Annotated in this window: 51 protein-coding genes and 3 tRNA genes (2 of these 54 only partly in view); 27 read left to right on the top strand and 27 right to left on the bottom strand. The window is 73.7% G+C overall.

What is annotated here, in order from left to right:
- The 12 genes from tdh to mnhG form a co-directional block, all read left to right on the top strand.
- On the top strand, nt 1-487 hold the end of the coding sequence (gene tdh, locus IG88_RS0122190) for an L-threonine 3-dehydrogenase (RefSeq protein ID WP_031043926.1). It extends 542 nt beyond the left edge of the window; 487 of the gene's 1,029 nt are visible here — the last part of the coding sequence; the start codon falls outside the window, past its left edge; its stop codon occupies nt 485-487.
- 28 nt (nt 488-515) lie between these two features.
- The gene (locus tag IG88_RS0122195; RefSeq protein WP_031043928.1) at nt 516-1,709 is read left to right on the top strand and encodes a glycine C-acetyltransferase; all 1,194 of its coding nucleotides are present in this window, start codon (nt 516-518) and stop codon (nt 1,707-1,709) included.
- A 30-nt stretch (nt 1,710-1,739) separates the two neighbouring features.
- Nucleotides 1,740-2,642 carry a LysR family transcriptional regulator gene (locus IG88_RS0122200; RefSeq protein WP_031043930.1) on the top strand — a complete coding sequence of 301 codons (903 nt, stop codon included), beginning with the start codon at nt 1,740-1,742 and terminating at the stop codon, nt 2,640-2,642.
- 51 nt (nt 2,643-2,693) lie between these two features.
- On the top strand, nt 2,694-3,053 hold the full coding sequence (locus IG88_RS0122205) for an MmcQ/YjbR family DNA-binding protein (RefSeq protein WP_030403739.1): 360 nt from the start codon (nt 2,694-2,696) through the stop codon (nt 3,051-3,053).
- 167 nt (nt 3,054-3,220) lie between these two features.
- Nucleotides 3,221-4,528: an MFS transporter gene (locus tag IG88_RS0122210; RefSeq protein WP_031043932.1), complete on the top strand. Its 1,308-nt coding sequence runs from the start codon at nt 3,221-3,223 to the stop codon at nt 4,526-4,528.
- Nucleotides 4,529-4,633: 105 nt separating this feature from the next.
- Nucleotides 4,634-4,707 (top strand) — tRNA-Pro (locus IG88_RS0122215).
- A gap of 128 nt (nt 4,708-4,835) precedes the next feature.
- Nucleotides 4,836-7,739, top strand: coding sequence for a Na+/H+ antiporter subunit A (locus IG88_RS0122220; protein WP_031043936.1), 2,904 nt, complete (start codon nt 4,836-4,838; stop codon nt 7,737-7,739).
- The gene (locus tag IG88_RS0122225) at nt 7,736-8,500 is read left to right on the top strand and encodes a Na(+)/H(+) antiporter subunit C (protein ID WP_031043939.1); all 765 of its coding nucleotides are present in this window, start codon (nt 7,736-7,738) and stop codon (nt 8,498-8,500) included. The genes IG88_RS0122220 and IG88_RS0122225 overlap by 4 nt, the downstream gene beginning before the upstream one ends.
- On the top strand, nt 8,497-10,128 hold the full coding sequence (locus IG88_RS0122230) for a Na+/H+ antiporter subunit D (RefSeq protein WP_031043942.1): 1,632 nt from the start codon (nt 8,497-8,499) through the stop codon (nt 10,126-10,128). The genes IG88_RS0122225 and IG88_RS0122230 overlap by 4 nt, the downstream gene beginning before the upstream one ends.
- Nucleotides 10,125-10,724 (top strand): Na+/H+ antiporter subunit E, encoded by a 600-nt coding sequence (locus tag IG88_RS0122235; protein ID WP_031043944.1) that lies wholly within the window; start codon nt 10,125-10,127, stop codon nt 10,722-10,724. The genes IG88_RS0122230 and IG88_RS0122235 overlap by 4 nt, the downstream gene beginning before the upstream one ends.
- A complete protein-coding gene (locus IG88_RS0122240; protein ID WP_031043947.1) occupies nt 10,721-11,038 on the top strand; it encodes a monovalent cation/H+ antiporter complex subunit F in 318 nt (105 codons plus the stop codon). Before IG88_RS0122235 ends, IG88_RS0122240 begins: the two co-directional genes overlap by 4 nt.
- Nucleotides 11,035-11,412, top strand: a complete 378-nt coding sequence (gene mnhG, locus IG88_RS0122245) for a monovalent cation/H(+) antiporter subunit G (RefSeq protein ID WP_031043950.1) — start codon at nt 11,035-11,037, stop codon at nt 11,410-11,412. The genes IG88_RS0122240 and mnhG overlap by 4 nt, the downstream gene beginning before the upstream one ends.
- Before the next feature lie 13 nt (nt 11,413-11,425).
- On the opposite strand, the gene IG88_RS0122250 is transcribed toward mnhG, so the two are convergent.
- The 8 genes from IG88_RS0122250 to IG88_RS0122285 form a co-directional block, all read right to left on the bottom strand.
- Complete coding sequence (locus IG88_RS0122250; RefSeq protein ID WP_030403731.1) at nt 11,426-11,953, bottom strand: NUDIX hydrolase family protein; 528 nt, start codon at nt 11,951-11,953, stop codon at nt 11,426-11,428.
- Nucleotides 11,954-12,033: 80 nt separating this feature from the next.
- The gene (locus tag IG88_RS0122255; protein ID WP_031043953.1) at nt 12,034-13,179 is read right to left on the bottom strand and encodes an amidohydrolase family protein; all 1,146 of its coding nucleotides are present in this window, start codon (nt 13,177-13,179) and stop codon (nt 12,034-12,036) included.
- Between the two features lies 1 nt (nt 13,180).
- Nucleotides 13,181-14,581 (bottom strand): glutamine synthetase family protein, encoded by a 1,401-nt coding sequence (locus IG88_RS0122260; protein WP_031043957.1) that lies wholly within the window; start codon nt 14,579-14,581, stop codon nt 13,181-13,183.
- A 118-nt stretch (nt 14,582-14,699) separates the two neighbouring features.
- Entirely contained in the window at nt 14,700-15,560 is an 861-nt protein-coding gene (locus IG88_RS0122265) for a hypothetical protein (protein ID WP_031043960.1), read from the bottom strand.
- A gap of 128 nt (nt 15,561-15,688) precedes the next feature.
- Nucleotides 15,689-16,306: an endonuclease gene (locus IG88_RS0122270; protein ID WP_031043962.1), complete on the bottom strand. Its 618-nt coding sequence runs from the start codon at nt 16,304-16,306 to the stop codon at nt 15,689-15,691.
- A 2-nt stretch (nt 16,307-16,308) separates the two neighbouring features.
- On the bottom strand, nt 16,309-16,641 hold the full coding sequence (locus IG88_RS0122275; RefSeq protein ID WP_030403726.1) for a DUF3140 domain-containing protein: 333 nt from the start codon (nt 16,639-16,641) through the stop codon (nt 16,309-16,311).
- The gene (locus IG88_RS0122280; RefSeq protein WP_078861565.1) at nt 16,587-16,907 is read right to left on the bottom strand and encodes a WhiB family transcriptional regulator; all 321 of its coding nucleotides are present in this window, start codon (nt 16,905-16,907) and stop codon (nt 16,587-16,589) included. Before IG88_RS0122280 ends, IG88_RS0122275 begins: the two co-directional genes overlap by 55 nt.
- 87 nt (nt 16,908-16,994) lie before the next feature.
- Nucleotides 16,995-17,804: an alpha/beta hydrolase gene (locus tag IG88_RS0122285; RefSeq protein ID WP_031043968.1), complete on the bottom strand. Its 810-nt coding sequence runs from the start codon at nt 17,802-17,804 to the stop codon at nt 16,995-16,997.
- A gap of 271 nt (nt 17,805-18,075) precedes the next feature.
- Between IG88_RS0122285 and IG88_RS0122290 the strand changes: the two genes are divergently transcribed.
- From IG88_RS0122290 to IG88_RS0122300, 3 genes are all read left to right on the top strand, one after another.
- Nucleotides 18,076-19,263 (top strand): thiolase family protein, encoded by a 1,188-nt coding sequence (locus tag IG88_RS0122290; RefSeq protein WP_031043973.1) that lies wholly within the window; start codon nt 18,076-18,078, stop codon nt 19,261-19,263.
- A gap of 67 nt (nt 19,264-19,330) precedes the next feature.
- Complete coding sequence (locus IG88_RS0122295) at nt 19,331-20,863, top strand: long-chain-fatty-acid--CoA ligase (protein WP_031043975.1); 1,533 nt, start codon at nt 19,331-19,333, stop codon at nt 20,861-20,863.
- 61 nt (nt 20,864-20,924) lie between these two features.
- A complete protein-coding gene (locus IG88_RS0122300; protein ID WP_031043978.1) occupies nt 20,925-21,719 on the top strand; it encodes a sulfite exporter TauE/SafE family protein in 795 nt (264 codons plus the stop codon).
- On the opposite strand, the gene IG88_RS0122305 is transcribed toward IG88_RS0122300, so the two are convergent.
- The 3 genes from IG88_RS0122305 to IG88_RS0122315 all read right to left on the bottom strand — a co-directional run bounded on the left by IG88_RS0122305 (nt 21,646) and on the right by IG88_RS0122315 (nt 25,207).
- Nucleotides 21,646-23,766: an MDR family MFS transporter gene (locus IG88_RS0122305; protein WP_031043980.1), complete on the bottom strand. Its 2,121-nt coding sequence runs from the start codon at nt 23,764-23,766 to the stop codon at nt 21,646-21,648. The two genes, IG88_RS0122300 and IG88_RS0122305, sit on opposite strands and share 74 nt — an antisense overlap.
- 70 nt (nt 23,767-23,836) lie before the next feature.
- Nucleotides 23,837-24,610, bottom strand: coding sequence for a precorrin-6A synthase (deacetylating) (gene cobF, locus IG88_RS0122310; protein ID WP_031043982.1), 774 nt, complete (start codon nt 24,608-24,610; stop codon nt 23,837-23,839).
- Nucleotides 24,611-24,667: 57 nt separating this feature from the next.
- Nucleotides 24,668-25,207 (bottom strand): DUF309 domain-containing protein, encoded by a 540-nt coding sequence (locus IG88_RS0122315; protein ID WP_031043984.1) that lies wholly within the window; start codon nt 25,205-25,207, stop codon nt 24,668-24,670.
- A gap of 99 nt (nt 25,208-25,306) precedes the next feature.
- Here IG88_RS0122315 and IG88_RS0122320 point away from each other — a divergent pair.
- Nucleotides 25,307-25,380 (top strand) — tRNA-Pro (locus IG88_RS0122320).
- A gap of 90 nt (nt 25,381-25,470) precedes the next feature.
- Here IG88_RS0122320 and IG88_RS0122325 read toward each other — a convergent pair.
- From IG88_RS0122325 to iolC, 6 genes are read right to left on the bottom strand one after another with little or no spacing between them, the layout of a single operon-like run.
- A complete protein-coding gene (locus IG88_RS0122325) occupies nt 25,471-25,893 on the bottom strand; it encodes an ankyrin repeat domain-containing protein (RefSeq protein ID WP_031043987.1) in 423 nt (140 codons plus the stop codon).
- A 53-nt stretch (nt 25,894-25,946) separates the two neighbouring features.
- Nucleotides 25,947-26,732 carry a GntR family transcriptional regulator gene (locus IG88_RS0122330; RefSeq protein WP_031043990.1) on the bottom strand — a complete coding sequence of 262 codons (786 nt, stop codon included), beginning with the start codon at nt 26,730-26,732 and terminating at the stop codon, nt 25,947-25,949.
- A gap of 50 nt (nt 26,733-26,782) precedes the next feature.
- Nucleotides 26,783-28,657, bottom strand: coding sequence for a 3D-(3,5/4)-trihydroxycyclohexane-1,2-dione acylhydrolase (decyclizing) (gene iolD, locus IG88_RS0122335; RefSeq protein ID WP_031043992.1), 1,875 nt, complete (start codon nt 28,655-28,657; stop codon nt 26,783-26,785).
- Nucleotides 28,654-29,547 carry a 5-deoxy-glucuronate isomerase gene (gene iolB / locus IG88_RS0122340; RefSeq protein ID WP_031043995.1) on the bottom strand — a complete coding sequence of 298 codons (894 nt, stop codon included), beginning with the start codon at nt 29,545-29,547 and terminating at the stop codon, nt 28,654-28,656. The genes iolD and iolB overlap by 4 nt, the downstream gene beginning before the upstream one ends.
- Nucleotides 29,548-29,572: 25 nt before the next feature.
- On the bottom strand, nt 29,573-30,469 hold the full coding sequence (locus IG88_RS0122345) for a Cgl0159 family (beta/alpha)8-fold protein (protein WP_031043997.1): 897 nt from the start codon (nt 30,467-30,469) through the stop codon (nt 29,573-29,575).
- 13 nt (nt 30,470-30,482) lie between these two features.
- Nucleotides 30,483-31,445 carry a 5-dehydro-2-deoxygluconokinase gene (gene iolC, locus IG88_RS0122350; protein WP_031044001.1) on the bottom strand — a complete coding sequence of 321 codons (963 nt, stop codon included), beginning with the start codon at nt 31,443-31,445 and terminating at the stop codon, nt 30,483-30,485.
- A gap of 239 nt (nt 31,446-31,684) precedes the next feature.
- Here iolC and IG88_RS0122355 point away from each other — a divergent pair, with 239 nt between their 5' ends.
- The 5 genes from IG88_RS0122355 (at nt 31,685) to IG88_RS0122375 (ending at nt 36,227) form a co-directional block, all read left to right on the top strand.
- Complete coding sequence (locus tag IG88_RS0122355; protein ID WP_031044004.1) at nt 31,685-32,707, top strand: sugar ABC transporter substrate-binding protein; 1,023 nt, start codon at nt 31,685-31,687, stop codon at nt 32,705-32,707.
- Nucleotides 32,707-33,783 (top strand): ABC transporter permease, encoded by a 1,077-nt coding sequence (locus IG88_RS0122360; protein WP_031044005.1) that lies wholly within the window; start codon nt 32,707-32,709, stop codon nt 33,781-33,783. The genes IG88_RS0122355 and IG88_RS0122360 overlap by 1 nt, the downstream gene beginning before the upstream one ends.
- A gap of 5 nt (nt 33,784-33,788) precedes the next feature.
- Nucleotides 33,789-34,787 carry an ATP-binding cassette domain-containing protein gene (locus tag IG88_RS0122365; RefSeq protein WP_031044009.1) on the top strand — a complete coding sequence of 333 codons (999 nt, stop codon included), beginning with the start codon at nt 33,789-33,791 and terminating at the stop codon, nt 34,785-34,787.
- Nucleotides 34,788-34,789: 2 nt separating this feature from the next.
- Nucleotides 34,790-35,692 carry a sugar phosphate isomerase/epimerase family protein gene (locus IG88_RS0122370; protein ID WP_031044012.1) on the top strand — a complete coding sequence of 301 codons (903 nt, stop codon included), beginning with the start codon at nt 34,790-34,792 and terminating at the stop codon, nt 35,690-35,692.
- A 121-nt stretch (nt 35,693-35,813) separates the two neighbouring features.
- Nucleotides 35,814-36,227, top strand: coding sequence for a VOC family protein (locus tag IG88_RS0122375; RefSeq protein ID WP_031044014.1), 414 nt, complete (start codon nt 35,814-35,816; stop codon nt 36,225-36,227).
- Nucleotides 36,228-36,267: 40 nt separating this feature from the next.
- Here IG88_RS0122375 and IG88_RS0122380 read toward each other — a convergent pair whose 3' ends face one another.
- From IG88_RS0122380 to IG88_RS0122390, 3 genes are all read right to left on the bottom strand, one after another.
- The gene (locus tag IG88_RS0122380) at nt 36,268-37,272 is read right to left on the bottom strand and encodes a Gfo/Idh/MocA family oxidoreductase (protein ID WP_031044018.1); all 1,005 of its coding nucleotides are present in this window, start codon (nt 37,270-37,272) and stop codon (nt 36,268-36,270) included.
- Between the two features lie 61 nt (nt 37,273-37,333).
- Nucleotides 37,334-38,497, bottom strand: a complete 1,164-nt coding sequence (locus IG88_RS0122385) for a Gfo/Idh/MocA family protein (protein ID WP_031044020.1) — start codon at nt 38,495-38,497, stop codon at nt 37,334-37,336.
- Between the two features lie 197 nt (nt 38,498-38,694).
- Complete coding sequence (locus IG88_RS0122390; RefSeq protein ID WP_031044023.1) at nt 38,695-39,687, bottom strand: bile acid:sodium symporter family protein; 993 nt, start codon at nt 39,685-39,687, stop codon at nt 38,695-38,697.
- 106 nt (nt 39,688-39,793) lie between these two features.
- On the opposite strand from IG88_RS0122390, the gene IG88_RS0122395 reads away from it, so the two are divergent.
- Nucleotides 39,794-39,867 (top strand) — tRNA-Pro (locus IG88_RS0122395).
- A gap of 256 nt (nt 39,868-40,123) precedes the next feature.
- Here IG88_RS0122395 and IG88_RS0122400 read toward each other — a convergent pair.
- Nucleotides 40,124-41,203 (bottom strand): M12 family metallopeptidase, encoded by a 1,080-nt coding sequence (locus IG88_RS0122400; protein ID WP_031044025.1) that lies wholly within the window; start codon nt 41,201-41,203, stop codon nt 40,124-40,126.
- Between the two features lie 96 nt (nt 41,204-41,299).
- Between IG88_RS0122400 and IG88_RS0122405 the strand changes: the two genes are divergently transcribed.
- Nucleotides 41,300-43,114, top strand: coding sequence for a LuxR family transcriptional regulator (locus tag IG88_RS0122405; protein WP_037836415.1), 1,815 nt, complete (start codon nt 41,300-41,302; stop codon nt 43,112-43,114).
- A 21-nt stretch (nt 43,115-43,135) separates the two neighbouring features.
- Here IG88_RS0122405 and IG88_RS0122410 read toward each other — a convergent pair whose 3' ends face one another.
- Nucleotides 43,136-45,808, bottom strand: a complete 2,673-nt coding sequence (locus IG88_RS0122410) for a CHAT domain-containing protein (protein WP_051852010.1) — start codon at nt 45,806-45,808, stop codon at nt 43,136-43,138.
- A gap of 190 nt (nt 45,809-45,998) precedes the next feature.
- Between IG88_RS0122410 and IG88_RS0122415 the strand changes: the two genes are divergently transcribed.
- The 3 genes from IG88_RS0122415 (at nt 45,999) to IG88_RS0122425 (ending at nt 48,612) form a co-directional block, all read left to right on the top strand.
- The gene (locus tag IG88_RS0122415) at nt 45,999-47,432 is read left to right on the top strand and encodes a S8/S53 family peptidase (RefSeq protein ID WP_031044034.1); all 1,434 of its coding nucleotides are present in this window, start codon (nt 45,999-46,001) and stop codon (nt 47,430-47,432) included.
- Between the two features lie 71 nt (nt 47,433-47,503).
- The gene (locus IG88_RS0122420; RefSeq protein ID WP_031044036.1) at nt 47,504-48,079 is read left to right on the top strand and encodes an RNA polymerase sigma factor; all 576 of its coding nucleotides are present in this window, start codon (nt 47,504-47,506) and stop codon (nt 48,077-48,079) included.
- Nucleotides 48,076-48,612 (top strand): hypothetical protein, encoded by a 537-nt coding sequence (locus tag IG88_RS0122425; RefSeq protein WP_031044038.1) that lies wholly within the window; start codon nt 48,076-48,078, stop codon nt 48,610-48,612. The genes IG88_RS0122420 and IG88_RS0122425 overlap by 4 nt, the downstream gene beginning before the upstream one ends.
- Before the next feature lie 46 nt (nt 48,613-48,658).
- On the opposite strand, the gene IG88_RS0122430 is transcribed toward IG88_RS0122425, so the two are convergent.
- Entirely contained in the window at nt 48,659-49,882 is a 1,224-nt protein-coding gene (locus tag IG88_RS0122430; RefSeq protein WP_031044040.1) for a cytochrome P450, read from the bottom strand.
- 62 nt (nt 49,883-49,944) lie between these two features.
- On the bottom strand, nt 49,945-50,742 hold the full coding sequence (locus IG88_RS0122435; protein WP_031044042.1) for an N-formylglutamate amidohydrolase: 798 nt from the start codon (nt 50,740-50,742) through the stop codon (nt 49,945-49,947).
- Nucleotides 50,743-50,820: 78 nt separating this feature from the next.
- Between IG88_RS0122435 and IG88_RS0122440 the strand changes: the two genes are divergently transcribed.
- Nucleotides 50,821-51,162 carry a DUF5713 family protein gene (locus IG88_RS0122440; RefSeq protein WP_031044043.1) on the top strand — a complete coding sequence of 114 codons (342 nt, stop codon included), beginning with the start codon at nt 50,821-50,823 and terminating at the stop codon, nt 51,160-51,162.
- Between the two features lie 67 nt (nt 51,163-51,229).
- Here IG88_RS0122440 and IG88_RS0122445 read toward each other — a convergent pair whose 3' ends face one another.
- The 3 genes from IG88_RS0122445 to IG88_RS0122455 form a co-directional block, all read right to left on the bottom strand.
- A complete protein-coding gene (locus IG88_RS0122445; RefSeq protein WP_031044046.1) occupies nt 51,230-53,449 on the bottom strand; it encodes an NADP-dependent isocitrate dehydrogenase in 2,220 nt (739 codons plus the stop codon).
- A gap of 102 nt (nt 53,450-53,551) precedes the next feature.
- Nucleotides 53,552-54,613, bottom strand: a complete 1,062-nt coding sequence (locus IG88_RS0122450) for a mechanosensitive ion channel family protein (RefSeq protein WP_107452269.1) — start codon at nt 54,611-54,613, stop codon at nt 53,552-53,554.
- Between the two features lie 161 nt (nt 54,614-54,774).
- On the bottom strand, nt 54,775-56,154 hold the 3' portion of the coding sequence (locus tag IG88_RS0122455) for an amino acid permease (RefSeq protein ID WP_031044051.1). The gene runs 135 nt beyond the window's last position; only the last 1,380 of its 1,515 coding nucleotides appear in the window; its start codon lies off the right edge, out of view; the stop codon is at nt 54,775-54,777.

Below are 56,154 nucleotides of genomic sequence, written 5' to 3' on the forward strand. Positions count from 1 at the left end.
CGTGGCCCGGCACGCGGGCGCCCGCAACGTCGTCATCACCGACGTGAGCGAGGAGCGGCTGGACCTCGCCCGCAAGGTCGGCGTCAGCCTCGCCCTGAACGTCTCGGACGCCACCATCGCCGACGGGCAGCGCGAACTGGGCCTGCGCGAGGGCTTCGACATCGGCCTGGAGATGTCCGGTCGTCCCGAGGCCATGCGCGACATGATCACCAACATGACGCACGGCGGCCGGATCGCCATGCTCGGCCTGCCCGCCGAGGAGTTCCCGGTCGACTGGGCCCGGATCGTCACCTCCATGATCACCGTCAAGGGCATCTACGGCCGCGAGATGTTCGAGACCTGGTACGCCATGTCCGTGCTGCTCGAAGGCGGCCTCGACCTCGCCCCGGTGATCACCGGACGGTACTCCCACCGCGACTTCGAGGCCGCGTTCGCCGACGCGGCGAGCGGCCGCGGCGGCAAGGTCATCCTCGACTGGACCGCGTAAGTCATCTGCTTTCCTAGGAGCTTGTGAGATGTTCGACTCCGTGCGCGACGACCTGCGCGCCACCCTCGACGAGATCCGCGCCGCCGGCCTGCACAAGCCCGAGCGCGTGATCGGCACCCCGCAGTCCGCGACCGTCGAGGTCACCGCGGGCGGCAGCCCCGGCGAGGTCCTCAACTTCTGCGCCAACAACTACCTCGGCCTCGCCGACCACCCCGACGTCGTCGCCGCCGCCCACGAGGCGCTGGACCGCTGGGGCTACGGCATGGCCTCCGTCCGCTTCATCTGCGGCACCCAGGAGGTGCACAAGGAACTGGAGGCCCGGCTCTCCGCGTTCCTCGGCCAGGAGGACACGATCCTCTACTCCTCCTGCTTCGACGCCAACGGCGGCGTCTTCGAGACCCTCCTCGGCCCCGAGGACGCGGTGATCTCCGACGCCCTCAACCACGCCTCGATCATCGACGGCATCCGCCTGTCCAAGGCCAAGCGCCTGCGCTACGCCAACCGCGACATGGCCGACCTGGAGACGCAGCTCAAGGCCGCGGGCGAGGCCCGCCGCAAGCTGATCGTCACCGACGGCGTCTTCTCCATGGACGGCTACGTCGCACCGCTCGACGCGATCTGCGACCTCGCCGAGCGCCACGACGCCATGGTCATGGTCGACGACTCGCACGCCGTCGGCTTCGTCGGCCCCGGCGGGCGCGGCACCCCCGAGCTGCACGGCGTCATGGACCGCGTCGACATCATCACCGGCACCCTGGGCAAGGCACTGGGCGGCGCCTCCGGCGGCTACGTCGCCGCCCGCGCCGAGATCGTCGCCCTGCTGCGCCAGCGCTCCCGCCCGTACCTGTTCTCCAACACCCTCGCCCCGGTGATCGCCGCCGCCTCCCTCAAGGTGCTCGACCTGCTGGAGTCCGCCGACGACCTGCGGGTGCGGCTCGCCGAGAACACCGCCCTGTTCCGCCGCCGGATGACCGAGGAGGGCTTCGACATCCTCCCCGGCGACCACCCCATCGCGCCCGTCATGATCGGCGACGCGTCGAAGGCGGGCCGCATGGCGGAGCTGCTCCTGGAGCGCGGCGTGTACGTGATCGGCTTCTCCTACCCGGTCGTCCCGCAGGACCAGGCCCGCATCCGCGTCCAGCTCTCCGCCGCCCACTCCGCCCACGACGTGCACCGCGCGGCGGACGCCTTCGTCGCGGCCAGGGAGCAGCTCGGCGCCTGACACCCCCGCTGACCTGAGAGAATCGATCCCATGATCGAGGCGCGGCGGCTGCACATCCTGCGAGCGGTGGCGGACCACCGCACCGTGACGGCGGCGGCCGCCGCGCTGTACCTCACCCCGTCGGCGGTCTCCCAGCAGCTCGCCGCCCTGGAGCAGGAGACCGGGCACCGCCTCGTCGAGCGCGGCGCCAGGGGCGTACGGCTCACCCCGGCCGGCGAGATCCTGCTCAGCCACACCAACGCGGTCCTCGCCCAACTGGAGCGGGCGGAGGCCGAGCTGGCGGCGTACGGCTCGGGCGAGGCCGGCACGGTCACCGTCGCCTCCTTCGCGACCGGCATCGCCCTCGTCGTCGCGCCCGCCCTGGTCCGCCTCGCCGCATCGGCGCCCGGCATCCGCGTCCGCGTCCAGGACGCCGAGGGCGACGCCAGCCTGCCGATGGTCCTGGACCGGCAGGTCGACGTGGCCGTCGCCGTCGAGTACCGCGGAGCGCCCGCCGCCGACGACCCGCGCCTGACCCACGTCCCCCTGTACGCCGAGCCCTTCGACGCGGTCGTCCCGGTCGCCCACCGCCTCGCCGACGCCGAGGTGGTGCCGCTCGCCGAGCTGGCCAAGGACACCTGGATCGGCCCCTACCCGGGCAACCCCTGCCACGACGTGGTCGTGCTGGCCTGCGAGAGCGCCGGGTTCCAGCCCCGCCTCGACCACTCCTCGGACGACTTCCGCGCCGTGGTGTCCCTCGCCGCCGCCGACGCCGGGGTGGCGCTCGTCCCGCGCTCGGCGCTGCACGGCACCGACCTCACCGGCGTCGTCGTCCGCCCGGTCGACGGGGTGGCGCCCACCCGCCGCGTCTTCGCCGCCGTGCGCCGGGGAGCCGAGGAACACCCGCTGATCCGCCCGGTCCTCGACGCGCTCGGCGAGGCGGCCCGGACGTGAGGACAGCGGGCCCCCGGGTGATTGTCAGTGGTCGCGGATAGCGTGCCTGCCATGCCCGACGCAGAAGACGTACGCCGTATCGCCCTGTCCCTGCCGGACACGACGGAGAAGATCGCCTGGAGCATGCCCACCTTCCGGGTCGCGGGGAAGATGTTCGCGACGCTGCCCGAGGAGGAGACCTCCCTCGCGGTGCGCTGCCCGAAGGAGGAGCGCGACGAACTGGTGCTGGCGGAGCCGGAGAAGTTCTGGATCGCCGGGCACGAGGCACAGTTCGCGTGGGTGCGGGCCCGGCTGGCCGCGCTGGAGGACGAGGACGAGCTGCGCGACATCCTCGCCGACTCCTGGCGGCAGGCGGCCCCGGCCCGGCTGCTGGAGGCCCACCCCCGGCTGGGGCTGCCCGCCGGTAGCTGAAAACCCCTCGGGCGTTGTCAGTACCCCGTGGCATGATCCGAAGACATGCGTGACAGCCGGGTCCGGAGGGGGGACCCGGCCGTCGGGCGCACGGGTGCGACGGGGCGTACGGGTGCGACGGGGACGCACGGGTGCGCCGGGAGCCGAAGGGGAGGGGAGAACGCGGGATGGCCGGTACGACGGTGCGGCCCACGGCGGCGCGATCCGTCTGGTCGCGGGACTTCGGGCTGTTCTTCACCGCCCGGGCCGTGGCCCGGCTCGGCGACACCATGCTGCCCGTCGCGCTCGCCGCCGGCCTGCTCCAGCACGGGTACGGGGCGGGCGCGGTCGGCCTCGCCATGGCCGCGACGGCCGCCGCCTTCGCCGGTCTCGTCGTCTTCGGCGGCGTCCTCGCCGACCGCTTCAGCACCCGCAAGCTGATGATCGGCGCCGACCTGGTGCGGCTCGGCACCCAGGCGCTGGCCGCCGCGCTCTTCTACTCCGGGCACGTCGTGCTCTGGCAGATCTGCGCCATCGGGTTCGCCAACGGCGTCGCGGGCGCCGTCTTCCAGCCCGGCGTCGCCAGCACCGTGCCCCGGCTCGCCTCCGACGTCCAGGGCGCCAACGGCGCGATACGCGTCGCCGAGTCCGCCGCCCAGCTCGCCGGTCCCGCCGTGGCGGGCCTGCTGGTCGGCTTCGCCTCGCCCGGCGGAGTCTTCGCCGCGCACGCCGCCACGTACGCGCTCAGCGCCCTGTGCCTGCTGCTGCTCCGGCTGCCCCCGCTCGCGCCGGGGAGCAGGCCGCCGTCGTCCGGCCGGGGCCGGAGCAAGGACTTCCGCGCCGACCTCGTCGAAGGGTGGCGGGAGTTCCGTTCACGGCCGTGGCTGTGGAGCGTCATCGCCGTCTGGTGCGTGTACATGATCGCCGTCTGGGGCCCGACCGTGCCCCTCGTCGCCACCGAGGTGGTCCAGGAGCACGGCCCGCGCGCCTACGGCCTGGTCAACTCCGCCCTCGGCGCGGGCACCGTCGTCGGCGGGCTGCTCGCCCTGCGGCTGCGGCCCCGCCGCATGCTCCGGGCCGGCGCCGTGGGCCTCGTCGGCTTCGCCGCCTTCCCCGCGAGCGTCGGAGCCGGGCTCGGCCTGCCCGCCATGGCCGCCGGGGCCGCCGTCGCCGGGGCGGGGATGTCCTTCTGGGGCGTGATGTGGGCGACCAGTGTGCAGACCCAGGTCCCGCCGGACGTCCTCAACCGCATCCACGCCTACGACGTGGCGGGCTCCCTCGCCATGATGCCCGTCGGCCAGGCACTCGCGGGACCGGCCGCGTCGGTCCTCGGCGCCGACCACGTGCTGCTCCTCTCCGGCGCCACGAGCTTCGCCGTGTGCGCCGCCCTGCTCCTGATACCGGCGGTGCGCGGACTGGTGCGGGTGGAGGCGGCGACGGGCCCGGGCGGCACCCCGGCCACGACCGGGCCGCCGTCCCGCACCCAGAAGTGCTGACGCCGCAGGACCACGGCCCCGAAAAGCGGTGCGCGACCACCGGCCCGAGTGCGGTATGGTTTTCCTGCGCGTTCGGCCAGGGGAAAGCCCAGGTCAGGCGGGCAACGGGACGTGGCGCAGCTTGGTAGCGCACTTGACTGGGGGTCAAGGGGTCGCAGGTTCAAATCCTGTCGTCCCGACTGGAGACAGTCCTTGATCGAGGGGCGGTTTCGGAGTAATCCGAAACCGCCCCTCGATTGTTCTCTCGATTGTTCTCCCTGCGGCGTGCCTGGGCGCTCGGGCGAGATGCCCGATATATCACTGTCGGGTGTCCGTGCTCATCCTCTGCCACTTCGCGCTCGCGCTGTTCGCCGCGCCACTGGTGAGATGGTGCGGAACCCGTGCCTTCCTCGTACTGGCCCTGCCGCCCGCCGCGGCGGCCGTCTGGGCGGCCACCCGGTGGACCGCGACGGCCGCGGGCGGCGCCGACACCACCGACTGGCGCTGGCTGCCCGCCTACCACGTGGACTGGGCGCTCAGACTGGACGCCCTCGCCGAACTCATGGTGCTGCTCGCCGCGGGCGTGGGCACCCTCGTCCTCGTCTACTGCGCCTCCTACTTCGACGACCGCTCCCGCCAGCTCGGCAGGTTCGCCGGGAACCTCCTCGCCTTCGCCGGGGCCATGCTCGGCCTGGTCCTCGCCGACGACCTCGTCCTGCTCTACATCTTCTGGGAACTGACCACCGTCTTCTCCTACCTGCTGATCGGCCAGACCAGCGACCACAAGCGGAACCGGCGCAGTGCCCTGCAGGCCCTGACGGTCACCGCGTTCGGCGGCCTGACCATGCTCGTCGGCCTCCTGTTCCTGGGCCACGAGGCGGGCACCTACCGCATCTCGGCGATCCTCGCCGACCCGCCGCACCCGTCGGCGGCAGTGTCCACGGCGATCGTGCTGATCCTCGTCGGCGCCCTGTCCAAGTCCGCGATCTGGCCCTTCAGCCTCTGGCTGCCCAACGCCATGGCCGCCCCCACCCCGGTCAGCGCCTACCTGCACGCCGCCGCCATGGTCAAGGCCGGCGTCTACCTCGTCGCCCGGCTCGCCCCCGCCTTCGCCGACGTCCCGCCCTGGCGCCCGCTCCTGCTGGTCCTCGGCTCGGCGACGATGCTGCTGGCCGGCTGGCGGGCCCTGCGGATGAACGACCTGAAGCTCGTCCTCGCCTACGGCACCGTCAGCCAGCTCGGCTTCCTCGTCGTCCTCACCGGCGCCGGACGCCACGACACCGCTCTCGCCGCCACCGCCATGATCTGCGGGCACGCCCTGTTCAAGGCGCCCCTCTTCCTGGTCACCGGCATCGTCGACCACGCCACCGGCACCCGTGACCTGCGCAAGCTCTCCGGACTCGGCCGCCGGCTGCCGGCCGTGTGCGCGGTCGCCGTGCTCGCCGGCGCGTCCATGGCGGCCGTACCGCCCCTGCTCGGCTTCGCCGCCAAGGAGGCCGCCTTCCAGTCGCTCCTGGACGGCAGCACCGGCGACCGCTGGGCACTCGCGGCGACCGTCCTCGGCTCCGTCCTGACCACCGCCTACACCCTGCGCTACCTGTGGGGCGCCTTCGCCCGCAAGCCCGGCCTCCCCGACACCCACGCGCACCGCGTCCCCGCCGTCTTCCTCGCACCGCCCGCCGTGCTCGCCCTGGCCTGCCTCGTCCTCGGCCCCGAAGTGGCCTGGCTCCAGGGCCTGCTGGGCACCTACGCCGGGCAGTTTCCGGCACCGGCCCACCCTGCTCACCTGGCGCTGTGGCACGGAGCGGGCCCCGCCCTCGGCCTGTCCGGCGCGGCGTGGGCGGGCGGCGTCCTGCTCTTCCTCGCCGCGGGCCCCGTCGTGCGGGTCGGGCAGCGGCTCGCCTGGCGTTCCGCCGACCTCGTCTTCGGGCGGATGCTGCTCGCCCTGGAGCGCACCGCCCTGCAGTGCACCGGGCTCGTGCAGCGCGGCTCGCTGTCGGTGTACCTGGTGACGACCATGAGCGTGGTCCTCGCCGGGCAGATCGCCGTGCTCGCCGCGGACGAACCCTGGACCGGGGTGCCCGCCCCGCGGCTCTGGGACCATCCCGCCCAGGCCGGTGTCGCCCTGCTGACCTGTGCCGCCGCCCTGCTGTGCCTGCGCGTGCGGCGCCGGATGAAGGCCGTCGTCTTCGCCGGACTCACCGGATACGGCACCGCGCTGCTCTTCGTCGCCCAGGGCGCGCCCGACCTCGCGCTCACCCAGTTCTGCGTGGAGACCGTCTCCATGATCGTCTTCGTGCTGGTGCTGCGCCGCATGCCGGTGCGCTTCGAGGAGAGCTTCAGCCGGTGGCGGCGCCTGCTGCGGATGCCGGTGGCGCTCGCGGGCGGTGCCGCCGTCGCCGTCGTCGTCTGGATCATGGCGGGGCACCGCCGGGCCGACAGCGCGGGCGCCGCGATGGTCGAGGAGACCGCGCACCACGGTCTGAAGGACGTCGTCGCGACCATCCTCGTCGACCTGCGGGCCTGGGACACGATGGGGGAGTCCGCGGTGCTCGCCGCCGCCGCGATCGGCGTCACCAGTCTCATCTACCTGCACCGCCGCGCCGAGGGCGCCGAACAGCCCGTACTGCCGCTGCCCGGCGACCACCCGCACGCCGGCCTGCGCACCGCCTGGCGGGCGAGCGGGTACGAAGCGGCGGGCCTGCCCAGCGGCGACGAGGGGGCGCCGGAGCGGACCTGGCTCGCCGCCAGCGCCACCCTCGCCCCCGAGCGCCGCTCCCTCGTCCTGGAAGTGGTCGCCCGCCTCATCTTCCACCCCGTCCTCGTCCTCTCCGTCTACCTGCTGCTGTGCGCGGAGAACCTGCCGGGCGGCGGCTTCGTGGCGGGCCTGACCGCCGGGGTCGCCTTCATCGCCCGCTACCTCGCGGGCGGGCGGCACGAACTCGCCGACGCCGTGCGCTTCAAGCCCGGCCTGTTCACCGGCCTCGGCCTGTTCCTGTCCACCGGCGTCGCGCTCGGCGGCCTCGGCGAGGGCACCGTGCTGCACGGCTGGACCTGGCACGGCCACCTGCCCGTGTGGGGCGACGCCCACCTGTCCACCGCGGTCCTGTTCGACTGCGGGGTCTACCTGCTCGTCCTCGGCGTCGTCCTGGACATCGTGCGGGCCCTCGGTGCCCGGATCGACCGCCAGATCGAGCGGGCCGCACCGCGCCCGGACGGGGGCCGCGCATGACGGTGAGTCTCTCCCTGCTGGTGGCCGCCGCCGTCCTCAACGCCGTCGGCGCCACCCTGCTGCTGACCCGGTCCCTCACCCGGATCCTGCTCGGCGCCGTCGTCCTCGGCAACGGCGTCAACCTGCTGGTTCTCGCCTCCACCGGCAGCGCGGGCGACGCACCACTGCTCTACCCGCACATCATCCGCAACCGCGTCACCGACCCGCTGCCCCAGGCCATCGCCCTCACCGCGATCGTCATCACCCTCGCCACCACCGCCTTCCTGCTCTCCATGGCCTACCGCAGCCACCAGGTCACCGGCTCCGACGAGATCAGCGACGACACCGAGGACCGGCTGGTCGCCCTGCGCGCCGAGTTCCTCGACCGCCGCGGCGAACTGCGCGACCGCTACCGCGAGGCCCGTGCCGAGGACGGCGGCGCCGACGCCGAACAGCGCGCCCGCTACCGCGCCGCCCGCAAGCGGCTGCGCCGGCGGGTCCGCGAGGAACGCGCCTACCAGGCCCGCGCCAACGAGGTCTCCGGCAACCTCTGGAACGACATCCTCGGCGCCGACCCCGAGGACTACCGGGAGGGCAGGGAGCTGGGCTCCACCGATGCGGCGGGCCGCCCCGGACCCGCCCCGGCCCGGATCGCCGGACCCTCCAACGACCCCGAGGAGACCGGCCGCGAGCCCGACTCCCGCCCCGGCGAGGACTCCGGCCACCCGGCGCCCGACCAGCCCGACGACCCGGGCGGCGCCGGCACGGAAGGAACCAGGTGAACGCGCTCGTCCCGCTCCCCGTCCTGCTGCCCCTGTGCGTCACGGGGCTCAAGCTGGCCATCGGCCCCCGGCTGCACCGGCTCCAGCGCTTCATCAGCCTCGCCGTGCTCGGTGCCGTCCTGGTGCTCTCCGTGCTGCTGATGGTCGCCGCCGACCGGAACGGCCCGCTCAGCGTGCACCTCGGCGACTTCGCGCCGCCGGTCGGCATCACCCTCGTCGCCGACCGGCTCGCGGGCCTGATGCTCACCGTCTCCAGCGCCGTCACCCTGCTCGTCCTCGTGTACTCGCTGGGCCAGGGCATGGCCGACCGCGACGATCAGGCCCCGGTCGGCGTCTTCCACCCCGCCTACCTCATCCTCGTGGCCGGCGTCTCCTGCACCTTCCTCGCCGGTGACCTCGTCAACCTGTACGTCGGCTTCGAGATCATGCTCGTAGCCAGCTTCGTGCTGCTCACCATCGGCGGCACCGCGACCCGCATCCGGGCCGGATCGACGTACGTGATCATCTCGCTGTTCTCCTCCGTGCTCTTCCTGATCGCCATCGCCATGACCTACGCGGTCGCCGGCACCGTGAACTTCGCCCAGCTCGCCCAGCGGCTGCAGGAGGTGCCGCTCGGCGTGCGCACGCTGCTGGAGGCGATGCTGCTGACGGTCTTCGCCATCAAGGCGGCCGTGTTCCCGCTCGCCGCCTGGCTGCCCGACTCCTACCCGACCGCCCCCGCCCCGGTCACCGCGGTCTTCGCCGGACTGCTGACCAAGGTCGGCGTGTACTCGATGCTGCGCACCGAGACGCTGCTCTTCCCCGGCCACCGCCTCGGCGACCTGCTGCTGCTCGCCGCGCTCGCCTCCATGCTCGTCGGCATCCTCGGCGCGGTCGCCCAGACCGACCTGAAGCGGGTGCTGTCCTTCACCCTCATCAGCCACATCGGTTACATGGTCTTCGGCATCGCGCTCGCCGCACGCGGCTCCATCAGCGGCGCGATCGTGTACGTGGCCCACCACATCACCGTGCAGACCACCCTGTTCCTCGTCGCCGGGCTCATCGAGCGGCGCGACGGCACCACCGAACTCACCCGCCTCGGCGGCCTGGCCAAGGCGGCGCCGCTGCTCGCCGTGCTGTTCTTCGTGCCCGCCATGAACCTCGCCGGCATCCCGCCGCTGTCCGGGTTCATCGGCAAGCTCGGCCTGATGCGGGCCGGCATCGAGGCCGGCGGAAGCTGGGCCTGGGCGCTCGTGGCCGGGTCGGCGGCCACCAGCCTGCTCACCCTGTACGTCATGGCGAAGGTCTGGAACCTCGCGTTCTGGCGCGACGCACCGCCCGGAGCCGAGGAGGAGGGCGTGGTGCTGGAGTCCGCCGAGGACGACGACTCCGGCGACGACGAGGAGGAAGAGCCGCCCGGGAGCGGGCTGCCGGTGCCCGCGGGCGCCGTGGTCGCCGCGGGCTTCCTGGGCCAGTCCATCACCACCACCAAACGCCTGCCCTGGCCCATGCTGGCGGCGACCGGCGTCGCCGTCGCCCTCGGCCTGTCGTACACGGTGTTCGGCGGCCCCCTCACCACCTTCACCCAGGCCGCCGCCACCGAACTCCTCGCCCGTACCCCCTACATCGAGGCGGTGCTCGGCCGGTGAGCAACCTCTTCCGCGACCGCTCGCCCTACAGCTGGTCCTTCCGCGTCGGCCGCGGCCGGCGCGTGCTCGACCTGCCGCTCGTCGGCTGGCTGACCGTCATCTGGATCCTGCTGTGGGGCACCCCGTCCTGGGCCAACCTCGTCAACGGCGTCCTCGTCGCGGTCTGCCTGTGCCTGGCCTTCCCGCTGCCCGCCGTGGACATCGGCCTCAGACTGCGCCCCCTGGGCATCCTGCGCCTCGCCGCCTACCTGGTGTACGACATGTTCTCCTCCAGCGTCGAGGTCACCCGGCAGATCTTCGCCAAGGGCCCCTACCACGCGGCGGTCGTGGCCGTCCCGCTGCGGGTGCGCAGCGACCTCATGCTCACCGCCACCGCCGTCGCCGTCTCCAACGTCCCCGGCGGCTCCGTGATCGAGCTGCGCCGGTCGACGGCCACCCTGTTCCTGCACGTCCTCGACGCGGGCCGGCCGGGCGAGATCGAGAGCGCCCAGCGGCAGGTGTGGCGCATGGAGGCGCTCGTCGCCCGGGCCTTCGGCACCGCCGAGGACATCGCCGACGCCGCCCGTCCCGTACCGGAAGGTGACTCCTCGCCGTGACCACGCTGCACACCGCCGAAGACGCCGTGCTCGTCGCCTCGCTCGCGATGATCCTCGTCGCGGGCGCCCTGCTGCTGTACCGGATCTGGTACGGCCCCTCGATGCTCGACCGGGCCGTCGCCCTCGACGTGCTCGCGGCGCTCATCATCGCCGGCATCGGCGTCAAGGCCGCCCACGACCGGGACTCCTTCTACTTCCCGGTGATGCTGGTGCTCGCCTTCCTCGGCTTCACCGGCTCGGTCGGCATCGCCCGCTTCATCGCCGCACGCGACCGGCCCTCCGTACGGCCCGACGGCACGCAGGACCACCGGTGAACGCCTGGGCCGAGGCCGCCGACCTGGCCGGGACGGTGCTGCTGTTCCTCGGCTGCCTGCAGTGCCTGCTCGGGGTGATCGGGATGGTCCGCTTCCCCGACGTGCTCTCCCGCAGCCACGCCGCGACCAAACCGCAGACGCTCGGGATGCTCCTCGTCCTCGCCGGGGTGGGGCTGCGCCTGCGCCACGGCACCGACGTGGGCACCCTCGCGCTCATCGTCTTCTTCCAGTTCCTCACCGGCCCCGTCGCCTCCCACCTGGTGGCCCGCTCCGCCTACCGCACCGGGCAGACCGGGTCCCGGGGTCTGCTGCGGGACGACCTGGACCCGCAGCTCAGCGACGGGAACGACGACGGCGAGGGTCGGCAGGAGTGACCGCCCGCGGGGGTCAGCCCACGCAGCCCACGTGCGCCAGGGCCTGCTTCAGCAGCACCCCGTGCCCGCCCGGCATCTCGCTCTGCACCGCCTCGGACAGCGCCTCGCGCGGATCGAACCAGACCAGGTCCAGGGCGTCCTGCCGGGGCCGGCAGTCACCGGTCACCGGCACGACGTAGGCCAGCGAGACAGCGTGCTGCCGGGGGTCGTGGTACGGCGTGACACCGTGCGTCGGGAAGTACTCGGCCACCGTGAACGGCTGGAGCGAGGAGGGCACCCGGGGCAGCGCCACCGGGCCGAGGTCCTTCTCCAGGTGACGCAGCAGGGCGTCCCGGACCCGCTCGTGGTGCAGGACCCGGCCGGAGACCAGCGTGCGGCTCACCGTCCCGTCGGGCCCGATGCGCAGGAGCAGGCCGACGCTCGTGACTTCGCCGCTGTCGTCCACACGGACGGGCACCGCCTCGACGTACAGGATCGGCATGCGGGCGCGTGCCATCTCCAGCTCGTCCGTCGTCAGCCAGCCCGGCGTGGTCTCGGTCATGTCAGACATCGCTTGATCATACTTTCAGCCGTTCGTGAGTCCCGGGCGGCGCTCCGGGACTGTGACCCGTCCCACGCGGCTCAGCCGTCGTCCGCGGGACCGCCGGGCAGCCCGTAGACCCGGCGGGCGTTGTCCCGCCCGGTCCAGCGGGCGATCCGCAGCGCGTCCGGCAGGGACAGCTCGTCGGCGTCCAGCCGCTCCTGCAGCAGCCCGGCCAGCCCCTGGCGGAAGGAGAGTGCCCCCAGGTGGTGGAACTCGGCCACGCCGTAGGCGTCGGAGCTGTACAGCAGCTTGCGGAACGGGGTGATCTCCAGCGCCTCCGCGAGGACCGCGCCCGCCCGGGCGGGCCCGACGTGGTGCAGGGTGAGCCCCACGTCCAGGTACACCCGCTCGAAGACCGCCGACAGGTAGGCCGCCTGGCGCTGGTGGGGCCAGCAGTGCAGCAGCAGGACCGGGATCGCCCCGGCGGTCAGGTGCAGCCAGTCGGTCAGCAGCGCGGGGTCCGCCCGGTGCAGACGGATGTCGCTGTCCCCGAACCCCGTGTGCAGTTGCAGGGGCCGCCCGAGGTCCACGGCGGTCCACAGCAGATCCCGCACGAGCACCGGGTCGTCGAGCCGGCCGCCGCCTGCGAGCCAGTGCCGGGCCGCCTCCGTGACATCGGCGGGCGAGGGGCGGGCCGGGTCCAGGGCGAAACCGGTGCGGTAGGCCGCGACCGACTTCACGCCCACCACGCCCGGCCGGCGTACCGCTTCCCAGGCGGCCGTGCGGAACGCCCGCGCGTACTCGTCCGGTTCGACCCCGCCCGCCGCCACCGCCTCCGCGACCGTCTCCAGCCGGACCACCTCGTACGCCGTCGCGCCCGCCGCCTCCGCCAGCTCGGCCGGGCCGGTCACCGGGTGCGGGGCGTACCCCGTGTCCACGCAGAACACGCCGGTGCGGGCGGCCCGCAGGAACCGCCGGTTCACTTCGGCGGCGCCCAGCTCCGCCCGCCGGGCCAGATACGCGTCGGCGGGCGTGTGCCGCGGCAGGTCCAGCAGGGGCGCGCAGTGCCGGCGCACGGCGAGGCCGGCCGGGGTGTCGAAGGCGGACACGCCGGGCCACGCCTCGCCCTCGGTGAGCAGCGACTCGAAACCCGCGCGGTCCAGAGGGCCGGTGACCGCGCCGTGACAGTGGTGGTCCACCAGCTCCAGCACGGCGAGCCGCTCGTGGACGGGACCGGCGGCCATCTCAGTACTTCCAGCGGTAGGCCGCCGCCACACCGTCGTCGTCCAGCCCCTCGACCGCCCGGACCTCGCCCAGCCGTACGGCGGTCACCGCGTCGGCCAGCACCGGGCCCAGCGCGGTCCGGAGCACGTCGTCCCCGCGGAACGCCGCCACCGACTCCGTGAGCGAGACCGGCAGCCTCCGCACGCCCCGGGCCGCAGCCTCGGCGGGGTCGAGCCGGGCCGGGTCGCCCGTGGTCTCCTCGGGCAGCGGCGTGGACGAGGCGAGTCCGTCGAGACCCGCGGCGATCACCGAGGCGAGGGCCAGGTAGGGGTTGGCGGCGAGGTCGACGGGCTTGACCTCCAGGTTGGCCGCGCGGTCGCGGACCCCGGTGGTGCCGGTGACGATCCGCAGCGCGGCCTCGCGGGTCTCCCGGCCCCAGGCGGTGAAGACCCCCGCCCACTGCGAGGGCCGCAGCCGCAGGGCACTGGCAGGGCTCGGCGCGGTCACCGCCGTGAGCGCCGGGAGCCGGGCGAGGACGCCGGCCACGAAGGACTCGGCCTCGGCGGTCATGCCGTGGCGGCCCGCGCCGCCCGCGTGCAGGTTCCTCCCGTCGCGCCAGGCGGAGAGGTGGAGGTGCCCGCCGTTGCCGACGCCCCGGCCGAGGACCGCCGGGGCGAAGGAGACGCGCAACCCGTGCCGCCGGGCCACCGCCCGGATCGTCTGCCGCACCAGCAGGCTGTGGTCGGCCGCCGCCACCGGGTCGAGCGCGCCCACCGAGATCTCGAACTGCCCCGCCGCGTACTCGGGATGGAACTGCTCCACGTCCACGCCCTGCGCCGCGAGCGCCGCCAGCAGGTCGGCGGCGCAGTCGCTCAGCTCGATCTGCCGGACGGCCCCGTACGCCGGTCCGGACACCGCCGGGACGAACGCGTCGCCCTCCGCGTCGCCCAGGCCCACGACCCACTCGATCTCCAGGGCGGCCTTGAAGGCGACGCCGTGCCGCTCGGCGGCCCCGGCCACGGTCCGGCGCAGGACGGTGCGCCCGCACGCCGGATGAGGTGCGCCCTCCTGCGTGATCCGGTCGACCGGCGCCCACGCCCAGCCCGGCTGCGCGGCCAGCACGGTCAGGCGGCCGAGGTCGGGGTAGAGGCGCAGGTCGCCGTCGGGGGAGCCGAGGACGTCCGTCGTGACGATCGAGTCGTCGGCCAGGAAGGTGTCGAAGACCGGTGACATCCCGACGCCCCAGGCCGAGGCCGCGGCGAGCTTCGCGGTGGGCACGGTCTTCACCCGGGTGATCCCGGCCGTGTCGACGTACGCCAGCACGACGCCGTGGACGCCCTGCCCGGTCAGCTCGCCGCTCAGCGCGGTGGCCCGCTCGACCTCACCGGGGCGCCCGCCGGGCACGGGGTCGCTCTCGCTCACGTCTCGGCTCCTTCGCGCGTGCGCCGTCCGTCGCGGACCATTGTGCCGTCCGGTGATCACCCTGTCCGGGTTTCGCCGGATGTGCGCACGACGCGGTGGAAGCCGCCCGCCCCGGGGGTCAGTCCAGGTTGGTGGGCTGCGGATCGGGGGTCCCGCCGTCCAGGACGGTCTTCAGGCGCTCGGTGCCCTGGCGCACGCCCCGCTCGACGGAGGAGGACTGGCCGCCGTCCAGCCCGCCGGCCGTGATGGTGAGGGCCGAGGTGTCGACGCGTACGGCGGCGACGTCCAGGGTGAGCGTGACCGGGGTGCCGTCGTTGTCGCCCTGCACGGTCACGTGCAGGCCCTGGCGGGCGTCGCCCACGTCGGGCACCGGGGCCTCGGTCACCTGGACCGTGCGCTTGGCGCCGCCGGGGCCGGTCGCGGTGAACTCGTCGCACGTCTGCGGCAGGGACGCCATCCACTTCAGGCGGTCGTCGAGACCGGCCCGGTCGTATCCCGCGACCTGCTCCAGAAGGCGGGAGTCGCCCTGCTCGAAGCCGGTGAGCGCCGACGGCCCCGACGGCTTCCCCAGCAAGGTGTCGCGGTAGAGCCCGTCGAGCAGTTGCTGACAGTCCGCCGCCGCGCCCTTCGCGGTGAGGAAGGCGGCCACGTCGACCTTGCCGACGAGCAGCCGGTCGCGCCACTTGTCCGCGCCCGCGACCTGGTTCCAGTCCTCCTCGATGTCGGCCTCCGTGATGAGGGCGGCCTTGGCGCCGGACTCGGTGAGGGTGCCCCGGGATGCGCCGGGGGACGTGCTGGGGGAACCGCTCGGAGTCTGCCGCGCCGCGTTCCGCTCGGCGACCCCGGCCTGCTCGGCGGCGGTGTCCGAGGCGCTGCGCGACCCGGAGCCGTCCGAGCAGGCCGCCGTGGTCAGCAGCGCGCCCGCCGCCAGGGCGCAGGACAGGAGACGGACGGGGTGGGACGAGGGACGACGGCTCATCGCGGCATGCCTCCTGGGGGGGGGAACGGTCTCCTCAGGGCATCACCGGGGCCGGGGACGCACCAGCGCAGGCGGCTGTCCGGGTGAGGGCCGGCTCTCGCGGGGCAAGGCGCACGTCCGCCCGTGGCTCAGCCGCCCACCGCCGCCCGCACCAGCGCCGCCGCGAGGACGGCCGGTTCCGTCTTCCCGGCCAGAGCGAGGAGCCGGTCCGGGTCCCCCGGCAGGCCGAGGCGCTCGGCGCCCTGGAGGGCCTTGCGGTCCAGGTAGGGCGCCGCCTGCGGCCAGACGCGCTGGGCCTCCCGCAGGAAGATGTCGGCGCCGGTCGGTCCCACGCCGGGGAACTCCTGGAGCAGCCGCCGGACTTCGGACACGTCGCCGTCCGCCTCGTCGCGCAGCCTGCGCAGGTCCCCGCCCCACCGCTCGGTCAGCAGCTCGGCGCCCTCGCCGAGCTGGGTGGCGGTGCGCTCGTCGTAGCGCCGGTAGCCGCCCCGGCCGAGGGCGTCCACCCGTTCCTGCCAGGCGGCGCCGGCCATGCGGCGCGGGTCGCGCAGCCCCGCCTCGCTGAGGGCGCGGGCGGCGGCGACGGCGATGGAGGCGCTGATGCGGGCGCTGAGCAGGTGCGCGAGGACCAGCAGCCGGTACAGCGGCTGCGGGGTGTCCTTGAGGCGGATGCCCGCCTCCTCGGCGTACGTCTGTCCGTGCGCGTCGACGAGTTCGCGCACCGTCCGCCGTTGGTCGCGGCTCATGGTCAGGGCTTCAGCGGGTCGTGACCGACCGTCATGAGCCGGTGCCGCAGGCCGGTGTCGTCGGAGGCGGGCTCGTTCTCCAGGTCCGTCTGCGAGGTCACGGTGTCCACGACCTTGCGCATGGCGCGCAGGTCGTCCTCCGTGAGGTCGGTGCGCCGCTTCTGCAGGATCGCGAGGACGTGCTGCCCGAGGGGCGGACCGGCGTCGTCCGGCAGCGGCTCGGTCAGTTCCCCGGAGTCGCGCACCCGGAGCCAGTCCGCGAGTTCCGCGGAGGTCATGTTCACCACGCGGTGGAAGTCCTCCCACAGCGCGTCGAGTTCGAGGGCGTCGGCCATGAGGTGTCCCTCATTTCGTCGTGCGTACGTGCCTGTTGGGCGGTCAGCCGGAGCAGCGCGACCCGCTCCGCCTCGTCGGTGCCGCCCCACACGCCCGACGTCTGCCCCGACTCCAACGCGAACGTCAGGCACTCGGGGGTCACCGGGCATCTGGCGCAGACCCGCTTGGCGGCCGCCGAGTCCCGCAGGGCGGGCCCGGCGGTGCCCACCGGGAAGAAGAGATCGGGGTCCTCATCCACGCAGGCGGCGCGGCGCAACCACTCCATGCGGGCGCGGGTGCCCTTGGGGCGCATGGGCAAACGTCGGGGTGCCCCGGGGGAGGCCGGGGCGGGCGGGGCGGGCGGGGTGCCGGGTCAGCGGGCGAGCACACCGTCCAGGAAGCGGGTGAGGTCCGCGAACACCTCCGCGCGGTTGGTCTCGTTGAAGAGCTCGTGCCGGGCGCCCGGGTAGATCCGCTCGGTCAGGTTCCCGCCGCTCAGCGTCTCGACGCCGACGCGGCTGCCGGGCAGCGGCACCAGCCGGTCGTCGTCCCCGTGCACCCACAGCAGCGGCAGCCCGCCGACGTCACCGCCCCCGGCCACCGTCTCCAGCGTCCGCACGAACGCCTCCAGGGTCGGCCGCTTCATCGGCCCGTGCCAGACCAGCGGATCCGCCGCGTACGCCGTGCCGACCGCCGGGTCGCGGGAGAGCGAGGCCGGGCTGATGGGGGTGTCGGGGATCTCTTCCAGGGCGAGCAGCCGACGCGGCAGCTCCCAGTCGCCGATCACGGGCCCGGACAGCACCAGGGCCGTCAGCTCGCCGGGGTGGCGCTGGGCGTAGCGGGCGGCGACGAGCCCGCCCATCGAGTGCCCGACCATGACGACCGGCAGCCCCGGGTGGGCAGCCCCGGCGAGTTCCGCCGCGGCGTGCACGTCGGTGACCACGTCCTCGAAGTCCTCGATCACCACCCGCTCGCCGTCCGAGTGCCCGTGCCCGGTGTGGTCCGGGGCGTAGACGGCGGCACCGTGGCCGGTGAGGACGCCGGCCACCTCCTCGTAGCGCCCGGAGTGCTCCCCGTACCCGTGGACCAGCAGCGCGACGTAGCCGGGGGCCTCGGCGGGCCACTCGCGGACGGCGACGTGTCCCCGCGTTCCGGTCAGGGTGTGCGTGCGGGTCTCGGCCATGTCTCCTCCGGCTGTTTCGGTGATGGTGGTCAGTGGTCAGTGGTCAGTGGTTGCGGTCGGTGGGTCGGTGGGTCGGTGGGTCGGTGGGTCGGTGGGTCCGTGGCCGCTGTTTCGCGGTTCGTCGTCGGTCGTCCGTTGTCAGGGGATCTTCCCAGGACGCCGACGGGCGGTCTATAGTCCAAAACTAGCAGTGCTAATTAAGGTTCGCGGTGGTCGACGCGGCGGCGGCACGCCGTCCGGCGACCGCGCGACGACGGTCAGGAGTCCTCCCGTGTGTCCCGTCCACTTCGCGGCCGCCCGCCGCACCCCGATCGGCAAGCTGCGCGGTGCCCTGTCGACCGTACGGCCCGACGACCTCGCCGCCGCGGTGATCCGGGGCCTGGTCGCCGACGTGCCCGCGCTCGACCCGGCCCGTGTCGACGACGTGTACTGGGGTGCCGCCAACCAGGCGGGCGAGGACAACCGCAACGTCGCCCGCATGGCCGCCCTGCTCGCGGGCCTGCCGGAGACCGTCCCCGGCGCCACCGTCAACCGGCTGTGCGCCTCCGGCCTCGAAGCCGTCACCGCCGCCGCCCGCACCATCGCCGCCGGTGAGGCCGACATCGTGCTCGCCGGCGGTTCCGAGTCCATGAGCCGCGCCCCCTTCGTGCTGCCCCGCCCCGACGAGGCGCTGCCGCACCGCATCGAGACCGCCGACACCCGGCTCGGCTGGCGCCTGGTCAACCCGGCGATGAAGGACCTGCACGGCCTGCTGGCCATGGGCGAGACCGCCGAGGAGGTCGCCGAGCGGTACGGCGTCCCGCGCGAGCGCCAGGACGCGTTCGCCCTGCGCAGCCACCGCCTGGCCGCCGAGGCCCGGAAGAACGGTCATTTCGACGACGAGATCCTCCCCGTCGAGCGCCCCGACGGCGTGGTCGTCGACACCGACGAATGCGTCCGCGAGGACACCTCCCTGGAGAAGCTCGGACGCCTGAAGCCCGTCTTCCGCCCCGGCGGCACGGTCACCGCGGGCAACGCCTCCCCGATGAACGACGGCGCCGCCGCGCTCCTCCTGGTCAGCGAGGAGGCCCTGAACGACCTCGGCCTGGAGTCGCTGGGCCGCTACGTCGCCGGCGGCTCGGCCGGTGTCCACCCCGACATCATGGGCATCGGCCCGGTCCCCGCCACCCGCAAGGTCCTCGCCCGGGCCGGCTGGAGCGTCGGCGACCTCGCGGAGGCGGAGTTCAACGAGGCGTTCGCCGCCCAGGCCCTGGCCTGCGTCGACCAGCTCGGCATCGACCCCGGCCTGGTCAACCCCACCGGCGGCGCCATCGCCCTGGGCCACCCGCTCGGCTGCTCCGGCGTCCGCATCCTGACCACCCTGCTCCACCGCATGCGCCGTACGGGGGCCGGCCGCGGGCTGGCCACGATGTGCGTGGGCGTGGGGCAGGGCAGCGCGGTCCTCGTCGAACGCCAGTAGGGCCGCCCATCCAGCCGTAGAGCCACCCCCTCCGCAGAGCCGCAGCAAGGAAACGGAGCAACACCCCATGGCAACCCTCTCCGTCGCCGCCGTCCTCGCCGAGAACGCCCGGCGCCGTCCCGACAAGGAGGCGCTGGTCGAGGGCGACCTGCGCCTGACCTTCGCCGAGGTGTGGCGGCGGGCCCGCGCCCAGGCCGGCGCGCTGGCCGGCCTGGACGTCCGGCCGGGGGACCGGGTGGCACTGATGGCACCGAACACCGCCGACTTCCCCATCGCGTACTACGCCCTCGCCGCGGCCGGTGCCGTCGTCGTCCCGGTGCACCTGCTGCTGTCGGCGGCCGAGGTCGAGCACGTCCTGCGCGACAGCGGGGCCACCCTGTTGCTGTGCCACCCGGCGCAGGCGGAGACCGGGGCGGCCGCCGCGCGGGCGGCCGACGTACGGATGCTCACGCTCGGCGACGAGTCCGAGTTCGGCCGGCTCGCGGCGGAGGCCGAGCCCCTGCCCTCGTACGTCACCCGCGACGCCGACGACCCGGCCGTCGTCTTCTACACCAGCGGCACCACCGGCGTCCCCAAGGGCGCGGTGCTCAGCCACTTCAACCTGGTGATGAACGCGACGGTCAACGCCTTCGACGCCAACGACATCCGGCCCGACGACATCGCGCTCGGCGCGCTGCCCCTCTTCCACGCCTTCGGCCAGACCGTCTCCCTGAACTCCACCTGGCGGGCGGGCGCCACCCTCGTGCTGCTGCCGCGCTTCGACGCGGCACGCGCGATCGAGCTGATGGTGAAGGAGAACGTCAACACCTTCCACGGGGTGCCGACCATGTTCGTCGCCCTCGCCGCCGCGGCCCCCGGCGCCGCGGCCCTGCCGGAGCTCCGGGTGTGCGTCTCCGGCGGCGCCTCCCTCCCGGTGGCCGTCCTGGAGCGGTTCGAGGAGGCGTTCGGGGCGAAGATCTACGAGGGGTACGGGCTGTCCGAGACCTCTCCGGCGGCGGCCGTGAACCAGCCGGTGTTCGGCGCGCGGCCCGGCACCATCGGCCACCCGCTGTGGGGCGTGGACGTGGAGATCGCCCGCGCGGAGGCGGAGGACCGCGTCGAACTGCTGCCGCCCGGCGAGCTGGGCGAGGTCGTCGTCCGCGGCCACAACGTCTTCTCCGGCTACCTCGGGCGCCCCGAGGCCACGGCGGAAGCCCTGGTCGACGGCTGGTTCCGCACCGGTGACCTGGGCACCAAGGACGACGAGGGGTTCCTCAGGATCGTCGACCGGAAGAAGGACGTCATCATCCGGGGCGGCTACAACGTCTACCCGCGCGAGGTCGAGGAGGTGCTGATGCGCCACCCCGGCATCGCCCAGGTCGCCGTCATCGGACTCCCGGACGACCTGCACGGCGAGGAGGTCTGCGCCGTCGTGGTGCGCGCCCCGGACGGGGCACCGGACGCCGCCGAGGTCACCGAGTGGTCCAAGGAGCACCTCGGCCGGCACAAGTACCCGCGCCGGGTGGAGTTCGCGGACGAGCTGCCGCTCGGGCCGAGCATGAAGGTCCTGAAGCGGGAACTGCGCGTGCGGTACACCGGCCGCGCGGGATCGGAGCGCTGAGGATCAAGGGGCGAGACGGTGCTTACGGCGCCGGGCGGGTGGCATAGCATCGGTCCCCGCCATGGACACCATCACGCTCGGGCACCTCACCGGCTGGCAGTTCGCCGCGCTCGCCTTCGCGGCCCTGCTGGTCGGCTTCTCCAAGACCGCGGTGAGCGGGGCCAACACGGTCAGTCTCGCGATCTTCGCGGCGGTCCTGCCCGCCCGCGCCTCCACCGGCATCCTGCTGCCCGTGCTGATCGCCGGTGACGTCCTGGCCGTCCTCACCTACCGGCGCCACGCGCACTGGCCCACGCTGTGGCGGCTGTTCCCGGCGGTCGGGGCGGGCGTGGTCGTCGGCACGCTCTTCCTGGTGTGGGCGGACGACGCGGTCGTGCGCACCTCGATCGGCGTGATCCTGCTGTTCATGGCCGGGGTGACGGTGTGGCGCCGGCGGCAGGCCCGCGCCGGCGACGACGAAGGCGCGGACGCCGGGCAGCCGGACGGGGCCGCCTCGCGCGCCGGCCGCGCGAAGGCCCGCTCGTACGGCGTTCTGGGCGGGTTCACCACGATGGTCGCGAACGCGGGCGGCCCGGTGATGTCGATGTACCTGCTGTCCGCGGGGTTCCGGAAACTCGGCTTCCTGGGCACGTCGGCGTTCTTCTTCCTGATCGTCAACGTCTCCAAGCTCCCCTTCAGCGCGGGCCTCGGCCTGATCGACGGCCCCTCGCTGCTGCTCGACGCGGCACTGGTCGTCTTCGTGGTGCCCGGTGCGCTCCTCGGCAAGTGGGCCGTCAGCCGGATCAACCAACGCCTGTTCGAACGTCTGGTGATCGCGGCGACGGTTGTGGGCGGTCTGCAGCTCCTGCTCGCCTGACCCGCTGCGGCAGACCGTTGCTGAGGTCTTCCACCAGCAGGCGTTTGGCGATGGCGTCGAGGGCGGCGCGCAACTCGTCGTCCGTCGGCCGCCCGATGTCCCGCTCCACCCGGTCCTCCAGCCAGGTCGCCCAGGCCCGGCCGATGACGAGGGCCTCGCGGGCGCCCGCGTCGGTGTGCGAGAGCAGGGAACCGTGCCGCGTCAGGAACCCCTCCTCCACCATCCGGTCGAAGACCGGCAGCAGCACCTCCGGCGGCAGCCGGCGTCTGGCCGCGATCAGACCGAGGCTCGCGTGCCCGACCAGCCGCGTGAACAGCTCGACCTGCATCACCGCCCAGGCCCCGGCGACGTCGAGCCGGGTGTCGCTGTCCGCGACGATCCGGCGGGCGGTGTCCAGTTCCGTACTCCCGATGATCTTCCCGACGGACGCCTCCAGGGTCCGCCTGCTGCTCGCGTCGTGCGGAGAGGCGAAGCCCTCGCCCATGTCCGTCGAGCCCGCCCGGGCGCTGTCGCGCAACTGGACCTGCTTGAGGAACAGGGCGACCACGAAGCCGAGGACCGCGACCGGCACCGTCCACAGGAACACGGTCTGAATGGTGTCCGCGTACGCCCCGACGACGGGCGCCGACGCCGGGGGCGGCAGCCGGTGCACGCCCTCCGGACTGGTCGACGCCCCGGCGATCACCGACGGGTCGGCGGCACCGGTGCGGACCGCGGCGCCGACGCCGTCCCGCAGGTTGGGGCCGAGCGCGTTGGCGTAGATCGTGCCGAACACGGCGGTGCCGAAGGAGCTGCCGAGCGTGCGGAAGAAGGTGACGCCGGAGGTCGCGGTGCCGAGGTCGGAGTACTCCACCGTGTTCTGCACGGCGATGGTCAGCACCTGCATGGACAGGCCGATCCCGGTGCCGAGCACGAACATGTACAGCGACTCGAGCCCCGCGCCCGTGGCCGGGCCCATCAGCGACATCAGGTACAGGCCCACGCCCATCACCAGCGTGCCCGCGATGGGGAACAGCCGGTACCGCCCGGTCTTGCTGACCACGTTGCCGCTGAACACCGAGGCGATCAGCAGGCCCGCCACCATCGGCAGCGTCCGCACCCCGGAGACGGTGGCCGAGTCGCCGTCCACGTACTGCAGATACGTCGGCAGGTACGTCAGCGCGCCCAGCATCGCGAAGCCGACGATGAAGCTGAGGACCGAGCAGACCGTGAACACCGGGTTGGAGAACAGCCGCATCGGCAGCATCGGTTCGGCCGCCCGCGTCTCCGCCCAGCAGAACAGGCCGAGCGCGACCAGCCCGCCCGCGAACAGTCCGACGATCACCGCCGAGCCCCACGCGTACTCGTTGCCGCCCCAGCTCGTCGCCAGGATCAGCGCGCTCGCGCCGATCGCGACCAGCGCGATGCCCAGGTAGTCGATGGCGGGACGGACCGCCGACTTCACCACCGGGATGGTCCGGGCGGCGGCGATCACCACGACGACGGCGATGGGCACGTTGACGTAGAACGCCCAGCGCCAGGACAGGTGGTCGGTGAACAGCCCGCCCAGCAGCGGTCCGATGACCGTCGCGACGCCGAAGACCGCGCCGATGGCACCCTGGTACTTGCCCCGCTCCCGCAACGGGATGACGTCGGCGATCAGCGCCATCGCCGTCACCATCAGGCCGCCCGCGCCGACGCCCTGCACCGCCCGCCAGACGATCAGCAGCGGCATGTTCGTCGCCAGCCCGCACAGGAACGAGCCGGTGATGAACACGACCGCCGACACCTGGAAGACCACCTTGCGGCCGAACAGGTCGCCGAACTTGCCGACCAGCACCGTCGCCACGGTCTCCGCGAGCAGGTACGAGGTCACCACCCACGACATGTGCCGGGCGCCGCCCAGGTCCGAGACGATCGTGGGCAACGCGGTGCCCACGATCGTCTGGTCCAGGGCCGCGAGCAGCATCCCCAGCATGATCGTGACGAAGACGACGTTGCGGCGCCGACGGTCCAGCACGGGCGGCTGGGCGGCTGCGGTCCGTGGCGTTTCCTCGGCGACTGTCACGCGGCCACGATCACACCGGTGCACCGGCCACGCATGCGGGACGGGGCCGCCCGGGTACGCCCCGGGCCGGTCAGCGCCCGCCGGGATTGCGCCGCAGCAGGTAGGTGTCCATGATCCAGCCCTTGCGCTCGCGCGCCTCGGCACGCAGCCGCTCGATGCGGGGCGCGGCCTCGGCGATCGGCCCGGAGTCGAGTATCTCGTCCGGGGTGCCCAGGTAGGCGCCCCAGTAGATGTCGATGTCCTGGTCCGCGAACCGCCGGAAGGTCTGGTGGGCGTCCAGCATCACGACGACGTCGTCCGCCTCCTCGGGGAAGCCCTCGGCCAGCCGCCGCCCGGTGGTGATCTGCACGGGCCGCGCCACCCGGTTCAGCCCGGTCCGGTGCCGGGCGGCCAGCGAGGAGACGCTGCTGATGCCGGGCACCACGTCGTACTCGAACGCCACCGTGCCGCGCTCCAGGATCTCCTCCAGGATGCCCAGCGTGCTGTCGTACAGCGCGGGGTCGCCCCACACCAGAAACGCGCCGCTCTCGTCCTCGCCCAGTTCCTCGGCGATCAGCCGCTCGTAGATACCGGCGCGGGCACTGCGCCAGTCCCCGACTGCCGGGGAGTACGCCGCGCCGCCCGCGCCGCGGTCGCGCTCGGGGTCGCGCGCCTCGACGACGCGGTAGGTCCCCTCCGGCAGGTGCGTCTCCAGCATGTCCCGGCGCAGCCGCACCAGGTCGGCCTTGGCCTCGCCCTTGTCCAGGACGAAGAACACGTCCGTGCTCCGCAGCGCCCGCACCGCCTGGAGGGTGAGCTGCTCGGGGTCGCCCGCGCCGATACCGATCACATGGATTGTCCGCACGCCACGAGTCTGCCGTACGCCACCGACAACGCCCCGACCGGGCCGCCCCGGCCGGATTCAGCCCCGCAGCCGGGGCGCCCGCGCCGCCGCGTCCACGGCCCCGCCGCCCTCCACCTCGCCGGCCAGCTCCCGGGCCCACCCGGCGACCGCGCCGAGGTCCATCCCGTACGGCCGCTCCCGCGCGGACCCCGACGCGGCCCACTCGGTCACGGCGCCCGCCCCGCGCCGCAGCAGCCGGGCCCCGCCGGTGACGTTGCCGCGCGCCGCGTGGGTCAGCCCGACGGCGAGCTGGGCCAGCCCGCGCCACAGCTCCCGCTCCTCCCCGGGGCCCGACTTCCAGGCGTCCTCGAACACCTCGTGGGCGTGGAACGGCTTCCCCTCGTCCAGCAGCCGCTGCGCCTCGGCGACCGTCTCCTCCGGGGCCCGGACGACGCCCTCGGGCTGGCGCGGCACGCCGTCGGAGCCGTACGGCAGGGGCCGCCCGAGCCCGTCCCGCGGCCGGGCGTTGCGGGCGCGGCCCTCGTCGTCGCGGTCCCGTCCGGCCACCGGGCGGCCGGGGGCGGTGCTGTCCATGGGGCTGTCGGCGGTGCTGTCCATGGGCCGATTGTCCCTCGCCGGAGCCCGCTTAGGCATCGTCCGGTGTGTGGGGTAAAGTGCTGTCCGCGTGATCGCGCGGTGCACCGCGCGTGAGCACACCGGGACGTGGCGCAGCTTGGTAGCGCACTTGACTGGGGGTCAAGGGGTCGCAGGTTCAAATCCTGTCGTCCCGACGGTGTGGAGGGCCTTCACGGAAGCGATTCCGTGAAGGCCCTCTCTGTGTCCACCGCTGCGGTTTCCCGCGCAGCGGTTCCCGCCGGCGGTCAGTCCCGGGGCCGCGCCCCCGCCGCGCGGAGCAGGTCGGCCGTCTCCTGGTGCCCGCCGTTCGACGCCCACTGCAGCGGCGTCCAGCCGGTGCCGTGGTCCTCGCGCAGGTTCGGGTCGGCCCCGTACTCCAGCAGCGCGCGGACGGTCTCCGTGTGCCCCCAGCAGGCCGCCCCGCACAGCGGAGTGCCCTCCGAGCCGATCCCGCTCTCCGTGTCCGGCCGGGCCCCGGCCGCGAGCAGGAGGCGGACGATGCCGGTCTCCCCGCCCACCGACGCGAGGTACAACGGGGTGCTGCCGGCGGAGTCGGCGGTCTCGGCCGGCGCTCCGTCCCGCAGGGCGGCCCGGACCCGTGACACGTCACCGGTCAGCGCGGCGCCGGCGAGACGCAGGGACAGTTTCTTGTGCTTTCGCCTGTTCACCCGTTCCACCCTAGGCGGCGGCCGGGGCCGCTGCTCCCGTAGCCCCCGACCGGTCAGCTCCTGACCAGCAGTTGGAAGTCGAACGCGTACCGGGAGGCGCGGTAGACGTGCGTCCCGTACTCGACCGGCCGCCCGGTGTCGTCGTACGCGGTGCGCTGCATGGTGAGCAGCGCGGCGCCCTCGGGTTCGCCGAGGCGCTCGGCCTCCTCGGGTCGGGCGATGCGGGCGCCGACGGTCTGGCGGGCGCTGTGCAGGGTGATGCCGGACGCGCGCATCATCCGGTACAGGCCGGTCGACTCCAGCCGGGCGTCGTCGAGCTCCAGCAGGTCCGCCGGAAGGTAGTTGCACAGCATCGCCACCGGCCGGCCGTGGGTGAGGCGCAGCCGCTCCAGGACGGCGACCTCGGTGCCCTCCGCGAGACCGAGGGCCGTCGCGACCCCGGCCGCGGCCGGGACGCGCTCGTTGCGCACCACCAGGGTGCCGGGGCCCTGTCCGGCCGCCTCCAGGTCGTCGTAGAGACTGCTCAGTTCCAGCGGGCGCCTGACCTGGCTGTGCACCACCTGGGTGCCGACCCCGCGCCGCCGGACCAGCAGCCCCTTGTCGACCAGCGACTGGATGGCCTGGCGGACGGTCGGCCGGGACAGGCCGAGGCGGACGGAGAGGTCGACCTCGTTGCCCAGGAGGTTGCCCGGGGCGAGGACGCCGTGCCCGATCGCCGCTTCGAGCTGCTGGGCCAACTGGTGGTAGAGCGGCACCGGACTGTTCCGGTCCAGGGCGAAGTCCAGGGTGCCGGTCGCGGGGGCGGTCACGGCACGTGCGGGGTCGCCGGTCTTCGCCATGGACGTACCTCCCTTGCGTCGGTGACGAGTTGTGCGGGCGGGGGGAGGGCTCAGAGGTGGTGGCGGCGGCCGGCGAGCGCGCGTTCGTAGACCTCGCGCGCGCCGGTGGCGGCCTCGCGGGCCGACACCTCGGCCACCGGCACGTCCCACCAGGCCGCCGCGGGCGGCGCGGCCGACGGCGGCGCCGTCTCGACGTACACGCACGACGGCCGGGTCGCCGTCCGGGCCGTCACCAGCGCCTCGCGCAGCTCGCGCACCGTCTTGGCGCGCAGCACGTCCATGCCGAGGCTGGCCGCGTTGGCGGCGAGGTCGACGGGGAGGGGAGCGCCGGTGAAGGAGCCGTCGGCGACGCGGTGGCGGTAGTCGGTGCCGAAGCGCTCGGCGCCCACCGCCTCGGAGAGGCCGCCGATGGACGCGTAGCCGTGGTTCTGCACCAGGACCAGCTTCACCGGCAGGTCCTCCTGGACGGCCGTGACGATCTCCGTCGGGTTCATCAGGTACGTGCCGTCGCCGACCAGGGCCCACACGGGCGTGCCGGGCGCGGCCTGCTGGACACCGAGCGCGGCCGGGATCTCGTAGCCCATGCAGGAGTAGCCGTACTCCAGGTGGTACTGGCGCGGGGAGCGGGCCCGCCACAGCTTGTGCAGGTCGCCGGGGAGCGAGCCGGCCGCGTTGATCACGACGTCCTCGTCGCCGACGACCGCGTCCAGCGCACCCAGCACCTGCGTCTGCGTCGGCACCGCGCCGTCGTCCTCGGCCCGGAAGGCCGTCTCGACCGTCTCGTCCCAACGGGCCTTCCCCGTGCGGTACTCGGCCTCGTACGCGGCGTCCACGCGGTGACCGGACAGCGCCTCCGCCAGTGCGGCGAGCCCCGCCCGCGCGTCGCACACCAGGGTGCCGGCGGCGAGCTTGTGGGCGTCGAAGGCGGTGATGTTGAGGTTCAGGAAGCGGACGTCCGGGTGCTGGAAGAGGGTGCCGGAGGCGGTGGTGAAGTCCGTGTAGCGGGTGCCGACGCCGATCACCAGGTCGGCGGTGCGAGCGAGTTCGTCGCTCACCGCGGTGCCGGTGTGGCCGATGCCGCCGAGGTCGGCGGGGTGGTCGTGGCGCAGCGCGCCCTTGCCCGCCTGGGTGGAGGCGACCGGGATGCCGGTGGCCTCCACCAGCTCCCGCAGGGCTCCTTCGGCCTCGCTGTGGTGGACGCCGCCGCCCGCGACGATCAGCGGGCGCGCGGCGGCCCGGACCGCCCGGACGGCGTCGGCCAGTTCCGCCGGGTCGGGCGCGGGGCGGCGCACCCGCCAGACGCGGTCGGCGAAGAACTCCTCGGGCCAGTCGTACGCCTCCGCCTGCACGTCCTGCGGCAGCGCCAGGGTGACCGCACCGGTCTCCGCCGGGTCGGCCAGCACGCGCACGGCCTTGAGCGCGGAGGCGAGCAGCGCCTCGGGGCGGGTGATCCGGTCGAAGTACCGGGAGACGGGCCGCAGGGCGTCGTTGACGGACACGTCGGCCCCGACGGGGTGCTCCAACTGCTGGAGCAGCGGGTCGGCGGCGTGCGAGGCGAAGTAGTCGCCGGGCAGGAGCAGGACCGGCAGGCGGTTGACGGTGGCGAGGGCGGCGCCGGTGACCAGGTTGGTGGCTCCGGGGCCGATGGACGTCGTCACCGCCTGCGCGGACAGGCGGTTGAGCTGGCGGGCGTGGCCGACGGCCGCGTGCACCATGGCCTGTTCGCTGCGGCCCTGGTGGTACGGCATCGCCTCCCGGTACTCGACCAGTGCCTGGCCGAGGCCGGCCACGTTGCCGTGGCCGAAGATGCCCCAGGTGCCCGTGATCAGCCGGCGCCGCACGCCGTCGCGTTCGGTGTACTGCGCGGCCAGGAAGCGCACCAGGGCCTGGGCGGTGGTCAGTCGGCGGGTGGCGGCGGCGCTCATGCGGACCTCTCCGGTGCGGTGTAGAGGGGGAGCCGGGGGTCGACCGGCTGCTCGGGCCAGGTGTCGCGGATCCAGGCGTGGCCGGGATGGTCGCTGATCAGCCAGGCACGCTCGGGCTCCGGCCCGGCCATGACGTTGAGGTAGTACATGTGGTGCCCGGGGACCGCCATCGACGGTCCGTGCCAGCCGTCGGGGATCAGTACGACGTCTCCGTCGCGCACTTCGGCCAGGACGTCGGTGCCCCCTCCCCGCCCGGACGGCGAGACCCGCTGGTAGCCGAGGCCCGGGGTGCCCTCGTGGTCCGCGAACTCGAAGTAGTAGATCTCCTCCAGCTCCGACTCCTCGCCGGGGCGGTGCTCGTCGTGCTTGTGGGGCGGGAAGGAGGACCAGTTGCCGCCCGGCGTGAGGACCTCCACCGCGATCAGCCTGTCGCACTCGAACGTCCCCGCCGCGGCGAAGTTGTTGACCTGCCGCGAGCAGGTGCCGGTGCCCCGCAGCTCCACCGGCACCCCGGACGCCGGTCCGTGGCGGGCGGGCAGGCGGCGGGTGCAGCGCGCGCCGGTCAGGGCGAACCGGCCGCCGCCGGAGGACGTCAGCGTCGTACGGGCCTCGCGCGGCACGTAGGCGAAGTCGGTGACGCCGCTGAACACGTTTTCGCGCCCGGTCAGTTCGAAGGTGTCCTCGCCGAACTCGTCGGCGGTCCGCACCGTGCAGCCGCCGCTCAGGGGCAGGACGATCCACTCGCTCTCGCCGCTGTCGAAGGTGTGGCTGCCGCCGGGAGGCAGGCGCACCACGCGCAGACTGCTGTAGCCCCAGCCGGCGCTCTCGGGGGTCACGTCCACGGCGTACGGGCCGTCCGCCGCCTTGCCCGCGGGAAGGTGATACGTCATCGTCCGCTCCTCCGCCTCGTCTCGGTCACAGCAGTCCGACGGCCGTGTCCACCGCCTCCTCCACGCTGCCCCCGGCCGGGTAGAGCAGCGAGCGGCCGACGACCATGCCCTGCACGGTGGGCAGCCTCAGGGCCTTGCGCCAGCGCTCGTAGGCCGCGCTCTGGTCCGCCGGGGAGCCCCCTATGTCGCCGCCGAGCAGCACGGTGGGCAGCGTGGAGGTCTCCAGTACCTCGGCCATGTCGTCCGGGTTCCGGGTGACGGGCAGTTTCAGCCAGGTGTAGGCGGAGGTGCCGCCCAGGCCCGAGGCGATGGCGATGGAGCGGGTGACGGCCTCGGCGGACAGGTCGTTGCGGACCCGCCCGTCGGTCCGGCGGGAGATGAACGGCTCGACGAACAGCGGGAGTCCGCGCGCGGCCATGGCGTCGACGGCGCGGGCGCTCGCCTCCAGCGTGGCCAGTGAGCCGGGGTCGTCGTAGTCGACGCGCAGCAGCAGCTTGCCCGCGTCGAAGCGCAGGCGGGCGATGTCCTCGGCGCGGTGGCCGGTGAAGCGGTCGTCCATCTCGAAGGCGGCGCCCGCCAGGCCGCCCCGGTTCATCGAACCCATGACGACCTTGTTCTCCAGCACCCCGAGCAGCAGCAGGTCCTCCAGCACGTCGGCGGAGGCGAGCACCCCGTCCACGCCGGGCCGGGACAGCGCGGTGCACAGGCGTTCCAGCAGGTCGGCGCGGTTGGCCATGGCGAGTGCGCGGTCGCCGACGCCGAGCGCGCCGCGCGCCGGATGGTCGGCGGCCACGATCATCAGACGGCCGGAGTCGCCGATCAGCGGGCGGCGCACCCGGCGGGCCGCGGCCTCGGCGATCGCCTCCGGGTGCCGGGCCCTGACCGCGGTGAGGTCCGGGATGCTGGGGATGCTGGGGGACAAGACGTGGCTCCGTTCAGGGAGTGGCTCGCGCGAGGAGGTCGTCGACCTCGGCCCCGGTGGGCATCGCGGAGGAGCAGGCGAGGCGGGAGGCGACCAGGGCGCCGGCCGCGTTGGCGTACCGCATGGTCCGCTCCAGCTCCCAGCCGGAGAGCAGACCGTGGCACAGGGAACCGCCGAACGCGTCGCCCGCGCCGAGGCCGTTGACCACCTCGACCGGCACCGGCGGCACCTCGGCCGACCGGCCGTCGCGGTGGAGGGCGAGGACACCCTTCGGGCCCTGCTTGACGACGGCCAGTTCCACCCCGGCGGCGAGCAACGCCTCGGCGCAGGCGCGGGGTTCGCGCACGCCGGTGGCGATCTCGCACTCGTCCAGGTTGCCGACCGCGACGGTCGCGTGCCCGAGCGCCTCGGCGTAGTACGGGCGGGCCTGGTCCGGGTCGGTCCAGAACATGGGGCGCCAGTCCAGGTCGAAGACCGTGGTGCCGGACTTGGCGCGGTGGGCGAGGGCGGTCAGCGTCGCCGTACGGCTCGGCTCCTCGCTCAGTCCGGTGCCGGTCATCCAGAAGACCGAGGCCGCGCGGATCGCGTCCAGGTCCAGTTCCTCCGGGCGGATCTCCAGGTCCGGCGCCTTGGGACGGCGGTAGAAGTACAGCGGGAAGTCGTCCGGCGGGAAGATCTCGCAGAACGTCACCGGGGTCGGGTGGTCCGCCACCGGGGTGACCCAGCGGTCGTCGACGCCGAACTCCTTGAGCGCGCCGTGCAGATAGCCGCCGAAGGGGTCGTCGCCCGTGCGGGTGATGACGGCCGCGGTACGGCCGAGCCGGGCGGCGGCGACCGCCACGTTGGAGGCCGAGCCGCCGAGGAACTTGCCGAAGGTCTCAACCTCCGCCAGGGGTACGCCCGTCTGCAGAGGATAGAGATCGACGCCGATGCGGCCCATCGTGATCAGATCGAAACGCGGGACTGACTCGGCCATGTGCGACGCTCCTTTGGCTGGGCGGGGGCCTGCCGCCTCCCAGGTGTATGACTCCTGGACGACACTGTCAAGACTTTGTACTTACATTCGGACCTGTGAGTGAAAGAATGTCTTGACAAAGTATTGACAGTGGGCGTCTCAAGGGCTTGTATCCGGTCCCAGCGCAGCATCAGCCATTCTTCTCGGGTCTGGCACACGGCTTTCCCGTCGCACAGTCGCACAGTGAGGTGCAGGAAAAGATGGACCGCTCTTCGCACGCCCGCTCCCGCAGATTCGCCCCCGCCGTGGCCCTCGCCGCCGCCGCGGCCCTGACCCTCGCCGGCTGCTCGAGCAGCTCGGGCGGGAAGAAGGCCGACGAGGAGGGCGAGGCGGGCGCCGCCGCGGGCAAGGCGAACACCCCGCGCATGACCGTCGCCCTGGTCACCCACCAGGCACCCGGCGACACCTTCTGGGACATCGTCCGCAAGGGCGCCCAGGCCGCCGCCGACAAGGACAACGTCAAGCTCGTCTACTCCGCCGACCCGAACGCGGGCAACCAGGCCAACCTGGTGCAGAACGCGATCGACCAGAAGGTGGACGGCATCGCCGTCACCCTGGCCAAGCCGGACGCTCTCAGGAGCGTCCTCGCCAAGGCGGAGAAGGCGGGCATACCCGTGGTCGGGCTCAACTCCGGTCTGGCGGACTGGAAGAAGCTCGGCCTGATGTCGTTCTTCGGCCAGGACGAGAGCGTGGCGGGCGAGGCGTTCGGCAAGAAGCTGAACGAGGTGGGCTCGAAGAAGGCCCTGTGCGTCATCCACGAACAGGGCAACGTCGGTCTGACCCAGCGCTGCGACGGCATGAAGAAGACGTTCAAGGGCTCGGTGGAGAACCTCTACGTCAACGGCGCCGACCAGCCCTCCGTGAAGTCGACGGTCACGGCCAAGCTGCGGCAGGACGGCGCCGTCGACCACGTCGTCACGCTCGGCGCCCCGTTCGCCATGACGGCCGTGCAGTCGGTGGCCGAGTCCGGCAGCAAGGCCAAGGTCGCCACCTTCGACCTCAACAAGGAACTGACCGGCGCCATCGAGAAGGACGACATCGAGTTCGCCGTCGACCAGCAGCCCTACCTCCAGGGCTACCTCGCGGTCGACGGCCTGTGGCTCTACAAGAACAACGGCAACTACAGCGGCGGCGGCGAGCAGCCGGTGCTGACCGGCCCCGCCTTCGTCGACAAGTCCAACGTCAAGGCCGTCGCCGAGTTCGCCTCGAAGGGCACCCGGTGATGAGCATGGCCCCACAGGCTGAGCCGGCGGCACTCGCGCCGCCGGCCCCCGGCCCCAGGGAGAGCGACGGACGGACCCGGGAACGCCCCGTGGCGCTGCGGCTGCTCGCCCGGCCCGAGGTCGGCGTCTTCCTCGGCGCCGTCGCCGTGTTCGTCTTCTTCCTGATCGCCGCCCCCACACTCCGCGACGGCGGCTCCATGGCGACCGTGCTGTACCAGTCGTCCACCATCGGCATCATGGCGCTGCCCGTCGCCCTGCTGATGATCGGCGGCGAGTTCGACCTGTCCGCCGGTGTCGCCGTCATCACCTCCGCGCTCACCGCCGGCATGCTCAGCTACCAGCTCACCGTGAACGTCTGGGTGGGCGTGGTCGTCGCCCTCGTCGCCTCGCTCGCCGTCGGCGCCTTCAACGGCTGGGTGCTGGTGAAGACCGGCCTGCCGAGCTTCCTGGTGACCCTGGCCACCTTCCTGGTCCTGCAGGGCGTCAACCTCGCCGTCACCAAGCTCGTCACCGGCAACGTCGCCACCGACGACATCAGCGACATGGACGGCTTCGACCAGGCCAAGGCGCTGTTCGCCTCGTCCTTCGACGTGGGCGGCATCGAGGTGAAGATCACGGTCGTGTGGTGGCTGGTCTTCGCGGCCCTGGCCACCTGGGTGCTGCTGCGCACCAAGTACGGCAACTGGATCTTCGCCGTCGGCGGCAGCCAGGAGTCCGCCCGCGCGGTCGGCGTGCCCGTCACCTTCACCAAGATCACGCTGTTCATGCTGGTCGGCTTCGGCGCCTGGTTCGTCGGCATGCACCAGCTCTTCTCCTTCAACACCGTGCAGTCCGGCGAGGGCGTCGGCCAGGAACTGATCTACATCGCCGCCGCGGTCATCGGCGGCTGCCTGCTCACCGGCGGCTACGGCTCCGCCATCGGCCCGGTCTTCGGCGCCTTCATGTTCGGCATGGTGAACCAGGGCATCGTCTTCGCGGGCTGGAACCCCGACTGGTTCAAGGCGTTCCTCGGCGTGATGCTCCTCGGCGCCGTCCTCATCAACCTGTACGTCCGCCGCGCCGCGACCCGGAGGTGACCGGAATGGCCACGAAGACCCCCTCGTCCACCGGGGCCCCCGGCACCCACGGCGCCGTCCCCGCCGACCCCGCGCCCGACGGGGACCGCCCGCTGGTCGAACTGCGCGGCGCCGGCAAGGCCTACGGCAACGTGCGCGCCCTGCACGGCGTCGACCTCGCCGTCCACCCCGGCCGGGTGACCTGCGTGCTCGGCGACAACGGCGCCGGCAAGTCCACCCTCATCAAGATCATCTCGGGGCTGCACCAGCACACCGAGGGCGAGTTCCTCGTCGACGGCGAGCCCGTGCGCTTCGCCAGCCCGCGCGACGCCCTCGACCGCGGCATCGCCACGGTCTACCAGGACCTCGCGACCGTGCCGCTGATGCCGGTGTGGCGCAACTTCTTCCTCGGCTCCGAGATGACCAAGGGCCCCTGGCCCGTGCGCCGCCTCGACATCGCCCGCATGAAGCGGACCGCCGACGAGGAACTGCGCAACATGGGCATCGTCCTGGACGACCTCGAACAGCCCATCGGCACCCTCTCCGGCGGCCAGCGCCAGTCCGTCGCCATCGCCCGCGCCGTCTACTTCGGCGCCCGCGTCCTCATCCTCGACGAGCCCACCGCCGCCCTCGGCGTCAAGCAGTCCGGCGTGGTGCTCAAGTACATCGCCGCCGCGCGGGAACGCGGCCTCGGCGTCGTCTTCATCACCCACAACCCCCACCACGCCTACATGGTCGGCGACCACTTCAGCGTGCTGCGCCTGGGCACCCTCGAACTCAGCTCCGCCCGGGCCGACATCACCCTGGAGGAACTCACCAACCACATGGCGGGCGGCGCCGAACTCGCCGCCCTCAAGCACGAACTCGCCCAGGTCGGCGGGGTCGACGTGGACGCCCTTCCGGACGACGTTCCGGATGCGCCGGGGGCCTCCGCGCCGGACAGTGCCGACAAGAGCGCGAGCACCGCGTCCGACAGCACCGCGTCCGACAGCACCGCGTCCGGCACCGCCGAAGGGAAGGCCTGAGCATGCCCTCTGCCCTCGACCGCATCCGCGTCGGCTCGGCCCCCGACTCCTGGGGCGTCTGGTTCCCCGACGATCCCCGGCAGGTCCCCTGGGAGCGGTTCCTGGACGAGGTCGCCGAGGCCGGTTACGACTGGATCGAGCTGGGCCCCTACGGCTACCTCCCCACCGACCCCGCCCGGCTGGCCGACGAGGTCGCCCGGCGCGGCCTCAAGGTCTCCGCGGGGACCATCTTCTGCGGGCTGCACCGCGGCCCCTCCGAGTGGGACGCCACCTGGGAGCAGGTCGCCCGCGTCGCCGCCCTGACACAGGCCATGGACGCCAGGCACCTCGTCGTCATCCCGTCCTTCTGGCGCGACGACAAGACCGCCGAGATCCTGGAGCCGCCGGAGCTGACCGGCGAGCAGTGGACCCACCTCACCCGCGGCATGGAGCGCCTCGGCCGCGAGGTGCGGGAGACCTACGGCCTGGACATCGTCGTCCACCCGCACGCCGACACCCACATCGACACCGAGGAGCACGTCGAGCGCTTCCTCGACGCCACCGACTCCGGCCTGGTCAGCCTGTGCCTGGACACCGGCCACTACGCCTACTGCGGCGGCGACAGCGTCAAGCTGATCGAGACCTACGGCGAGCGCATCGGCTACCTCCACCTCAAGCAGGTCGACCCGGAGATCCTCGCGGGGGTGCGGGAGGGCGGCGTCCCCTTCGGCCCGGCCGTGCAGCGCGGGGTGATGTGCGAGCCGCCGGGCGGGGTGCCGGAGCTGGGACCGGTGCTCACGGCGGCCCAGGACCTCGGCGTGGACCTGTTCGCCATCGTCGAGCAGGACATGTACCCCTGCGAGCCGGACAAGCCGCTGCCCATCGCGGTGCGCACCCGGAAGTTCCTGCGCTCCTGCGGCGCCTGAGACGGGCCCGACGGCGGGGAGGGTACCGCCGGTGCGCCGTCCGGCGGGCCGGCGCCGCTGCCGCGCGCTAGCGTGCGCAGCACCGACACCCGCACCCCTCGTGCCGTTCCGGGAGGCAGCCATGACCTCGCGTCTCAACCCGTACCTCAGCTTCGACGGCGACGCCCGACAGGCGATGGAGTTCTACGAGGAGGTGTTCGGCGGCACCCTGGCGCTGAACACCTTCGGCGAGTCCGGTCTGCCGGACCCCACGTACGCCGACAAGATCATGCACGCCATGCTGGAGACGCCGGCCGGCTTCACCCTGATGGCCGCCGACACCCCGCCCGGGATGGAGTACACGCCGGGCAGCAACTTCTCGGTGAGCCTCAGCGGCGACGACGCGGCCGAACTGCGCGGCTACTGGGAGAAGCTGTCCGCCGGCGGCTCGGTCGCCGTGCCCCTGGAGAAGCAGATGTGGGGCGACGTCTTCGGCATGTGCACGGACCGGTTCGGCGTCCCCTGGATGGTGAACATCAGCGAGCCGGCGAGCTGACCGAGCAGCCCGCCGGCTCGTTGGTTCCGCCCCGCGGCGCTCAGCCCCGCCGTACCTCCGCGAGCGTCACCGGGCGGTGCTCGTGCAGCGACAGGGTGCACGCCTCGGCGATCCAGCCCGCCTCCAGCGCGTCCTCGACCGTGCAGGGGGAGGGGCGGGTACCGGCGACGACCTCGGTGAACGCGGTCAGTTCGGCGCGGTAGGCGGCGGCGAAGCGGTCCATGAAGAAGTCGTGCGGGGTACCGGCCGGGAAGGTCGCGCCCGGCTCCACCGAGCGCAGCGGCAGCCGGTCCTCCAGTCCGACGGCGATCGAGTCCTGGAAGCCGTGGATCTCCATGCGCACGTCGTAACCGCGGGCGTTGTGACGGCTGTTGGAGATCACCGCGATGGTGCCGTCGTCCAGGGTGAGGACCGCGCCGGTGGTGTCCGCGTCGCCCGCCTCCCGGATGTGGGCGGCGCCCCGGTTGCCGCCGACGGCGTACACCTCGCGCACCTCGCGGCCGGTCACCCAGCGGATGATGTCGAAGTCGTGCACCGAGCAGTCCCGGAAGATCCCGCCGGACGCGGCGACGTAGGCGGCGGGCGGAGGCGCCGGGTCGAGCGTGGTCGACCGTACGGTGTGCAGCGTGCCCAGCTCACCGCCGAGCACGGCCGCCCGCGCGGCCACGAACCCGGCGTCGAAGCGGCGGTTGTAGCCGATCTGGACCGGCACGTCGTGGTCGGCGAGCGCCTTGAGCACCTCGACGCCCTCCGGCATGGTGCGGGCGACGGGCTTCTCGCAGAAGACGGGCAGCCCGGCCTCGGCGGCGGCCAGGATCAGCCCCGGGTGGGCGTCGGTCGCCGCCGCGACCACCACTCCGTCCACCCCCGCGGCCAGCACGGCCTCGGGGGAGTCCGCGACCTCGGCGCCGAACCGCTCGGCGGCGGCCCGCGCCGCGTCCGCGAACGGGTCGGCGACGACCAGTGAACCGACGGCGTCCAGTCCGGCGAGGGTCTCGGCGTGGAAGGCGCCGATGCGGCCGAGGCCGAGGATTCCGATGCGCATGTGCTCCGCTGCTCCTTGCGTGGGGTGTGGTGAGGGTGGGGCGTGGGGTGCTCGCGGCACGTCACCCGGGCAGTTCGGGAACGATCCAGGTGCCGCGCTCCGCCGACCGCGCCATCGCGTCCAGCACCGCCGCGCTGTGCACGGCGTCCGTCAGGGTGGCGCCGTACGGGGTGCCCTCCGCCACGGAGCGCAGGAAGCGGTGGGCCTCCACCACCTTCAGGTCGTCGTAGCCCATGGCGTTGGCGGCACCCGGCTGGAAGGCCGCGAACTCGCCGTGGCCGGGACCGACGTAGACCGTGCTGACCGGCTGGTCCTGGTACGCCGTGCCGCGGCTGACGCCCAGTTCGTTCATGCGGCGGAAGTCCCAGTACACCGCGCCCCTGGTGCCGTGCACCTCGAAACCGTAGTTGTTCTGCTCGCCGACCGAGACCCGGCAGGCCTCCAGGACGCCGCGGGCGCCGGAGGCGAAGCGCAGCAGGCAGTTGACGTAGTCCTCGTTCTCGACGGGCCCCGGCTCGCCGCCCGCCGCCCGGGAGTGCCCGGCCGTGGCCCCGGCCGGGCGGGCCCGCTCGGGCAGGAAGACGGCGGTGTCGGCGGTCAGGGAGGCGATCTCGCCGAGCAGGAAGCGGGCCAGGTCGGCGCCGTGCGAGGCCAGGTCGCCGAGCACCCCGCTGCCGCCGCGCGCCCGCTCGAACCGCCACGTCAGAGCGGACTCGGGGTGGGCGGCGTAGTCGCTGAAGAGGCGGACGCGGACGTGGGTGACGGTGCCGATCTCCCCGGCGGAGATCAGGTCGCGGGCCGCCTCGACGGCGGGCGCGTTGCGGTAGTTGAAGCCGACCGCGCCCTGCACGCCCGCCTTGGCCACCGCGTCCGCCACCGCGCGGGCGTCCCCGGCGGTCAGCCCCACCGGCTTCTCGATCCAGATGTGCTTGCCCGCCTCGGCCATCGCCACGGCGATCTCGCGGTGCAGGAAGTTCGGTGCCGTGATGCTGACCGCGCCGATCCGGGGGTCCGCGGCCACCTCGCGCCAGTCGCGGGTCGCCGAGGCGAACCCGAACTGCGCGGCGGCCTCCTCGGCCCGTCCCGGCACCTCCTCGGCGACCGTCACCAGCTCGGGGCGCAGCGCGAGCCGGGGGTAGTGGTGCCGGACGCGGGCGTACGCCTGGGTGTGCACCCGGCCCATCCAGCCGAAACCGACGACGGCGACACCGAGTGCCTCGACCATGGGAGCCCCTCTTCGGACCGGTCCGTGAACTGTCCAGGCCACCCTGGGCGGGTGAGGGCATCATGTCAACCGTTTGACAGGACAAACTCTGCACCGCTTGTGCCGGGCCCGGGAGCCACGGGCCGCGGAGGCGGCCGTCGGCGCCCGCCTCGCCCGTGTGACCGAGGCGCCGCGAGGAGATGCACGGCGCCTTCCGTTCAGCCGGCCGCAGGCCCCCGCCCCCGACGCGACAGCCACGCCGCGACGACCGCGCCGGAGACGTTGTGCCACACGGAGAACACCGCCGCCGGCAACGCCGCCAGGGGACTGAAGTGCGCGGTGGCCAGTGACGCGGCCAGGCCGGAGTTCTGCATCCCGACCTCGAAGGCCATCGCGCGGCTGGCCGGTTCGCCGAGGCGTCCCAGGCGCCCCGCGCCGTAACCGAGGGCCAGTCCGAGCCCGTTGTGCAGCACCACGGCGACGAAGACCAGCCCGGCGGCCGACTTGATGGCGTCCGCGCTCCCGGCCACGACCACCGCCACGATCACGGCGATGGTCAGCGCGGACAGCCAGGGCAGCGCCGGCAGCGCCCGCTGCACGTACCGCCCCGCGAGGAGCCGTACGACGACGCCCGCGAGGACCGGCAGCAGCACCGTCTTGAGGATGTCCGTGACCATGGACCCGGCGTCCACCGGGAGGTACTCGCCGGCCAGCAGCAGCGTCAGCGGCGGGGTGACCAGCGGAGCGACCAGCGTCGAGACGGTGGCCACGGAGACCGACAGGGCGACGTCGCCGCGGGCCAGGTAGGTCACCACGTTGGACGCCGTACCGCTGGGCGCGCAGCCCACCAGGATCACGCCGGCGGCGAGCTGCGGCGGGAGGTCCAGCAGGTGGGCGACGGCCCAGCCGAGCCCCGGCATGATGACGTAGTGCGCGGCCAGACCCAGCGCCACCGCCCACGGACGCTTCGCGACCCCGCGGAAGTCCTGCGGGGTCATGGTGATGCCCATGCAGAACATCACGACACCCAGCAGGTACGGCACCGCCTCGCTCCACCCGGTGAAACTGCCGGGGAGCAGCAGGCCGAGCGCCCCGGCCAGGAGGACGAGGACCGGGAAGACGGTGACGGCGCGCCGCGCGGAGCGGTCACCGGCCGGGTCGGTGCCGAGGGGGTCGTTTCGTTCTGCTCGTTCAGTTCTTTCGGTACGCACCGTGCGAGACAACGCCCGGTGGGCGGCCCGGCGCAAGGCCGTCTCGTCATGTGACCGGATGGGGTAGGCTTGACCAGCGCGAACACGGCGGAGGCCGATCGCGCACCGGGACGTGGCGCAGCTTGGTAGCGCACTTGACTGGGGGTCAAGGGGTCGCAGGTTCAAATCCTGTCGTCCCGACTTTACGAAGTCGCAGGCCGAGGGGTCATTTCGGAGGAGATCCGAGATGACCCCTCGATCGTTCACGGTGAACCCAGCGGGGGCGGGCGCGCTTGCGAGTGCGGTCACCGCGGACGCACCGCCGTGTCCGCCGCCCCCCAGCGGCGGACACGGCGTGGGCCGCGGAACGTCTGCCCTCCCCCGAAGGAGACGTTCCGCGGCCGGCCCCCGGCGCCGGTCCGTGGCCGCGGCGCCCGGGCGGCTGCGAGCCGTGCGGTCACCAGTACATGACCGCCGTCTCACCCGCACCCCACGAGGAGTACAGGCGCACCCGGACGACATAGCGGCGGCCCTTGACGAAACGGGCCCTGATCGTGGCGTTGCGGGGACTTCCCCCGTCGTCCTGCCCGGCGAAGAAGCGGGGCACGCCGTCCCGTTCCTCGAAGACGACCACGACGGCGTCGCCGTCGCCGAAGGTGCCCACCGTGTACTCGCGGGTCTCGGGCGGGTCCACCCGGAAGTCGGCCTGCTCGCCGGGCCCGAGGCCCAGCGGGACCGAGCGGAAGGGCACCAGCGGACCGGGCCGGCCGGTGGGCGGGTACCAGCGCAGGGCGAACTCCTTGTCGGCGGCGGAGAGGACACCGGGCGGGTGCAGGCCGGAGCGGTAGTGCTCGGGCTCCAGGATCAGCCCCGACGGGAAGGGATACTCCATGATCGACTGCGGGTCCCAGACCGGGCCGTTGGCCTCGTCGTCGTCGAGCTTTCGCAGGATGTTGTGGAAGGTCCGCTCCCGGCTCCAGTGGTTCGGCGGCCCCGCCAGCTCTGCGTAGACCGCCTCGTCGTCCCAGAGGATCCCGGCGTACGGGCTCTGGTGCTCGTGCAGCATGCCGAGCGCGTGCCCGATCTGGTGCAGGGCCGTCGCGCGCTCACCCGGTGCGGTCAGGTCCCAGCCGAAGTTCATCGTACGGTCGTTCAGGCCGACCCGGAGCGCGTCCCTGCCCACCGCCGACCAGGACCCGTCCCCGGACCGGAAACCGATGCGCAGCTCCGCCTCCGACCGGTCGCGGACCTCCCTGAGGTCGAGACCGATGCCGAGGTCCTGCCACTCCCGGAAGCAGTCCCGCACGACGTCCCGCTGCTCCTCGGTCCCCGCCCACGCGTTCCGCCGCGGCCGGCCGGTGCCCGGCATCGGGACCACCGAGGTGTCGACGTCGTCGCCGAGGAAGCAGTAGTGCAGCACGGTGCCGTTGACCCACATCCGCTGCCCGCCCACGAGCGCGGCGGCGCGCTCGGCGGCCAGCCCGGGGGCGAGCGCCGGGGCCGGCTGCCGCGGCAGCGAGCAGTAGCGTGCGGTCATGGTCTCCAGGGTGCCGTCCGGCCCGCGTCCCGCGCCTGAGTCGGGGGGTACTCAAGTCGCCCTGTATCACGGGTGAGTAGGCCGACTCATGTTCCCGTGACGACTTCTACTCCGCGGGACGCGAGGACACTGGACGCCCCCTGGCCGTTCACCGGACGGGCGGACGAACTGGAGCTGGTGCGCAGGTCCCTGGCGGCCGGCCGGGGCGGCCTGGTGGTGACGGGGCCGGCCGGGTCGGGCAAGACCAGGCTCGTGACGGAGGCCGTGCGCGGCGCGGACTGCGCCCGGGCCGCCGGGACCCCCGAGGCCCGCAACATCCCCTTCGCCGCCTTCGCCCACCTGCTGCCGGAGACCGTCACCCTGCACCGCGCGGTGCACCTCCTGTCCGGCGTACGGCTGCTGCTGGTCGACGACGCCCATCTGCTGGACGACTCCTCCGCCGCCCTGCTGCACCAGCTCGCCCTGCACGGCCGCACCCGGCTCCTGGTCGTCGCCACCGACGGCACCGCCGCGCCGGGCGCGGTGTCGCGGCTGTGGTCCGGGGAACTGCTGCCGCGCCTCGCCCTGGAACCGCTGCCCCGCGAGGAGACCGCGGAACTCCTCACGGCCGGCTCCGGCACCCCCCTGGAACCGCTCACCGTCGACCGGCTGCACCGCCTGTGCCGGGGAGACCTGCGGCTGCTGCGCGAACTGCTGACCGCCGTGCGCGAGGAGGGCCTGCTCGTACCGGTCCCGGGCACGGGCCGGCGGGCGTGGCGGGGACCCGTACCGGTCACGCCGGTGGTCCGTGAGCGCACCGCCCGGGTCCTGGACCGCGCCCGCGCGCAGGAGCGGGAGACCCTGGACCGGCTGGCCTTCGCCGAGCCCCTGCCCCTGGACCTGAACCGGGACGCCCTCGACCTGCGGGCCCTGGAGGACCTGGAGGCCGAGGGCCTGGTCACCGTCGACGACCACGGCGCCACCCGCCTCGCGCACCCGCTGCACGGCCCCGTCCTGCGCGCCGCCGCGGGCCGGCTGCGGGCCCGGCGCCTGGCGGACCGTACCGCCGACCGGACCGGGCCCGCCCTGGAGGCGGAACGGGCCGCCCTCGCGGAGCGCGTCGCCCGGGCGGACGTACGGCGGGCGGAGACACCCGTCGGGGACTGGCTGGCCGCCGAGGGAGCCCCGCTGCCGGCCCCGTACGCGGCACTGCGGGCCCGGTACGCGCGGCTGCGGGGCCGGCTGCACGACGCCGCGGCCTGGGCCCGCGAGGGTCTGCGCGCCGACCACGGCGATGCCGCCTGCCGCGACGAACTCGCTCTGGCCGTCGCGCAGTCGGGCGACGGTCCCGCGGAGAGCGGCGGCACGGCGGGCGCCTGTGCCGCCTGGGCCGCCGCCGCGCGCGGCGACCTCGACGAGGCGGTCCGGGCGGCCGCCGCGGGGGACCCCTACGACGCCGTCCGGTTCGGCGCGCCCGAGCACGCGGCCGGCCGGCTGACCGGCGTCTTCGCCGCGCACGCCGACGCCCTCGCGCGCGGGGACGGACCGGCGCTCGACCGGGTCGCCGGGGAACTGGAGCGGCGCGGTTTCCTGCTCTTCGCGGCCGAGGCGAACGCCCAGGCGGTACACGCCCACCGCGACCCCCGGGCCGCGCGCACCGCGCGTACCCGCGCCGCCGCCCTCGCCCGGCGCTGCCAGGATGCCCGCACCCCCGCGCTGTCCGGCCTGGTGCTCGGCGAACTCACCGCCCGCCAGCGGCAGGTCGTCACGCTCGCGGCCGCGGGCCTGAGCAACCGGCAGATCGCCGAGCGGCTCACCCTCTCGGTCCGCACCGTCGGCAACCACCTGTACGGCGCCTACACCCGCCTCGGCGGGGGCGACCGGGAGGCGCTGCCCTGGCTGATGGAACTGCCCGAGCCGCTGCCCGCGTGACCGGTGTCCGCGCCCCGGTCCTCAGGCCGCCCCGAACGCCGTGAACGCCCACCCCGTCGCCTGGTGCACCGCGTCGCCCGGCAGCGCGGCCCGCGCGTCGCGCAGGGCCTCCGCCAGCGACAGGCCCGCGTCCAGGCCCTTGTGGAGCGCGAGCATCAGCGGCACCACGGCGGCGTCGTTGACCGGCGCGGTGCACGCCACCACGCCGGCCGTGCCCAGCGGCAGCAGCGCGGTGACGAGGCCGAGCAGCTCGTCGGCGCCCACGGACGCGAAACGCGCGGTGTCGCAGCAGGGCAGGATGATCCGGTACGGGCTGCGGTCCAGTCGCTCGAAGTCGTGCACGATGAGCGGCCCGTCCGCCATGCGCAGCGACGAGAACAAGGGGCTGTCCGCCCGGAACGTCCCGTGCGCCGCGATGTGCGCCAGCGCGGCCCCGTCCAGCTCCCGCAGCACCCGCGGCACCCGCGCCTCGTCCCCTTCCAGCACGGTGGGCCCGTCCCGCCCCTCCCGCCCGTTCCGCCCGGCCGAACCGCCGGGAAGCCCCGCCGCCCGAGCGCGCGGGACACGACGGTCCGCCCCCTCCGGTGTCCGTGCCGCCCCGTACCGTTGCGCGAGTTCGGGGATCTCGGCCCCGCCGCTCGCCAGGCCGGGACCGCGGACCAGGACCTGGCGGCCGCCGGGCGGGGGAGCGGTGTCCTTCGCGCGCAGCCAACTGCTCGCCGACGGCGACACGCTCAGGACCCGTTCGCGCAGGGCGGGCAGCAGGGCCCACGGCACGCGGTGCAGGCGGCCGGGCGGAACCACGACGACCGGGCCGGAACCGAGGTGCGCCGCGGCGGGTCCCAGCAGCAGGTGCTGGAGCCGCGCACCGGCCGCCTCCACCAGCGGCAGCCGCGCCTCCGCGCCCGGATGGGCCAGCCGTCGCAGCCCCGCCTGCACGTGCTCCGCCTCCGCCTCCGCCTCGGCCAGCATCCCGGCCTCGAACCGCCGCACCCGGCCCTGCCCGCACAACAGCACGTGCACCCGCCCGTCGAGCACCGCCAGCTCCACCAGCCGCACCTCGTCGCCCAGCCGGCGCAGCAGCCGCCCCACGTCGAACCGGTCGCCGTCGCCCGGCGCCTCGCCCCGCATGTGCAGGGTGCGGGAGCGGATCTCCCGTTCCAGGCGCCGCTGTTCGCGCTCCAGCGCGGGCGCGGGCCGGCCCCCTTGTGAACGGGCCTCCTCCGCGCGGGCGGCGAGTTCCCGGAACGCCGTCATGGCGGTCAGCAGCACCGGGTCGGCCGGCGGCCGGGTCGGCGGCGCCGACAGCACCGTCGCCCGCCAGCGCTCGCTCCAGCCCAGCAGCCGGCGCGGCCCGCCCGAGCCCAGCGACGCCCGCTGCGCCAGCGCCGCCAGCTCGGCGCCCTGCGCGGTGGCCCGGGCCCGCAACTCCGAGGCGCCCAGCGTCATCCGGTGGTCGTCCAGGACGTCCAGACCGCGCCGGCAGGCTTCGAGCACGCCCCGCGCCGACCCCGCCGCCCGCGCCCGCAGCGCCTGTGCCGCCCAGCCCGTCATCCGCGCCAGCGGCGGCCCGCTGTGCCTGCTGCGCGCGGCCACCGCCAGGTGCCGTTCCGCGTCCGCCGTCCAGCCGAGGTCCAGCGCGAGCCGGCCCGCCAGCAGCGAGGCCTCCGGGGCGGCGGGCGCACCGAAGGCCGCGAGCCGCTCCGCCACCGCCGCCGCGTCCGCGACCAGCCGGCCCGACCCGCGCCCCGTGGCGACCCGTGCCTCGAGCAGCACCAGCCGGGCGTGCGTCTCGTACCAGGTGCGCCGCTGCCCGGCGAACAGCCGCACCGCCACGGCCGCGCGCGCGAGCGAGGTCTGCGGATCGCCCGCCAGCCGGGCCGCCCGCGCCGCCACCAGGAGCAGCTCCGCCTTGCGGGTCGACTGCCCGCCGATCCCGTCCAGCGCCGCGACCGCCCCGTCCGCCTCCGCCAGCGCCTCCGGCGCCAGCCCCGCCGCCATCAGCACCTCGCAGCGCCGGATGGTCAGCATGAACGTCGGCGTGCCCAGCTTCGCGTACCGTTCCTCCGCCTCGTCGAGGAGCCGCAGCGCCGCCGGCACGTCCCCGGCGCGGAACGCCGCGAGCCCCCGGCTCTCCACCGCGTCCGCCTTGTCGTGCTCCTGGCCCGTGGTGTCCCAGAGCGCCTCCGCCGCCGTGAAGTCGGCGTTGGCCCGCTCCACCGAACCCTGCGCCAGGTGCACGGTCGCCCGCAGGGTCAGCGCCCGCGCCGTCCAGATCACGTCCTCGGCCTGGCGCAGCACCGGGATCGCCCGCCGTACGTCCTCCAGCGCCTCGCCGTGCCGGCCCAGGACCCACCACACGTACGCCCGCCGGAACAGCACCCGTGCGCGTGTGTGCCCGCTCCCGCGCGCCACGCCCCGCTCGAACGCGGCCAGGCCCGCCCGCGTACGCCCGGAGTGCACGAGCGCCACCCCGAGTGTGGCCAGCACGTCCGCCTCCCGCTCGGCCGAATCGGCGCGGGCGGCGAGGTCCCGGGCGCGCCGCAGGTGGGCCAGGGCCCGCCGGGTGTCGCCGAAGTCCCGCTGCCAGATGCCGATCACCTGATGGGCGACCGAGGCGTGCAGCGGCGAGGGATCGGCGCCGAGCAACTCCTCCGCCCGCGTCAGCGCCTCGCCCGGGGCGGCGAACACCATCGGCAGCAGGTCGAGAACCGGGTCGTTTCGCGCTGTCACCCCACGGATGGTAGTGCTCCGGAACCAAGCCCCACAGGTTCGAGTCTGTATCAATCGGCCGCCCCGCGACTCTGATTGACGACCGCCGCCACGCCCGCGGTCACGACCGCGGTCCGCACCGCCGTCACCGCCGCCCCAGTGGAGGACAAGCATGGCACCACAGCGATTCCGCGAGCAGTTCGACCAGATCCAGCGCTCGATGCCCGGCGTCCCGCTGGCGATGGGCCCGGACGACTCCGCCGAGTTCCTCTACGAGAAGGGCGTCGTCCTGGCACGCGACGGCGAGGAGGCCCGCCTCGTCGAGGACACCGTGCGCGACCACTTCACCACCATGTCCGGCCTGACCCCCGACCACGTGCGCCGGGCGGGCCCCGAGACCAACCGCACCGGCATCACCCGCATCCAGGTCGCCGACCCCGGCGAGGGCGGTGGCGGGGGCGACCCCACCGTCGGCCATGCCCTGCGTTCCCTGCGGACCATGGAGGGCCGCGCGGGCCGCCGGCTGATCAGCCGCAACCACGTCGTCTCCATCGCCGTCAACGCCTGCCCCGGCGACGAACCCGTGCCCGTCCCGCTGAGCGAGCCGCCCAACCCGGCCCCCGCCGCGACGCCGTACGACGCCGGGACCGCCGTCGGCGTCCTCGTCCTGGACACCGGGCTCATGCACGACTACCGGTCCTACCCGCTGCTGGCCCACACCGAGGGCGACGCCCAGATCCGGGAGTGCGACGACGACGGCGTCCTGTGCCAGTACGTCGGACACGGCACCTTCATCGCCGGGCTGGTCGCCGCCGTCGCGCCCAACACCGGGGTGACCGTCCGCAACACCCTCAACGACGCGGGCGCCATCCTGGAGTCCGAGCTGGGCGAGAAGCTCTTCGAGGCCGTCGACCGCGACGGCTGGCCCGAGATCCTCAGCCTCTCCGCGGGCACCTCCAACGGCCGCACCGACGGCCTGCTCGGCGTGCACGCCTTCATGGAGGAACTGCGCGGGCAGCGCACCCTGCTGGTCGCCGCCGCGGGCAACAACGCCAGCGCCACGCCGTTCTGGCCCGCCGCCTACGCCACCCTGCCCGGCTGGGAGGACTCGGTGCTGTCCATCGGCGCGCTGCGCTCCGACGGGGAGTTCGGCGCCTGCTTCACCAACCACGGCGCCTGGGTGCGGGCGTACGCCCCCGGCGAGCGCCTCACCAGCGCCCTCACCGGCTTCGGCACCCCCGTGCCCTACGTCTACCAGCACTCCACCTACGACGCCTGCCGGTTCGGCTTCGCCTACCCCTGCACCTGCCAGTACCCGCGCCACCACGGGGTGCTGAGCGAGCCGGGGGAGGCGCCCGCCAAGCCGGACCAGGTGATGTTCGAGGGGCACGCCCAGTGGAGCGGCACCTCCTTCGCCACCCCGGTGGTCGCGGGCCTGGTCGCCTCCCACATGACGGCGCATCAGGAGAACGATCCCCGCGCGGCCGGCCGGCAACTGCTCGCGGCCAACGGCGAGTACGCGGAGGTGCGCGGGGCGCACGTGCCCGCGCTGCTCCCGCCCACCTGGCGCCCGGTCCCCGTCGACCCCTCGGCCGGCGGGTCGTGAAGGTCCTGCTGCCGGTCGGAACAGCCCCCTCCACGGCGTACGATGGCACGTCGTACACGAGGGGTGGGACCGTGGACCGTGCAGATGTCGGGGCGCTCGTCCAGTCGGCTGCCGACGGGGACGCGGCGGCCTGGAAGTCACTGGTGGACGGACTCGGCCCGCTCGTGTGGTCCGTGGCCCGTTCGCACGGGCTGTCCGACGCCGACGCGCACGAGGTGTACCAGACCGCCTGGTTCCGGTTCGCCCAGAACCTGGGGCGGATCCGGGAACCGGAGAAGACCGGCTCCTGGCTCGCCAGCACGGCACGCAACGAGTGCCTGAAGCTGCTCAAGGCGTCCAGGCGCTGGACGCCGACCGACGATCCGCAGTTGCTCGACCGGCCGAGCGAGGACCGTACGCCGGAGGAGTCGGTGCTCGACTCCGAGGAGGCCGCCGCGCAGACCGAGCGCGTACGGCTGCTGTGGCAGGAGTTCGAGGAACTGGGCGAGCGGTGCCGCCAGTTGCTGCGGGTGCTGATCTCCTCGCCACCGCCCAGTTATCAGGAGGTGTCCGCCGCGCTGGGCATCGCGGTGGGCAGCATCGGGCCGATGCGCCAGCGCTGTCTGCGCCGGCTGCGGGCCCGGCTCGAGGCACGGGGGACGAAATGAGCGACCTGAACGACGAGTACGACGCGTACGACGGGCCCGGCGACCTCGACGGGTCCGGTACGTCCGGCAGCCCCGGCGCGTCCGACGAGCGGGACGAGGAACTGCACGACGGGCTCGTGGAGGAGGAACTGCGGCAGGCCGCCGCGATCCTGGACCCGGTCCCGGCCGGGCTGCGGCGCGTCGCCGTCGACGCGTTCGTCCTGCGCGACCTGGACGCCCGTGTCGCCGAGCTGACCTTCGACTCGCTGGTGGACGGCATCCCCGTCCGGGGCGAGACGGACCCGCCCCGGATGCTCACCTTCAGCACCGACGGGGTGACCGTCGACGTCGAGGTGACCGCGGACGGCCTGATCGGGCAACTGCTGCCGCCGGGCCCCGCCGGGATCGAGGTGCTCAGCGGCCCGCGGGCGCACGCGCGGCTGACGGCCGACGACATGGGCCGGTTCACCGGCCAGGCACCGCCCGCCGGCCCGTTCGCGCTGCGGCTGCGGACCGGCCGGGAGGTGGTCGTCACGGAGTGGCTGAGGGCCTGAGCGCGCCGCGGCCGCCAGGCGCAGGACCCAACGGGCGCGGCAGGACCTACCAGGCGCACGGGAGCGTGCGCGGCCCCCTGATCATGGTCTTGCGGCGCCAGGCCACCTGGTCGGCGGGGACCGCGAGCCGCAGCTCGGGCAGCCGCTCGAGGAGCGTGTCGACCAGCAGCTCGGTCTGCATGCGGGCGAGCACGGCGCCCGTGCAGAAGTGGTGCCCGTTGCCGTACGCCAGGTGCGGGTTGGGCTCGCGGTCCAGGTCGATGCGGTCCGGGTCGGGGAAGACCTCCGGATCGCGGTTGGCGGCCAGGTAGGAGACGTACACGGGATCGCCTGCGGCGATGCGCGTCCCGCGCACCTCGACGTCCTCCAGGGCGATGCGGGCCAGGCCCACCGAGGTGCGGTGCGAGATCCAGCGCAGCAGCTCGTCCAGCGCCGTGCCGCGCGCCTCGGGCCGCTCCCGCATCCGCGCCATCAGCTCGGGGCGGGTGAGCAGCAGGTACAGCATCTGGCCGACGTTGTGGGTGACGGCCTCCCCGCCGATCTGCAGCGGACCCGCCAGCCCGACGGCCTCCGTCTCGCCGACCTCGCCGCGGCCCACGGCGGCGCCCAGCAGGGAGTACACGTCGTCCCCGTCGCTGTCGGCCCGGGCGCGGACCGTCTCGGTGATCCACCCGTACAGGCCCTGCTTGGCCCGCTCGGCGGCCTCCGCCCCGCCGGAGGTGGAGATGATCTGCCGGGTCCAGGAGTGCACCCGCTCCCGGTCGGCGGCCGGCACGCCCATCACCTCGCTGACCACGGCGATCGGGAACGGCTCCAGCACCCGCTCGACCAGGTCGGCCGGCGGCCCCTCGGCGAGCATCCCGTCGACCAGACCGTCGAGGATCTCCTGCGCCCGGGGCCGCAGCCGCTTCGTCGCGCCCACGGTGAACGCCCCCGCGACCGCCCGCCGCAGCCGGTTGTGGTCGGGCTGGTCGGCGAAGGCGAGGGAGCCGGGGCGCGGCTTGAAGTGCGGGGCGAGCCGGGTGACCTGACGGCGTGTCACCTCGGCCCGGCCGAAACGCGGATCGTTCGTGATCGCCTTGACGTCGTCGTACCGCGTCGCCAGCCAGGCCCAGCCCTCGCCGTGCGGGAGCCGGACGCGGGTCAGCGGCCCCTCGCGCATGAGATCGGCGAGGACCGGGTCGAACTCCGGGCCGTCCAGGTCGAGGGCGGGCCAGTCCCGTACCGGGGGCGGCGACTGGCCGGTGAGGGTGGTGGTCTCCTGCGTCATCCCCCCACCCTCACCGGGCACCCGCCGGGCTGTCGCGCGGGAGTGCTCCAGCCGGTGGGCGGTCAGCCGGACACGGCGTCCACGAGCGCCGCGAGTGCCGCGGCGAGCCGGGACAGTCCCGGCCCGGCCGGGCCGCCCGGCTCCGTCATGTAGGTGTCCCGGCGGATCTCGACCATCAGCGCGGCGACCTCGGCCCGCTTGCCGTAGAAGTCCAGCGGCACGTACGTCCCGCCGAAGGGGCTGTCCAGACCGGTCTCCCCGCACGGGGCGAAGGCCTCGCGGGCCGCGGCGAGCAGCCCGGGAGGCGTGTGGAAGCCGTCGGTGCCCAGGCAGACGGGCGGGCGCGGCCCCCGGCCGTGCAGTTCGTAGGGGAGCGGCTCGGCCGGATAGGAGTGCACGTCGACGATCACTGCCCGTCCGGTGGCCGCGATCCGGCCGGCGACCGCCTCGGTCATGGCCCGCGCGTAGGGCCGGAAGTACCGTTCGAGCAGCGGCTCGGGGTCGGTGCCGTCCGGGCGCAGCACCGCGCGGTGCGAGGTCCGCGTGTACACGGCGCCCATCCCGACGGCCGTCATCTCCTCCCGTTCGTCCGGGAACCGTTCCGGGTCGACCACCAGCCGCGAGGTCCGGTTCACGAACCGCCAGGGCGTGAGGCCGGCGAGTCCGGCGGCCCGCCCGGCGATCTCCGCGGTGTGCGCGTCGGTCATGTGGTCCAGCTCCCGCTCCAGCTCCGCGCCGGTGAGGGCGAGGCCGGCCCGGACGTCGGCGGGGACCGCACGGGAGGAGTGCGGCACGTGCAGCAGCACGGGGGAGTGCGGGGCGCCCGGCAGCAGCTCGAAGGCGGGCGGGGCGTCGGTCACGGGGCGCCTCCGGGGGCGTTGTCAGTGGGGTGCGGCAGGATCACGGTGTCGGCGACGGGCAACGAGGACGGGAGCATCATGCCGATCACCAACGAGCAGGTGGCCGCACATCGGTTCCTGGAGGGGCTGTACAAGGACGACTACTTCCCCGACCGGGTGGTGGACCGGGGCCGTGACATCCTGCTGCGGCTGTGCGAGCGGGTGGAGGACGAGCGGCCCGCCGGTCTCGCGGCACTGTACGCGCTGACCCACGCGGCCACCGAGGAGTTCAACGAGCTGGAGGCGGCCTTCGAGGAGGCGGGCAGCGAGATCGAGACCACCGCGCGGGAGGAGATAGGCGAGGCCTTCTGGTTCGTCGCCCGGGCCTACGGCTTTCCGGACGCGGACCCGGAGGAGCTGATCGCGCCGCGGGAGTGGTGAAGCGGCGGCACCCCGCCTCCGGGGGACGGAGACGGGGTGCCGGGGTCCCGGCGGGCCGGGGAGAGGGTCAGGCCAGGGACGCCAGCGCCTCGTTCCAGGTGGCCGACGGGCGCATGACCGCGGCGGCCTTGGCCGGGTCGGGCTGGTAGTAGCCGCCGATCTCGGCGGGCTTGCCCTGGACGGCGTTCAGCTCGCCGACGATCTTCTGCTCGTTCGCGGTGAGCGTCTCGGCGAGCGGGGCGAAGGCCTTGGCCAGGTCCGCGTCGTCGGTCTGCTTCGCCAGCTCCTGGGCCCAGTACAGGGACAGGTAGAAGTGGCTGCCGCGGTTGTCGATGCCGCCGACGCGCCGGGTCGGGGACTTGTCCTCGTTGAGGAAGGTCGCCGTGGCGCGGTCGAGGGTGTCGGCGAGGACCTTGGCGCGGGTGTTGCCCGTGGCCTCGGCGTACTGCTCCAGGGACGGCACCAGGGCGAAGAACTCGCCGAGGGAGTCCCAGCGCAGGTAGTCCTCCTTGACCAACTGCTGCACGTGCTTGGGGGCCGAGCCGCCGGCACCGGTCTCGAACAGGCCACCGCCCGCCATCAGCGGGACGACCGACAGCATCTTGGCGCTGGTGCCCAGCTCCAGGATCGGGAACAGGTCGGTCAGGTAGTCGCGCAGCACGTTGCCGGTGACCGAGATGGTGTTCTCGCCGCGGCGGATGCGCTCCACGGACAGCTTCGTCGCCTCGACCGGGGACAGGATCCGGATGTCCAGGCCCTCGGTGTCGTGCTCCGGCAGGTACTGCTTGACCTTGGCGATGAGGTTGGCGTCGTGGGCGCGGCCCTCGTCCAGCCAGAAGACGGCCGGGTCGCCGGTGGCGCGGGCACGGGTGACGGCCAGCTTCACCCAGTCCCGGATCGGCGCGTCCTTGGTCTGGCAGGCGCGGAAGATGTCGCCGGCGGAGACCGTCTGCTCCAGTACGGCGTTGCCCGCGGCGTCGACCAGGCGGACCGTCCCGGTGGTGGGGATCTCGAAGGTCTTGTCGTGGCTGCCGTACTCCTCGGCCTTCTGCGCCATGAGACCGACGTTCGGGACCGAACCCATGGTGGAGGGGTCGTAGGCGCCGTTGGCGCGGCAGTCCTCGATGACGGCCTGGTACACACCGGCGTAGGAGGAGTCCGGGATCACCGCGAGGGCGTCGTGCTCGCCGCCGTCCGCGCCCCACATGTGACCGGAGGTGCGGATCATGGCGGGCATGGACGCGTCGATGATGACGTCGGAGGGCACGTGCAGGTTGGTGATGCCCTTGTCGGAGTCGACCATGGCCAGCTCCGGGCCCTCGGCCAGCTCGGCGTCGAAGGACGCCTTGATCTCGGCGCCCTCGGGCAGGGACTCCAGGCCCTTGTAGATGCCGCCCAGGCCGTCGTTCGGGGTGAGGCCGGCCTTGGCGAGCACGTCGCCGTACTGGGCGAAGGTCTTCGGGAAGAAGGCGCGGACCACGTGGCCGAAGATGATCGGGTCGGAGACCTTCATCATCGTGGCCTTCAGGTGCACCGAGAACAGGATGCCCTCGGCCTTGGCGCGGGCGACCTGCGCGGTGAGGAACTCGCGCAGCGCGGCGACGCGCAGCACGGAGGCGTCGACGACCTCGTCCTTCTTCACCGGCACCGACTCGCGCAGCACCGTGGTGGTGCCGTCGTCGCCGACCAGCTCGATCCGCAGGGCGCCGTCCTCGGCGATCACCACGGACTTCTCGGTGGAACGGAAGTCGTTCTCGCCCATCGTCGCCACGTTGGTCCTGGACTCGCCGGTCCAGGTGCCCATGCGGTGCGGGTGGGTCTTGGCGTAGTTCTTCACCGAGGCCGGGGCGCGGCGGTCGGAGTTGCCCTCGCGCAGGACCGGGTTGACCGCGGAGCCCTTGACCTTGTCGTAGCGGGCGCGGACGTCGCGCTCCTCGTCGGTCTTCGGGTCGTCCGGGTAGTCCGGCAGCGCGTAGCCCTGGCCCTGCAGCTCGGCGACGGCGGCCTTGAGCTGCGGGATGGAGGCCGAGATGTTCGGCAGCTTGATGATGTTCGCGGCGGGCGTCTTGGCCAGCTCGCCGAGCTCCGCGAGGGCGTCCGGGATGCGCTGGTCCTCGGTGAGGTACTCCGGGAACAGGGCGATGATGCGGCCGGCCAGCGAGATGTCGCGGGTCTCGACCGCGACACCCGCCTGCGAGGCGTACGCCCGGACCACCGGCAGGAACGAATACGTCGCCAGGGCCGGGGCCTCGTCAGTGTGTGTATAGATGATGGTCGAGTCAGTCACCGGGTGCTCCGCTCCACGTCTGCAACATTGCTCGACATCAAGATATCTCGTGATCGACCGCGACTCGACAGGGGTCGCGGGGAGATTCCGGCCACCCTGGCCTCAGGGGAGCGCGACGGTGTCCTCGCCCGACCGCTGCTGCGGAAGGACCACGGCCCCCTGCTGGAGCGCGACCGTCCGCGCGGGTGACGGAATCCGGATGCCCTCGGCCCGATAGCGCTTGTGCAGGCGCTTGATGAACTCGTGCTTGATCCGGTACTGGTCGCTGAACTCGCCCACGCCCAGGATCACGGTGAAGCCGATGCGCGAGTCGCCGAACGTGTGGAACCGGATCGCCGGCTCGTGGTCCGGGACCGCTCCGCCGACCTCCGTCATCACCTCGGCGACCACCTCGGCCGTCACCCGCTCCACGTGGTCCAGGTCCCTGTCGTAGGAGACGCCGGCCTGGACCAGGACCGTGAGCCGCTGCTCGGGCCGCATGAAGTTGGTCATGTTCGACTTGGCGAGCTGCCCGTTCGGGATCACGACCAGGTTGTTGGACAGTTCGCGCACCGTGGTCTGGCGCCAGTTGATGTCCTCGACGTAGCCCTCCTCGCCGCTGCTGAGCCGGATGTAGTCGCCCGGCTGCACGGTCTTGGAGGCGAGGATGTGGATGCCCGCGAACAGGTTGGCCAGCGTGTCCTGGAGGGCCAGCGCCACCGCCAGACCGCCGACGCCGAGGGCCGTGAGCATCGGCGCGATGGAGACGCCCAGGGTCTGCAGCATCACCAGGAAGCCGATGGCCAGCACCAGGACGCGGGTGATGTTGACGAAGATCGTGGCCGACCCGGCGACCCCGGAGCGCGAGGTCGTCACCGTGCGGACCAGACCGGCGACCACCCGGGCCGCCGTCACCGTCACCACGAAGATCAGCAGCACCGTCAGCACCTGGTTGACGTTGTGCCGCACCGCCCGGGTCAGGGGCAGCGCCGCCGCCGCGCCGGCCACCCCGCCCGCGACCGCCGCCCACGGCGCCACCGTGCGCAGCGCGGCCACGATCACGTCGTCACCGCTCCAGCGGGTGCGCCGCGCGTGGACCGCGAGCCGGCGCAGCAGCAGACGCAGCAGGAACGCGCCGAGCAGACCCGCCCCCAGCGCGATGCCGCCGGGCAGCAGGTGGTCCATGGTCGGGTCCTCGGTCACCGGCCGCCTCCAACGGAACGCCTGTGGGATGTCGGGGATGCGCGATCCGCCCGAACCGCAAGGCAGTTCGACCGGTGCGCTGGCTCATCCTGCCGCATCCCGGGCGGTGCTCCCCGCCGCGCCGGGGCAGCGGGGCGGCCGTCTCAGACGATGCCCTCGGCGAGTTCCGCCTGCTCGCGGTCGTCGCCGTAGGCCGCGGCCGTCGGGGTGCCGTAGGAGCGGCGGGCGACGAACCACCACACCGTGGCCAATACCAGGACGACCACCAGGGCGACGGCGGCGTAGTTCATCGTGTCGGCCGTCACCGGGGAGGACTGCGGCAGGCAGAAGAGCACCGTGACCAACGCCACCCACACCACCGCGACCCACCCGACCGGCCTGCTCCACCGGCCCAGGTTCCAGGGCCCCGGTGTGAACCGGTCACCGGCCCGCAGCCGCAGCAGCACCGGGATGGCGTACGCGGGGGTGATGCCGATGACGTTGATGGCGGTCACCGCCCCGTACGCCGTCGCCGAGTACAGCGACGGCAGCGCCAGCAGACAGGCCACCGCCACCGACAGCCACACCGCCGCCACCGGCGTCTGGGTCCGGGCGGAGACCCTGCGCCACAGGGACGAGCCGGGCAGGGCGCCGTCCCGGCTGAACGCGAACACCATCCGGCTGGCCGCGGCCACCTCGGCGTTGCCGCAGAACAACTGCGCCACGATCACCACCAGCAGCAGCGCGCTCGCGCCGTCCGTGCCCAGGCCGTCCAGGAGGATCTGCGCGGGCGGCACCCCGGTCGCGGTGTCGCGGGTGGCGGCGTAGTCCTGGATCGCGAAGGTCAGCCCGGCCAGCAGCACGAAACCCGCCAGCCACGACACCCAGATGGCCCGCACGATGCCGCGCGCCGCCGACACCGACGCGTTCGACGTCTCCTCGGACAGGTGGGCGGAGGCGTCGTAGCCGGAGAAGGTGTACTGCGCGAGCAGCAGGCCGATCGCGGCCACGTACAGCGGGTTCTCCCAGCCGGTGTCGTTGACGAACTCGGTGAAGACGAAGGACGGCGACTGGTGGTGGTCCGGGACGATCACCAGAGCCCCGACGATCAGCGCCACACCGGCCAGGTGCCACCACACGCTGACCGAGTTGAGCACGCTGACCAGACGCACCCCGAAGAGATTGAGGGTGGCGTGCAGCAGCAGGATCACGACGAAGATCAGCATCGTCTTCTCCGGCGTCGGCTCGAACCCCCACTGGAGGTTCAGGAACGCGCCCGTGAACAGCGCCGCCCCGTAGTCGATCCCGGCGATCGCCCCGAGCAGCCCCAGCAGGTTCAGCCAGCCCGTGTACCAGCCCCAGCGGCGCCCGCCGAGCCGGTCGGCCATGTAGTACAGCGCGCCGGACGTGGGATACGCGCTGGTCACCTCGGCCAGCGCCATCCCGACGCACAGCACGAACAGGCCCACCCCCGCCCAGCCCCACATCATCACGGCGGGGCCGCCGGTGCCCAGGCCGAAGCCGTACAGGGTCATGCAGCCGGA

The sequence above is a fragment of the Streptomyces sp. NRRL F-5650 genome, assembly GCF_000721365.1.
GTDB lineage: Bacteria > Actinomycetota > Actinomycetes > Streptomycetales > Streptomycetaceae > Streptomyces > Streptomyces ardesiacus.

Excerpts from the sequence above, each read along its gene's own strand:
- IG88_RS0122270 (WP_031043962.1), bottom strand. The coding sequence starts at position 16,306 with ATGAGCCGCGACCAACGGCGGACGGTGCGCGAACTCGTCGACGCGCAC.
- IG88_RS0122200 (WP_031043930.1), top strand. The coding sequence starts at position 1,740 with ATGATCGAGGCGCGGCGGCTGCACATCCTGCGAGCGGTGGCGGACCAC.
- IG88_RS0122370 (WP_031044012.1), top strand. The coding sequence starts at position 34,790 with ATGCCCTCTGCCCTCGACCGCATCCGCGTCGGCTCGGCCCCCGACTCC.
- IG88_RS0122275 (WP_030403726.1), bottom strand. The coding sequence starts at position 16,641 with ATGGCCGACGCCCTCGAACTCGACGCGCTGTGGGAGGACTTCCACCGC.
- IG88_RS0122280 (WP_078861565.1), bottom strand. The coding sequence starts at position 16,907 with ATGGAGTGGTTGCGCCGCGCCGCCTGCGTGGATGAGGACCCCGATCTC.
- IG88_RS0122410 (WP_051852010.1), bottom strand. The coding sequence starts at position 45,808 with ATGGTGTTCGCCGCCCCGGGCGAGGCGCTGACGCGGGCGGAGGAGTTG.
- IG88_RS0122195 (WP_031043928.1), top strand. The coding sequence starts at position 516 with ATGTTCGACTCCGTGCGCGACGACCTGCGCGCCACCCTCGACGAGATC.
- IG88_RS0122285 (WP_031043968.1), bottom strand. The coding sequence starts at position 17,804 with ATGGCCGAGACCCGCACGCACACCCTGACCGGAACGCGGGGACACGTC.
- IG88_RS0122380 (WP_031044018.1), bottom strand. The coding sequence starts at position 37,272 with ATGCGCATCGGAATCCTCGGCCTCGGCCGCATCGGCGCCTTCCACGCC.
- IG88_RS0122365 (WP_031044009.1), top strand. The coding sequence starts at position 33,789 with ATGGCCACGAAGACCCCCTCGTCCACCGGGGCCCCCGGCACCCACGGC.
- IG88_RS0122385 (WP_031044020.1), bottom strand. The coding sequence starts at position 38,497 with ATGGTCGAGGCACTCGGTGTCGCCGTCGTCGGTTTCGGCTGGATGGGC.
- IG88_RS0122250 (WP_030403731.1), bottom strand. The coding sequence starts at position 11,953 with ATGACCGAGACCACGCCGGGCTGGCTGACGACGGACGAGCTGGAGATG.
- iolB (WP_031043995.1), bottom strand. The coding sequence starts at position 29,547 with ATGACGTATCACCTTCCCGCGGGCAAGGCGGCGGACGGCCCGTACGCC.
- IG88_RS0122415 (WP_031044034.1), top strand. The coding sequence starts at position 45,999 with ATGGCACCACAGCGATTCCGCGAGCAGTTCGACCAGATCCAGCGCTCG.
- IG88_RS0122225 (WP_031043939.1), top strand. The coding sequence starts at position 7,736 with ATGACGGTGAGTCTCTCCCTGCTGGTGGCCGCCGCCGTCCTCAACGCC.
- IG88_RS0122425 (WP_031044038.1), top strand. The coding sequence starts at position 48,076 with ATGAGCGACCTGAACGACGAGTACGACGCGTACGACGGGCCCGGCGAC.
- IG88_RS0122440 (WP_031044043.1), top strand. The coding sequence starts at position 50,821 with ATGCCGATCACCAACGAGCAGGTGGCCGCACATCGGTTCCTGGAGGGG.
- IG88_RS0122205 (WP_030403739.1), top strand. The coding sequence starts at position 2,694 with ATGCCCGACGCAGAAGACGTACGCCGTATCGCCCTGTCCCTGCCGGAC.
- IG88_RS0122295 (WP_031043975.1), top strand. The coding sequence starts at position 19,331 with ATGGCAACCCTCTCCGTCGCCGCCGTCCTCGCCGAGAACGCCCGGCGC.
- IG88_RS0122300 (WP_031043978.1), top strand. The coding sequence starts at position 20,925 with ATGGACACCATCACGCTCGGGCACCTCACCGGCTGGCAGTTCGCCGCG.
- iolD (WP_031043992.1), bottom strand. The coding sequence starts at position 28,657 with ATGAGCGCCGCCGCCACCCGCCGACTGACCACCGCCCAGGCCCTGGTG.
- IG88_RS0122355 (WP_031044004.1), top strand. The coding sequence starts at position 31,685 with ATGGACCGCTCTTCGCACGCCCGCTCCCGCAGATTCGCCCCCGCCGTG.
- IG88_RS0122360 (WP_031044005.1), top strand. The coding sequence starts at position 32,707 with ATGAGCATGGCCCCACAGGCTGAGCCGGCGGCACTCGCGCCGCCGGCC.
- IG88_RS0122375 (WP_031044014.1), top strand. The coding sequence starts at position 35,814 with ATGACCTCGCGTCTCAACCCGTACCTCAGCTTCGACGGCGACGCCCGA.
- IG88_RS0122210 (WP_031043932.1), top strand. The coding sequence starts at position 3,221 with ATGGCCGGTACGACGGTGCGGCCCACGGCGGCGCGATCCGTCTGGTCG.
- iolC (WP_031044001.1), bottom strand. The coding sequence starts at position 31,445 with ATGGCCGAGTCAGTCCCGCGTTTCGATCTGATCACGATGGGCCGCATC.
- IG88_RS0122450 (WP_107452269.1), bottom strand. The coding sequence starts at position 54,613 with ATGGACCACCTGCTGCCCGGCGGCATCGCGCTGGGGGCGGGTCTGCTC.
- IG88_RS0122255 (WP_031043953.1), bottom strand. The coding sequence starts at position 13,179 with ATGGCCGCCGGTCCCGTCCACGAGCGGCTCGCCGTGCTGGAGCTGGTG.
- IG88_RS0122400 (WP_031044025.1), bottom strand. The coding sequence starts at position 41,203 with ATGACCGCACGCTACTGCTCGCTGCCGCGGCAGCCGGCCCCGGCGCTC.
- IG88_RS0122265 (WP_031043960.1), bottom strand. The coding sequence starts at position 15,560 with ATGAGCCGTCGTCCCTCGTCCCACCCCGTCCGTCTCCTGTCCTGCGCC.
- IG88_RS0122430 (WP_031044040.1), bottom strand. The coding sequence starts at position 49,882 with ATGACGCAGGAGACCACCACCCTCACCGGCCAGTCGCCGCCCCCGGTA.
- IG88_RS0122315 (WP_031043984.1), bottom strand. The coding sequence starts at position 25,207 with ATGGACAGCACCGCCGACAGCCCCATGGACAGCACCGCCCCCGGCCGC.
- IG88_RS0122330 (WP_031043990.1), bottom strand. The coding sequence starts at position 26,732 with ATGGCGAAGACCGGCGACCCCGCACGTGCCGTGACCGCCCCCGCGACC.